The following is a 56,233-nucleotide window of genomic DNA, read 5'->3' as shown; positions in this document are numbered from 1 at the left end:
ACATGCTGGAGGAAGCGGCGAAGCGCGATCACCGCAAGATCGGGCAGGAAATGGACCTGTTCCACCTCCAGTCCGAAGCGCATGGCAGCGTCTTCTGGCATCCCAAGGGCTATATGATCTGGCGGCAGCTGGAGGCGTATATGCGCCGGCGGTTGGATGCTGGCGGCTATGAAGAAGTGAAGACGCCGCAGGTGATGGATGCGCGCCAGTGGGAACGTTCCGGCCACTGGGGCAAGTATCGCGAGAACATGTTCGTCATTCCTGACGAAGTGCCGAACGTCTCCGACGAAGGCGCGCTCGTCTCGCCCGAGGCGGACTGGATGGCGCTGAAGCCGATGAACTGCCCGGCGCACGTCCTGATTTTCCGCCAGGGAATCAAATCGTATCGCGATCTGCCGATCCGCATGGCCGAGTTCGGCTGCTGCCACCGCAACGAGCCGCACGGCGCGCTGCACGGCATCATGCGCGTCCGCCAGTTCACGCAGGACGACGCGCATATCTTCGTGCGCGAGGACCAGGTGGTCGACGAGGTCGCGAAGTTCATCGACCTGCTCGACAGCGTGTATCACGACCTGGGCTTCACGGATTACGCGGTGAAGCTGGCGCTGCGCCCCGAGAAGCGCTTCGGCGACGATGCGATGTGGGACAAGGCCGAGGACGAGCTGCGTCGCGCCGTGATGGCATCGAACCTGCCGCAGAAGATCAAGGACGGGTTCGAGGAGCTGGAGGGCGAAGGCGCCTTCTATGCGCCCAAGCTGGAATTCCACCTGACCGACGCAATCGGGCGGACGTGGCAGGTCGGCACGATCCAGTCCGATCGCGTGCTGCCGGAGCGCCTCGACGCGAGCTACATCGGCGAGGATGGCGAGCGGCATCGCCCGGTGATGCTGCACCGAGCGATCCTCGGCACGTTCGAGCGATTCCTGGGCATCCTGATCGAGCATCACGCCGGCCGCTTCCCGCTGTGGCTGTCGCCCGTGCAGGCGGTGGTGGCGACGATCGTGTCCGAAGCCGACGATTATGCGCATGTCGTACGCGACAGGCTGGCCGCGGCCGGGCTGCGCGTCGAGACGGATCTTCGCAATGAGAAGATCAACTACAAGGTGCGCGAGCACAGCCTGGCAAAGGTGCCGGCGCTGCTGGTGGTCGGCAAGCGCGAGGCGGAGGAAGGCACCGTCGCGGTTCGCCGGCTCGGAAGCCAGGGGCAGGAGATCGTCCCACTTGACGAGATCATCGCCCGGCTGGTGAAGGAAGCGACGCCGCCCGACTTGGCCTGACCCTCCCCGCCCATCCCTTTGGGGCTGAGCGCGTCGAAGCACGTGCCAAGCCCTCGGAGCTAGGGCAAACCGGAGGGGCGAATCTTGGCCGGGAGCGGAACGGCACGTCACCCCGGGCTTGTCCCGAGGTCCACCGCCCCGCAAACGCTATAACTGTGGGTGCGCGGAGCCGTGGATGCCGGGACAAGCCCTGCATGACGCAGGTGAGTTACCGCGGCCGCGTCCACAAAACCGGATCGCGCGGGCGATCCGCTACTGGCCGCCGCGCTGCGATCGCCGCCTTCACCACCCAGGCCAGCTTCGCGCGGTTGGACGTCGTCACCCGGTGATCCCAGGCATGGTTACCGCGCGCCGCGACCGCCCGCGCGATGTCGCCATAAATGCCCGCCGCTGCCAGCACTGCCCAGCGCGCCCGGCCCGGCAAACGTGCCGCACCAACGCGCGCACTCGCCTCGTGTAGCGCCGCCCGTGTCGCCAGCCGGCGCGACAGCACCGTCAGCCGATCGCGAAACGGCGGCTTCATGTGCTGGCCAGGTGGCATGTCCATCTCTACCAGCCACTCGACCGGCAGATAGCAGCGCCCGATCCGGTCATCCTCTTCGATATCGCGGGCGATGTTGGCGAGCTGGAACGCCATGCCGAGATCGCAAGCTCGGTCCAGCGTGTCCTCGTCCGCCGGATCGACCCCCATGACGACCGCCATGATGCACCCGACCGCGCCGGCGACATGATAGCAGTAACGATACAGGTCGGCCTCGCTGCGCGGCCGCCAATCCTCCGCATCGAGCCGAAAGCCGGTGACGAGATCATGCGCGAACCGCGCCGGCAGGCCGGTTTCGGCCGCGACGAGGCGCAGCGCGTCGAACGGCATGTCACCCACGACCTCGCCTGCGAGCGCCGCGCTGGTCTTTTCGGCGATGATCGCGACCCGCGCCTCGGCGTCGGACACGATGGTCGCGCCATGTCCGTGATCCTGCCCGTCGACGATATCGTCGCAGGCCCGGCACCAGGCATAGAGCAGCCACGCCCGTTCGCGCGTGGCGCGATCGAACAGGTTGCTCGCCATGGCGAAGCTCTTGGACCCGCGCGCGATGGAATCACGTGCCGCGCGGACCAGCGCGCCACGTTCCTCGCTCAGCCGATGATTGTCGTCGCGCGCCACCTGGGCCTCTTGGATAACGGGCAACCGCGCGGCGGCCGCCCCGTGCAGGTTTAAAGGTCGTCCGCGCTCATCCGCACGATCGGCTGGGCGGGTACGTGCGCCGCCATGCGCTCGAGCAGATCCTCCAGCGTGTCGGCGATGATCAGCAATCCGCGATGCTGCGGCCGCAGAAAGCCGACGTCACCCATCTTCTCCCAAAAGGAGACGAGATGGTCGTAATACCCACCAGCATTGAGCAACCCGACCGGATCGGTGTGATAGCCGATCTGCGCCCAGCTCAGCGCCTCCCACAATTCGTCCATCGTCCCCGTGCCGCCGGGAATGGTGACGAACCCGTCCGCCAGATCGGTGAACGCACGCTTGCGATCGTGCATGCCGCCGACGACGTGAAGCTCGGTCAGGCCGCGGTGCGCGACCTCGGCGTCGACGAGCGCCTGCGGGATGATCCCGATCACCTCGCCGCCGGCCTGAAGTGCGCCATCGGCCACCGCGCCCATCAGCCCCAGCCGCCCGCCGCCATAGACCACGCCGATGCCGCGCTCGGCCAGCGTGCGGCCAACGCTCCAGGCGAGTTCCATGTACATGGGATCACGCGGCGTTGCCGAGCCGCAATAGACTGCCAGCCGCTTCACCATCTGCTCTCCCGTACAAGGCGGAGAGCTACGCACAGTTTCAACGTCTTACTCCTTCAAGCATCAATGCCGCCGTCGCCTTGGCACTACCCACGACGCCGGGGATGCCGGCGCCCGGGTGGGTGCCCGCGCCGACGAAATACATGTTCCCGATCGCATCATCGCGGTTGTGCACCCGGAAATAGGCGCTTTGCGTCAGCACCGGTTCTAGGCTGAAGGCGCTTCCCAGATGCGCGTTCAGATCGCGGGAGAAATCGGCCGGGCTGTAGCTGAACTTGGTGATGATCCGCTCGTGAATGTCCGGGATCAGACGCCGCCCGACTTCATCCAGAATGCGCTTCTCCAAGATGGGGGCGATCCGCTCCCAATCCTCCGGGAATTTGCCCTGATGCGGCACCGGCGCGAGCGCATAGAAGGTCGAGCAGCCCTCGGGCGCCAGGCTCGGATCGGTGACGGTCGGATGGTGCAGATAGAGCGAGAAATCCTCGCTCAACACGCCGTGATCGTAGATGTCGGCGAGCAGCCCCTTATAGCGCGGACCGAACAGGATCATGTGGTGCGGGATGCCCGGCCACGTTCCCTTGATGCCGAAGTGAACGACGAACAGCGACGGCGAGAACTTCTTGCGCTCCAGCCGCGCCGCCGTGCGCGCCGCCGCCCGCGAGCCGTTCAAGAGATCGCGATAAGTGTGGACGATATCGCCGTTGGAGGCGACCATATCCGCTTCCTGGCGCCAGCCGCTCTGCGTGCGCACGGCTGTAACCCGGTCTCCCATGGTCTCGATCTCGGCCACCGGGTCGTTCAGCCGCAGCGTGCCGCCCAGCCGCTCGAACAGCGTCACCATGCCGGCCACCAGCCGATTGGTGCCGCCGCGCGCGAACCAGACGCCGCCGTCGCGCTCCAGTTTGTGGATCAGCGCGTAGATGGCGCTGGTGGTCATCGGGTTGCCGCCGACGAGCAGCGTGTGGAACGACAGCGCCTCGCGCAGCTTCTCGCTCTTCACGAACGAGGACACCATTGAATAGACCGATCGCCACGCCTGATATTTGGCCAGCGCCGGCGCGGCCTTGATCATCGAGGCGAAGTCGAGAAACGCGACATGGCCGAGCTTTTCATAGCCTTCGTGGAAAACACCGGCGGAATACGCGAGGAACTTGCTGTAGCCCTCGACATCGGCTGGATCGAGCTTGGCGATCTCGGTGCGCAGCACCTTGTCGTCGTTGGTGTAATCGAAATTGGTGCCATCGGGCCAGTTCAGCCGGTAAAATGGCTGCACTGGCTCCAGCGTCACGTCGCGGCTCATCTCGTCGCCGCTCAGCGCCCACAATTCCTGCAGGCATGCCGGATCGGTGATGACGGTGGGCCCGGCATCAAAGGTGAAGCCGTCCTGCTGCCAGACGTAAGCGCGCCCGCCCGGCTTGTCGCGCGCCTCGACGATGGTGGTCGCCACGCCCGCCGATTGCAGGCGAATGGCGAGCGCCAGGCCACCGAACCCGGCGCCGATGATGATGGCACGGCTGCTCATGATAGATTCCTGATCACGCGAAGGGCACGAAATAGGGGCACCGGGGGGCGCCCGGACAGCACGCGAAGCTTGTCCTTGGTGGTCGACCGCGCAGCATAGAAGCGCGCAATCAGATTCGGATGAAGCCGGTAGAACCGCTCCAGCACCTTGTAGCGCGCGTCGGGATCGGCAGCGCGGAACAGCATGGCATCGAGCATCCGGTAGAACCGCCGCTCTTCCCAGCGTTCGCGCGCGTAATCATAGGTCAGATCGTGCAGTCCTTCGCCGCTGAGATCACTGGCTTGCGCAATGCGCACCGCCAGGCGAACCGCGTCGGGCAGCGAATAGCCCGTGGTCGGGTGGAACAGCCCCGCCCGCGCGCCTGCCTTGGCGACCTTCGCCCCGCCCCATCGCCAATAACCTTCGAAATCGCCGCCGATCACCACCGGCAGCGCGCCGCGCTCCTCGCGCAGATCATTCGCCCCAGTCGCGACTTCCCAGCCGCGCGCGGTGGCATAAACGTCGATCCGGTGGTTCAAGGCGCGGACGTTAAGCGATGGTCCGTCACTGTAATAGGTGTCCTCGACGAACAAGCGCGTCGGCGAGAAAGGAAGCAGATAGACGAAGCGATAGCCGTCATGCTGCGCCACCGTCGCGTCCATCACCGTTGGGCGATCGATGCCGTGGCCGGCGGGAATATCGAGCGTGCGCCCGACGAATTTTTGCCAGCCCACGTCCAACATGGAAAGATCGCCGGCGCCGCGCGCATCGATCACGCCCTTGGCCTCGATACGATCGCCGTCCGCCAGCACCACGGCCGTCGGACTGCACGCCAGCACCTTGCGGCCCGGCATGATCGCCTCTGCCGGCAACGCCTTGCGCACCACCTCGTCGAACCGCTCCGATTCGATCGAATAATAGGGCTGGTTGATCGTGCGCGCATGCGCCGGGAAGGAAACGTCATAGGCCGGCCAAGCATGGCAAACGAGCGGGCTCAGCAACCAGCGGTCGTCCTTGGCCACATCGGCATCGAAGAACGACCAGATGTGATTGCCGCCTAGGCTGTCGCCCGAATCGACGATGCGCACGTCGAGATCGGGGCGCCGCGCGGCCAGCGCCAGTGCGATCAGCCCGCCCGCCAGCCCGCCGCCGACGATGGCGAGGTCGCATTCATGGGTCACCGGCATCCTTCGTGCCTAGCGGATCGATGGCCCCGACGGAAGCACGGATAGGCAGCGTGCTGCGCTATCCCGACGCGCCCATTCGTGCGGGTTGACGCCCGCGACACGGTAAGTGCGGCGCTTCCCCGAACGCGGCGCACGCCGTACAAGGCCGCCCATGTCGATCGCGCTTGCCATCATCCTTTCCGCTTCGGCGATGACGCTGATCGTGGGCGTTCGTTATCTGATCACCAGTGGCGCCTTCGCCGTGGCCACGCGGGTGCGCCACCCCGGACTTTATACCGGGCTCGATCCGCAGATTCGGCGCGAGATCTGGTGGAGCCTCGCCTCCGCCGCGATTTATGGCGTGCCGGCGGGCGTGGTCGCTTGGGGCTGGCAAAATCGCGGCTGGACCCAGGTCTACACCGACGTCTCGGCTTTTCCCCTCTGGTACCTGCCGGTGTCGGTGTTGTTGTTCCTGTTCGTCCACGACACCTGGTTCTACTGGACGCACCGCTGGATGCATCGGCCCAAGCCGTTTCGCGTCGCTCATGCGGTCCATCATGCCAGCCGCCCGCCAACGGCATGGGCCGCGATGGCATTTCACCCGATCGAGGCGCTCACCGGCGCTGTGGTAATTCCGCTACTGGTGTTCGTCATTCCGATCCACGTCGGCGCACTCGGATTGGTCCTGACGATCATGACGGTTATGGGTGTAACGAACCACATGGGCTGGGAGATTTTCCCGCGGTTCATGTGGCAGGGGCCAATGGGGACTTGGCTGATCACCGCCAGCCATCATCAGCGCCACCACGAGCGGTACGGGTGTAATTATGGGCTTTATTTCCGGTTCTGGGATCGGCTGTGCCGCACGGACGAAGGCCTCGGCGATTTCGCGCGGGACCGGGCGCGTGCTGCTGCTCGGCGTGAGCGCCGCGACGCTGATCGGCGCCACTCCGGTGGCGCAGCTTGACGTCGATTTCGATCAGGTTCGCTCGGCCAAGGGTGTGCTGCGCATCTGCCTGACGGCGGCGCCTGAAAATTTTCCCACCTGTGTTGACGATCACAATGCCACCCGGCGCTCCATTCCGGCAGGCGCCAGCTCGCTCCGCTTCGAAGGCCTGCCGCACGGAAATTACGCCGTTGCGGTGATCCATGACGAGAACGGCAATAAGAAGCTGGATACGATCGCTGGTATTCCCCGCGAAGGCTTTGGCTTCTCGCGCAATCCGCCGATTCGCTTCGGCCCCCCCAGCTTCTCGGCAGCGCGGTTTGCCATCAACAGTGATGCCGAAAAACAACAAGTGAGGCTGCGCTACATCCTGTAAGCGGAGTGCAGGAGCTAAATAGCTGCATGCGGGTTGTGAGCGGACCAGAAGGAACGCATCGCCCGTGACAGCCAAATTTCTCTTCGGCCTTGCCGCAGCCGCCGCCGCAACAATCCTGCCGACGCTGGCAGTAGCGCAGAATGCGCCAAATGCCTCGGCCAGCGCCGAAGCACTCGCCCAGGAACTCGACGGCGACTCGATCACAGTCGGGATCGGCGCAGGCTATCTTCCCGATTACGAAGGGTCGGACGATTACCGCTGGACTCCTGTTCCAGGCGTGATCGGCTCGGTGAGCGGCATCAACTTCCAGGTGCTCGGCAACCGTGCCAGCGCCGATCTCATTCCCAACACGTCGGGCTCCTCCTGGGATCTTCAGGCCGGCCCCCTTGGGGTGATCAATTTCACGCGTACCAATCGGGCCAGCATCAATGATCCGCGCGTGCGGGCGCTGGGCGAGCGGGACACGGCGATCGAACTCGGCGGCTTTGTCGGGATCGGCAAAACGGGCGTGATCACCAGCCCTTATGATCGCCTGTCGGTATCGGTGAGCTACCGCCATGACGTCAGCAAGGTGCATCGCAGCGGCATTTGGCAGCCGACGATCAACTATTTCACGCCCTTGTCGACCAAATCCGCGGTGGGATTGTTCGGGTCGGTCGAACGGGTCGAAACGCGCTATCTGCGCACCTATTATGACATTTCCCCCGCCCAGTCGGCGGTGTCGGGCCTGCCGGTCTATCGCAACAAGGGCGGTTGGAACAGCTGGACCGCTGGCGCGATCGGCACCTATTCGCTCACCGGCAATCTGTTGAAGGGCTTCAAGATCGTGGGCGGCGGAACGTACCGGCGCCTGATCAACGACGTCGCGGACAGCCCGTTGGTCAAGGTGGCGGGTTCACGCAACCAGTGGCTGGGCGTCGTGGGGCTTGCCTACACTTTCTGATCATCGGCGACAGTGGTGCCGCGCGAGGGGCCGCCAAGCCAGCCGTGGTCGATAGTCGTGTGAAGCCGCATCGACCGACAAACGGTTGATCGAGCATGTGAAACGAGGCATGACCCAGCGATGGTTCCTGTTTCGTTCGGCGGTCACGCGCTGATCCCTCTCGCGCAGGGGGCGATCCTCTGGCCTGCGCGAAAGGCGTTGCTGGTCGCCGATCTCCACCTCGAGAAGGCGAGCTGGTTCGCGCGCGCGGGACAGCTTCTGCCGCCGTACGATTCGTTCGCCACCCTGGCCGATCTCACTGCCGTTGTGGAGCGGACGGAGGTGCGCGAGGTCTGGTGCCTGGGGGACAGCTTCCACGATCCGGAAGGGTGCAGCCGCTTGCCGGCGGCGGCACAGGTCATGCTGCGCGCCCTGACCGCGGCCACTTGCTGGACCTGGATCACCGGCAATCACGATCCGCATGGTGTCGATCGTTGCGGCGGCGCGGTGTTGGACGAGGCGTGTGTCGACGGGCTGGTCCTGCGCCACGAGGCACAACCGGAAGAAACCCGGCCCGAATTGTCGGGCCACTTCCACCCGAAGCTGCGCATCCGCGTCCGCGGCAAGCTCATCTCACGGCGCTGTTTCGTTGCCACCGGCGCGAAGCTGATCCTGCCGGCGTTCGGATCCTTGACCGGCGGGCTCGATGCCACTCACCCAGAGATCATTCGCGCGGTGGGCCGCCAGGCGGACGCTTTGGTTCCGGTCGAGGACCGCCTGCTCCGCTTCCCCCTGGCGGCGTGAACGGCTCCTGCCGGGAAGGCTGAGGTTCAAACAAATCGGGCGAGGCTATCCCCGATCATACGCACTAAGTCGACTTGCCCACGCGCCCGCGTTTTGGCGAACAACCGCTTGGAGTAATTGCGCGCCGTTTCGATCGTAATTCCGAGCTGTGCCGCCGCCTCGTGCAGGCTTGCGCCCCCCGCAAGCGCAGCGGCCAACCGTGCTTCGCTCGGCGGAAGGCTGAACAGCGTGCCTAGCACTGCCGCGCGTGCTGCCGGATCGCTCGGCGCGGGCAAGAGAACCAGCCCGATAACGGCGGGCAGAGCCCAGGCAACTTGCGACGGCGCCTGCCAAGGCACTAGCAGCATCCAAAAAGGCGCTTCGTCGCGTATCCGCTCCAGCCTTACGGCTGTCCCCTCGGCCGCAGCCACGATTTCGTTGCTGATAGCACCCGCAGCCCAGCGCGCACCTAGCGCCCCCGCCGCCCCCTCCGACATGGCAAGCACGCGCGCGTCCGCACCGAAGCCGACCCAGCCGATCCCCGCCCGCTGCAGCGCCGCTTCTGATAGCGCAAGCGCCCCCTGCGCCTGATCCAACGCGCTTCGCGTCCGAAGAGCGATGGAAAGGTGCGGGGCGAGCCGCGCCAGCAATGCCGCATCGGCCGCGGAAAAGTCCCGTTCTTTGCGCCGGATGGAGAGCCATGCCGTGACCCCGCCTGGTTCATCCACCCGAACGATCTGCCCGAACCGATTCGGTCCTTCCATCCGGTAAGCGCGGCCGGGCCGAAGGCTGCGGCGCCAAGCACGGTCGTCTGCTTCGGTCGCGCTGGCAGGCACAAGGATGCATGTCTCCTCGCCCTGCGCGCCGGCGCTGATGACCAGTTGGGCCTCGTCGGCACGGACCCGCTGGCGTACACGTGTGAGGAACGTCGCCCACGGGCGTGGCTCATGCAGCCCCTCATAGAGCGGCAACAGCAGGTCCGTTTCGTCAGCGCGCGTGATCGCCATGCTTGAGCCTCCCATATGGGAGGTGTGCTGTCACCCCGCCGGTGCCATGTTCCGTTCGAACAATCCGGGGATCATATGTCAGCCCGCAGTCTCACCCATCTCGAGCGGCTCGAAGCAGAGTCGATCCACATCATGCGCGAAGTTGTCGCGCAGAGCGATCGGCCGGTGATGCTCTACTCCGTCGGCAAAGACTCCGCCGTTATGCTCCACCTTGCGCGCAAGGCGTTCTATCCCGCTCCACCGCCCTTCCCGCTGCTGCACGTCGATACGACGTGGAAGTTCAAGGCGATGTACGAGCTGCGCGATCGTATGGCGCGCGAGAGCGGCATGGAGTTGATCGTTCACAAGAACCCGGAAGCCGCAGCGCGCGGAATCAACCCCTTCGATCACGGCCCGCTGCACACCGATATGTGGAAGACCGAGGGGCTAAAGCAGGCGCTCGACCAATATGGCTTCGATGTGGCGTTCGGCGGCGCGCGCCGCGACGAGGAGAAGAGCCGCGCCAAGGAGCGTGTCTTCTCCTTCCGTTCGGCCAATCATCGCTGGGATCCCAAGAACCAGCGTCCCGAGCTTTGGAACCTCTACAACGCGCAGAAATCGAGAGGCGAAAGCATCCGCGTCTTTCCGATCTCGAACTGGACCGAGCTCGACATCTGGCAATATATCCAGCTCAACGACATTCCGATCGTCCCGCTTTATTTCTCCAAAAAGCGGCCCACGGTTGAGCGCGACGGCCAGCTCCTGATGGTCGATGACGAACGCTTCCCGCTGCGCGAGGGCGAGGTGCCTGTGGATCGCTCGATCCGCTTCCGCACGCTCGGCTGCTACCCGCTGACCGGCGCAGTCGAAAGCGAAGCCGCCACGCTGTCCGAGGTAATCCAAGAGATGCTGCTCACCACCACCAGCGAGCGGCAGGGGCGCGCGATCGACAAGGATGCCGGCTCCGCGAGTATGGAGAAGAAGAAGCAGGAGGGCTATTTCTGATGCTGCAAAGTGGTACTTCGCAGCAGGTAGGCGCTGTTTACGTACGCCCTTGCCCCGCCACCCGCCGTCACCCTGAACTCGTTTCAGGGTCTACGTCTCAACAAGCCATGCCGCCGCTGGTGGCACGATGGATGCTGACCCAACTTCAGCATGACGGGGTGAAATGATGGCCAGCGCTGCACAGGAATCCGCCTACCAAGTCGATGCCCTGATCGCTCAGGACATCAACGCCTATCTCGAACGCCATCAGCACAAGTCGCTGCTGCGCTTCATTACCTGCGGCTCGGTAGATGACGGCAAGTCGACCCTGATCGGCCGCCTGCTCTACGATTCGAAGATGATCTTCGAGGATCAGCTGGCTGCGCTGGAAAGCGATTCAAAGAAGGTCGGCACGCAAGGGCAGGAGATCGATTTCGCCCTCCTCGTCGACGGCCTCGCGGCCGAGCGCGAGCAAGGCATCACCATCGACGTCGCGTACCGCTTCTTCGCCACCGAGAAGCGCAAGTTCATCGTCGCCGATACGCCCGGTCACGAACAATATACCCGCAACATGGTGACCGGCGCCTCAACGGCTGACCTGGCGGTCATCCTCGTAGACGCGCGCAAGGGCGTGCTGACCCAGACGCGGCGTCACTCATACCTCGCGCACCTCATCGGCATCCGTAATCTGGTGTTGGCCGTGAACAAAATGGATCTGATTGGTTACGATCAGGCCGTCTTTGATGAGATCGTGGCCGATTACCGGACCTTCGCGGACTCGATCGGCCTCGGATCGTTCACCGCGCTTCCGATCTCCGGCTTCAGGGGCGACAACATCACCGCCCCCTCCCCCAACATGCCGTGGTACACCGGACCCTCATTGGTCACCCATCTCGAAACGGTGGAGATCAACGCCGAGGCTGACCAGGCGAAGCCTTTTCGCCTGCCGGTTCAATGGGTCAACCGCCCCAATCTAGACTTCCGCGGTTTCGCCGGCCTTGTCTCGAGCGGCACCATCAAGCCGGGCGATCCCGTTCGAATCTTGCCGTCGGGCAAGACGTCCACCGTAGCACGGATCGTCACGCTCGACGGCGATCTCGACGAAGCGGTCGCCGGGCGGTCGATCACGCTCACCCTCGCCGATGAGGTAGATTGCTCGCGCGGCGATGTGATCGCTGCTGCCGGGGCGCCGCCACAGGTCGCCGACCAGTTCGAGGCGACGCTTGTCTGGATGGCCGAGGACGAAATGCTGCCCGGCCGCTCCTACTGGCTGAAGCTCGGTACGCAGACCGCGACCGCCACAATCCAGGCGCCGAAATATCAGGTCAACGTCAACACCATGGAGCAGCTTGCTGCCAAGACGCTCGATCTGAACGCGATCGGCGTGGCGAACCTCTCCACCGACAAGCCGCTGGTGTTCGAGCCGTATGCCGAGAACCGCACGCTCGGCGGCTTCATCCTGATCGACAAGCTGACCAATGCCACGGTGGCGGCTGGCATGCTGCACTTCAGCCTGCGCCGCTCGCAGAACATCCACTGGCAGCCAACCGATGTCAGCCGCGACACGCTCGCCGCGCTCAAGAACCAGAAACCCGTCGTTCTTTGGTTCACCGGGCTCTCGGGCGCCGGCAAATCGACGATCGCCAACATCGTCGAGAAGAAGCTGGTGCGGATGAACCGTCACACCTTCCTGCTCGACGGCGACAATGTGCGCCACGGGCTGAACAAGGACTTAGGTTTCACCGATGCCGATCGGGTGGAGAATATCCGGCGCGTCGGTGAGGTCGCGAAGCTGATGACCGACGCCGGCCTTATCGTGATCACCGCGTTCATCTCGCCCTTCCGTGCCGAGCGCGAGATGGTGCGTCAGATGATGCAGCCGGGCGAGTTCATCGAGGTTCATATCGACACCACCCTGGCCGAAGCCGAGCGCCGCGACGTGAAGGGCCTGTATGCTAAAGCGCGCGCCGGCCAGCTCGCGAACTTCACCGGCATCGATAGCCCCTATGAGCCACCAGAGGATCCCGAGATCCGTATCGACACAAGCGGGATGACGCCCGATGAAGCCGCCGAGCTGATCATCAAGAGGATCATTCCATGACCATGTCCGACGCCGAGCTGGCCGCGCATCTCGCCGAAGCCGCGGGTCGCATTCTCCTGGAGGTGCGGCAGTCCGGCGTTTTCTCGCCCAAGGCGCTCGGCAAGGCAGGTGATCAGACCGCCAACCAGTTTCTTGTTCACGCGCTGCGTGAGGCGCGCCCCGACGACGGCCTACTGTCGGAGGAAATGAAGTGCGACGGCGGCCGCTTAACCAAGTCGCGCGTGTGGATCGTTGATCCCGTCGATGGCACGCGCGAGTACGGCGAAGCGCGGCAGGATTGGGCCGTGCATGTCGGTCTCGCGATTAACGGGGTAGCGAGTGTCGGTGCCGTTGCGCTGCCCGGCGCTGGGCTCGTGTTGCGCTCCGATCAGCCGCAAGACGTGCCGCCATCGGCAAACCCCCTGCGCATGCTGGTCAGCCGGACGCGACCTGCAACCGAGGCGGTCAAAGTTGCCGAGCGGCTTGGCGCGACGCTTGTCCCGATGGGCTCAGCCGGCGCGAAGGCGATGGCCGTCGTGCGCGGGGAGGCCGACATCTATCTCCACTCCGGCGGGCAATATGAATGGGATTCCGCCGCACCCGTTGCGGTCGCGCTGGCGCATGGGCTGCATTGCTCGCGGATCGACGGCAGCCCGTTGATCTACAACCAGGAGGACACGTACCTCGCGGACCTGCTCATCTGCCCCAAGTCGCTTGCGGAGCAGATCCTGTTGCTCATCCGCGAGATCACTGCGGCGGCATAGCGCAACCCACGACATTGCCGTGCGGGTCGGTCCCTCACAGGGGCCGACCCACACGGCTGATTCATCAGGCCAAATGCTCGCGGAAGAACGCTGCGGTCCGCTCGTCAGCCAGCTGGGCCGCTTCTTCCGAACGGCGATCACCCATTTCCGTGGCGAAGCCGTGATCCTCACCGGGATAGTCGTACAGCGTCACCTTGGGGTGATCGCCCAGGCCCTCGTGCATCTTCTGCTGCGTCGCCTTGTCGACGAAGCCATCCTCGCCCGCGATGTGCAGCAGCACCGGGTGCGCGATCGCGTGTTTCTCGCCGAGCAAGCCGTCGATCCCGACACCGTAATAGCCGACCGCGGCATTGATGTCGGTGCGGCAGGCCGTCATGAACGCGAGCCGCCCGCCGAGGCAGTAGCCGACTGCGCCGACCTTGCCGCTGCCGCCAAGCAGCTCGCGTGCCTGATGGATCGTTGCTTCGATGTCGCGAATGCCGGCGTCCTGATCGAACTGGCCGAAGAGGTCGAGCCCGCGCTGCAGCTCCTCGGGGACGTCGGGGTTGAGCTCAACGCCCGGTGCGATACGCCAGAACAGGTCCGGGGCGACCGCCAGATAGCCCTGTTCGGCCAGTCGATCGCACTTCTGGCGAATGCCTGGGTTCACACCGAAGACTTCCTGGATGACGATGATTGCCGCCTTGGGCGTGTCGCTCGGGTCCGCGCGATAGGCCTTGAAGTTGCCTTCACCGTTTAGCGCGGCGACCTCGATCATCTCACTCATGCAAAAATCCTCTCGATTGTTGTGGTGCCGGGATGCTGTTGCGAGCGATGCGGCATCACGGGCATAGAATGCGTGCGAGTGACGCTATCGTCCTCCAACGGACTGCTCAAGGGAGTGTAGTCATGAAGATCAGCATCGAAATCGATTGTTCACCCGAGGAAGCGCGTCGGTTCATGGGCCTGCCCGATCTCACCCCGCTGCAGGATCGCTATGTCGGCCTGCTCCAGAAATCGATGGAGCAGACCACCATCGGCCCGGATGCGGTCGACGCGATCATCAAGGGATGGGCGCCGATGGGTGAAGCCGGCACGGCAATGTGGCGCCGCATGTTCGAAACGGCGACGAAATCGGGCAGTTGATGGACACGATCTTTGCTGTGTCGAGCGGCCGCCCGCCGGCCGCGATTGCCGTGATGCGGATTAGTGGACGGGACGCGATTGCGGCTGCGACGCGGTTGGCCGGCACATTGCCCCGTGCACGCCATGCCGCGCTGCGCACGCTTCGCAATGAGGCTGGCGCGGCACTCGACCAGGCATTGGTGCTGCGCTTCCCCGGCCCCGCAACGGCCACGGGCGAGGACCTGGTAGAGCTTCACCTTCATGGCGGCCGCGCTGTGGTCGCCGCCGTGGAGCAGGCACTCGCGGCCCAGCCGGGGCTCCGCGCGGCCGAAGCTGGCGAGTTCACCCGCCGCTCGCTCGCCAACGGCCGGATCGATCTGATCCAGGCACAGGGTCTTGCCGATCTCTTGGAGGCGGAGACCGAACAACAGCGGCGCATGGCGATCGAGAGCGCGGACGGCGCGGTTAGCCGCATGGTCACGGCGTGGATGGACGCCTTGTCGCGCATCGGCGCGCTGATTGAAGCCAGCATCGACTTCGATGACGAAGACGACGTGGGTCCGGTTGATCCAACCTTACTCGACCGCGAAGTTCAGGCGGTCACAACGGAGCTTGGCGATGCCCTCTCCCGCCCCGCGGTCGAGCGCTACCAAGACGGAATCAAGGTCGTCCTGGTCGGGCCGCCTAACGTCGGCAAGTCTTCGCTCCTCAATGCATTGATCGGGCGTGAAGCCGCGATCGTTTCCCCAATCGCGGGCACCACCCGCGATCGCGTCGAGGCCAGCGTCATCCGTCGCGGCCGCATCTACACCCTTATCGATACCGCCGGCCTCCGCGACGATACAGCAGATCCGATCGAGCGGATCGGCATCGAGCGCGCGCGTGAGGCTGTGGGAGCGGCAGACATCATCCTTGACCTTAGCGATCAGCCCGCCGACGACTCCCGGGCGATCGATGTCCATCCGCGCGCCGACGTGCGATCGACCGGACGTACCGAAGCGATTGCTACCGCGACCAACGACATGGGCAGCATCGATCGCCTTTGGATAGAGATCGAGCTGCGGGGAGACCTTGTGCTCGGCGATCCGAGCGGGCCCTCTTTCCACGAGGCGCAGCGCCAGAGCATTGCGACAGCGCACGCGGCGTTGGAGCGGCTAATTGGTACGGAAGACTTGCTGTTGCGTGCCGAAGAGCTACGTACCGCCTCACGCGCGCTGGCCGGCCTGCTCGGCATCGACGCGACCGAAGCGATGCTCGATGCTCTGTTCGGGCGCTTCTGTGTCGGAAAGTAGTGTTTCACGTGGAACAATCCTTTGACGTTATCGTGATCGGAGGCGGGCACGCCGGCACGGAGGCGGCTGCCGCCGCTGCACGCCGTGGTGCTCGTGTTGCCTTGATCAGCCACGATCCCGCGCGGATCGGCGCCATGTCGTGCAACCCTTCGATCGGCGGTCTCGGTAAGGGCCACCTCGTGCGCGAAGTGGACGCCTACGATGGCTTGATGGCGCGGGCGGCCGATGCTGCTGCGATCCATCACCGCATGCTGAACCGGAGCAAAGGCCTTGCCGTCCAAGGGCCACGCATCCAAGCCGACCGCCGGCTTTATGCAGCGGCCATCCGGACGATGATCGCATCACAGCCCTCGATCACGGTCATCGCTGGCGAAGCAACTGCGCTCGTCACCGATGGTGCAAAGGTTGGGGGCGTTACCCTTGCTACCGGCGAGCAGATCACAGCGCGGACGGTCGTCCTTTCGACCGGCACCTTCCTTGGCGGCAAGCTGTTCCGTGGCGACGAGCAGCAGGTCGGCGGCCGGGTCGATGAAGCTGCGGCGCTGCCGCTTGCGGCGCAGCTGCGCGAGTTGAAGCTCCCGATGGGCCGGCTCAAAACCGGCACACCGCCGCGACTGGACGGCCGCACGATTGACTGGGCGCAGCTGGAACCACAGCCATCCGACATTGACCCGTGGACAATGTCACCAATGACGCGCACCCGCGTGCTCCCGCAACTCGCCTGCGCGATCACGCGAACCACGCACGCGACACATGCAATCATTGCCGACAATCTCCATCGATCGCCGTTGCAGACCGGCGCCATCGAGGGGCAAGGTCCGCGCTATTGCCCCTCCATCGAGGACAAGATCCGCCGCTTTGGCGATCGCGACGGGCATCAGATCTTTCTCGAACCCGAAGGACTGGATGACGCCACCGTCTACCCCAACGGGATATCCACCTCCCTCCCGGCAGATGTTCAGGCGGCTTTCCTACGAACAGTGCCGGGGCTGGAGCGCGTGCGCATCACGATGCACGGTTATGCCGTAGAGTATGACCACATCGATCCCCGTGCGCTCGATGCAACGCTCGCACTGCCACAGATCGCCGGCCTGTACTTGGCCGGGCAGATCAACGGCACGACCGGCTATGAGGAAGCCGCCGCTCAGGGCTTGGTCGCGGGCACCAACGCCGCTGCCTTTGCCTTGGGGCTGGAGCCACTGCTGCCCGATCGGAGCGCCAGCTACGTAGGCGTCATGATCGACGATCTTGTGCTCCAAGGCATCAGCGAGCCATATCGAATGCTGACGGCCCGGGCCGAGTATCGCCTGGCGCTCCGCGCCGATAATGCGGAGGCGCGGCTGTCGGCCCAGGCGGAGGAGCTCGGCCTGTTGTCGCAGCCACGCCGCGCCCATGTCAGGTCGCGAATGGAGCAGCGTGAGCGATTGCGCAGCGGCGAACAAGACCCGGCGTTCGATGCCGACTTGATCCGTGAGCATGAGGAAGACGTTCGCTACGCCCCCTACCTCGCGCGGCAAGCCGCCGAGATCACGCGGATGAGGCATGATGATCGGATCCACATCGCGTCCGGCCCGGCGCTAGACCGAATTGCCGGCTTGTCGAACGAGATGCGCGAACGCCTCCGCGCGGCACGTCCGCAGACCCTTGGCGAGGCGTCCCGCATTCGCGGCGTTACGCCGGCGGCGCTGACGGCATTATGGCTCGACGCAAAGGGACGGCGATGAACGAGGAAGAGGCGCGAAGCGCCGTTCACACGCTGGTCGGCGCTGCTGCTATGGATCGGCTCGATCGGTTTGCCGCGCATGTCGCTGCTGAAAGTGAGCGCCAGAATCTCGTCGCAAAGCCGACCGTCGCAGCACTGTGGGAACGGCACATGCTGGACTCGGCACAGCTCCTGCCGATGGCTGCGGAACACGACGGCCTTTGGGCGGATGTCGGTACCGGTGCAGGTTTCCCGGGGATGGTGATTGCCTTGGCGACCGATCGCCCCGTGGCGCTGATCGAGCCGCGGCGCATGCGGGCTGACTTCCTCCGCGCCATCGCCGAACAGGAGGGCGTCGCCAGCCGTGTGACGGTGTACCAAGCGAAAGTGGAGCGTGTTTCGGACCTGCAAGCGGCAGTTATTTCAGCGCGAGCCGTCGCTTCCTTAACCGAGCTGTTGCAATCCACCGCGCATATCGCGTCCATGAGCACGCTATACTTGCTCCCGAAGGGACAATCCGCCACGACAGAGCTGAACGAAGCGCAGCGCCGCTTTGCGGGATTGTTCCACGTGGAACAGAGCATCACCAATCCCGAATCCGGCATCATCAGCGCGCGTGAAGTGAGGCAACGCCGATGATCCGAATTGCAGTTGCCAACCAGAAGGGCGGCGTCGGAAAAACAACATCTGCGATCAATCTGTCGACAGCGCTGGCAGCTACGGGAAAGCGCGTGCTGTTGATCGATCTCGATCCGCAGGGAAATGCCTCCACTGGCCTTGGCATCACCCAGGCGCAGCGAGAAACGTCGAGCTATGATGTGCTGGTGAATCAAGCTGCGGTGGAGGACGCCGTCGTTCGCACCGGTGTACCTCGTCTGGATGTGCTGCCAGCCACCGTGGATCTTTCCGGCGCAGAGATCGAGCTGGTGGAGATGGAGCAACGCACGCACCGCTTGCACCGCGCTCTGGACGCCGCCCCGCCGCGCTGGGATGTTGCATTGATCGACTGCCCGCCCTCGCTTGGGCTTCTGACCATGAATGCGATGGTTGCAGCGGATTCACTCCTGGTGCCGCTTCAATGTGAGTTCTTCGCATTGGAGGGGTTGAGCCAGCTTCTCACCACGGTCGAGCGGATCCGCGCGCGATTCAATCCCTCGCTGTCGATTATCGGCGTCGCGCTCACCATGTATGATCGCCGCAACCGCCTGACCGAACAGGTCTCGGCAGACGTTCGCGCGGTGCTCGGCCAGGTAGTGTTCGACACGGTGATCCCGCGGAATGTCCGCTTGTCGGAGGCACCAAGTCACGGCCTGCCCGCGCTCATCTACGATCATCGGTGCAGCGGATCGCAGGCGTATATCGCGCTCGCTCGCGAACTGATCGCCCGCCTGCCCCATGTCGACGAGGTTGCAGCATGACGGATACGAAACGCCCGCGTGGGGGCTTGGGGCGGGGCCTTGGCGCACTGTTGGGCGACATCGCTCGAGACGATTCTCCGGCCGAGTCGAGTGGCGGCGTTGCGAGCGGCGTGCGCATGATCCCGGTCAGTGCCATTGCCCCCCACCCCGATCAGCCGCGCCGTCACTTCGATGAAGAAGCACTCGACGAGCTTGCCGCGTCGATCGCCGAGCGCGGTGTCATCCAGCCGATCGTCGTTCGCCCGCACGGCCACACATACCAGATCGTCGCCGGTGAGCGTCGCTGGCGCGCGTCGCAGCGTGCCCGCCTGCACGAAGTGCCCGTGGTCGTGCGCGACTACACCGACAGCGAGACGCTGCAGATCGCGCTGGTCGAGAACATACAACGGCAGGATCTGAACGCGATCGAAGAAGCTCAGGCCTATAGCCGGCTGGTCGATGAATTCGGGCATACGCAGGAAGTGCTCGCCAAGACGGTCCACAAATCCCGCAGCCACGTTGCCAATCTCCTTCGCCTGCTCGATCTGCCGAAATCGGTACAGGCGCGCGTGGTCGATGGATCGCTTAGTATGGGCCACGCCCGCGCCATCATCGGCGCGCCCGACGCCGAGGCCCTGGCGGATCAAGTAGTCACCAAGGGTCTTTCCGTACGTCAGGCAGAAAAACTAGCGCAGAACGCCAAGCCGTCCTCCGCCAAGAAGCCCCGCCGCCAGACGGAACCTGCTGCGAGCGGCGCCAGCGATGCCGATGTGGCCGCGCTCGAACGACAGCTTGGTGACTTGCTCGGCCTGCGTGTCAGGATCACCTATGCCGCGAACGGCGGCGCCATCACCATCGACTACAGCACGCTCGATCAGCTCGACATGTTGTGCCAGCGGCTAAGCGGCGAGCCAATATAACCATCGCTGCTGGCGGGGAGCGCGGGCTGACTAGGCCGCCACAGCGCCTCCCCCAACTAAATGCTGCAGCGTTCGATCAACCGGAGCCGACGCAGTGCCGCTGCACTGCTTCGGCGAAGCTAGCGGTGATCAGAAGCGCGGCCGACGTGCCATCAGTCGAGGACCAAATGTGAGGCGGCCCTAACGCCGCAGCTTGACCGCCATGTCCATCATCGCCTGTGCGGCGACTACATCGCCGGCACTTGCGCTTCCCCCCATTACGTCGCGCTCTGCTTCGCGAACCAACGACAGCGCGCGGGACAGCGCTTGCGGGGACCAGCGGCGCAGCGCGGCGGAGGTCGCCGCCTCTTCCTTGAAGAAGACACGGTGCCGCTTCATCACGCTGCCGACGTCATCGCCGTTCACGATCTCGCCCTTCATTTCGGCCAGCGCCGTCAGCCGCCGGGCCAAGGCGCGCAGCCACGGCACTGGCGACACCCCCGCCTCATCCAGCCGCCGCAAGGCCTCGCCCAACCGCGCCGGTTCGGCGCTCACCAGCGCGTCGATCACGTCGCCTGTCTCCGCGTCGCCCAGATCAGCACCAACGGCATCCACGGCGTCCAGACCACACTCCGCGGGCCGATCGATGGCTGCATCCAGATACAGCGCCAGCTTCTCGATCTCGCGCGTCAGCACCGCACGATCGCCGCTGCCGGCGTGCACCAGCCGCCGCGCAACCCCCGGTCCCAGCCGCAGCCCTTGCTCACGGGCGATCTCGGCAGCGATCGCCTCCAGCTGGTCGCCGCCGGGAACATAGCAGGCGAGCGCCCAGGCCGCCGGGGAATCCAGCGCCAGCTTCGCAACCTTTGACGTGGCCTTTAGCCCTGGCGCGATCATCACCACCGGATTGCCAGCGCGCTCCGCAGCCAGCAACGCCGTCACCGCGGCGAGGCTCTCTTCCCCCACCCCCGTGACGCGAACGTGACGTGACGTGCCGAACAGTGAGAGCGACGCCGCCTCGTCGGCAAGGCGCGCGGGGTCGCTGCGCAGCGTGGAACCATCGAGATCAACGCGTTCGGCATCCGCCCCTAGCGCGCGCGGCAAGCGATCGGCCAGCGCCAGCGCACCGGCCTCGTCCGGGCCGAACAGGAGATATAGCCGAATGTCGGCAGGCGGCCGGTCCAGCGCCGCCTTCAGGCGCGCCTCAGTCGCCTTCATGGCGCGCTGGGCGTTCGCCCCACGTGAACGGCCAACCGCATCAGGATCTGGTCAGCCACCCGCTCAGCGAGCCGCTCCAACGCCGTGCTTTCCGCCGCAATGGTCGCATAGTCTGACCCGACCACGTCGATGCCCGCGTCCGATCCTGCCGTCGCGTCTAGCACGACACCGCCATTGTCGAGCTCCACCAACTGGTAGCGCGCCCGCAGGGTCCGGCGTTCCCGCGCCACCGAGTCGTCGCGGCGAATGGCAAGCCCGGTAATCTCGTCGTCCAGCTTGATTTGCAGCCGGTAGCGCGCGCTCTGACCCGCGGGGACGGCGCCGAGCCGATCACGCAGCGCATTGGTGACGAGCCACCCAGCCTTGCCCTCGATCGGTGCCACCTCCACCTGGCTTAGTGCGCTGGCGACCGCCCCTGAGCTTCCGCCGGCATAAAGCGGCTTCAGCCCGCATCCGCCAAGCATGGTCAGCGCAGCGCCGGCAGCGGCCAGAGCAAGCCCACGGGCAGCCAGCCGTGTCATGCGACGATGTTCACCAGTCGGTCGGGCACGACGATCACCTTCTTCGGGGCCTTGCCTTCCAGCACGCGGATCACCTTCTCGGATGCGAGCGCCTGCGCCTCCGCCACGTCCTTTGCGACGCCCTTGGGCATCAGCAACGTATCGCGCAGCTTGCCATTCACCTGCACCGCGATCGTGACCTCGTCATCGACCAGCATCGCCTGATCGACCGCGGGCCACGCGACGTCGGCGATCAGCCCCTCGCCGCCCCGCGCCGCCCAGACTTCCTCGGCAAGATGCGGCACCATCGGCGCGACGATGCGCAGCAACGTGGCGAGCGCGGCGTCGCGATCCCCCGACGGCTGCGCCTTCTCGACCGCATTGGCCAGCGTGTAGATCAGCGCCACGGCCTTGTTGAACTGCAGGCCCTCGATCGCTTCGGCAACGCCCTTCACGGTGCGATGCGCCACCTTGCGCAGGGCGATATCCTCGCCGGCATCGCCGCCGCCCTGGTCGCCAACGAGACGCCACAGCCGCTGGATGAAGCGCCACGCACCCTCGATGCCGTTCTCGCTCCACTCCAGATCGCGCTCGGGCGGAGAGTCGGAGAGCATGAACCAGCGCACCGCATCGGCGCCATACTGGTCAACGATCGGCTCGGGATCGATCGTGTTCTTCTTCGACTTGGACATCTTCTCGATGCGGCCGACCGTCACCGGCTGGCCCGTCGAAACCTCGATGCCATTCTCGATCTCGCCGGGCGACAGCCAGCGGCCATCGCTCGACTTGTACGTCTCGTGAGTCACCATGCCCTGCGTGAACAGGCCGGCGAACGGCTCCGCCACGTCAAGCATGCCGATGTGCTGCAGCGCGCGGGTCCAGAAGCGCGCGTAGAGCAAGTGAAGGATCGCATGCTCCACCCCGCCGATATACTGCCCCACCGGCAGCCATTGCTCGGCCACTGCCTTGTCGAACGGTTTGTCGTCCGGCTGGCTGGCGAAACGTATGAAATACCAAGAAGAATCTGCGAACGTGTCGAGGGTATCGGTCTCGCGCACCGCCGGCTTGCCGCACGACGGGCAGTCGACATGCTTCCACGTCGGATGCCGGTCGAGCGGGTTGCCCGGTATGGCGAAGCTCACGTCCTCGGGCAGCTTCACCGGCAGCTGGGCGGTCGGGACCGGCACTGCGCCGCAGCCATCGCAATGCATGATCGGGATCGGCGTGCCCCAATAACGCTGGCGGCTGATGCCCCAATCGCGCAGGCGGAACACGGTTGTCCCCTCGCCCCAGCCACCCGCTTCGGCGCGGGTGATCACCTCGCGCTTCGCATCCTCAACGTCCATGCCGTCTAGGAAGTGCGAATTCACCAGGATGCCCGGCCCGGTATAGGCCTCCGCGTCGTCGAACTCCGGCGCGTCCTTCGCCCCGTCTGACACGACGCGGCGGATCGGCAACTGGTACTTGGTGGCGAATTCGAAGTCGCGCTGGTCATGCGCCGGTACGCCGAACACGGCGCCGACTCCGTAATCCATCAGCACGAAATTCGCGATATAGACCGGCAGCTGCTGGAACGGATCGAACGGATGCGTCGCCGTCAGCCCGGTATCGAAACCCTTCTTCTCCTGGGTTTCCAGCTCCGCCGCCGTGGTCCCGCCACGTTTGCAATCTTCGATAAACGCCTGCACCGCCGCATCATTGGCGGCAATCGCCTGCGCGATCGGGTGATCCGCCGCCACCGCAACGAAGCTCGCGCCAAAGATCGTGTCCGGCCGCGTCGTATAGACCTCGACCACACCCTCGTTCGTGCCCGCCGCGTCGTTCAGCGCGAAGCGGAAGGTCAGGCCCTGGCTCTTCCCGATCCAGTTCTCCTGCATCAGGCGAACCTTCTCGGGCCAGTCCTTGAGTTCGCCCAGGCCCGACAGCAGGTCTTCGGCGAAAGCAGTGATCTTCAGGAACCACTGGTTCAGCTTGCGCTTCTCGACCAACGCGCCGGAACGCCAGCCGCGCCCGTCGATCACCTGCTCATTGGCCAGCACGGTCATGTCGACCGGGTCCCAGTTCACCGCGCTCTCGCGGCGATAAACCAGCCCCGCCTCGTAGAATTTCAGGAACAGCGCCTGCTCATGCCCGTAATATTCCGGGTCGCAGGTGGCGAATTCGCGCGTCCAGTCCAGTGCGAAGCCAAGCCGCTTCAGCTGCGCCTTCATCGTAGCGATATTGTCGCGCGTCCAGCCGCCGGGGTGGACGCCCTTTTCCATCGCCGCATTCTCGGCCGGCATGCCGAATGCGTCCCACCCCATTGGATGAAGCACTTCCATGCCATTCATCCGGCGGAAGCGCGCAAGCACGTCACCCATGGTGTAATTGCGCACATGGCCCATGTGGATGCGCCCCGAGGGATAGGGGAACATCTCGAGCACGTAGCTCTTGGGCTTGTTAGAATGATCGTCTGCGGCGAAGGTCCGGCGCTCGTCCCACACCCGCTGCCAGCGGGCGTCGGCAGAGAGCGCGTTGAAACGCTGGCTCATCGTATGTGGATCAGTTCGCGGAGGAGGCACGCCGCAGGTCGCGGGCGCGGGTCAGGATGATGTCCTCCAGCTTCTGCGTGGTCGCCGCCGTCACCGGTGCGGATACCCACTGGCCGCCGCGGTTCACCTCACGCAACGCCGCCACGCGCACCGCATCGGCGCGCAGATCCTGATCCAGGATCGTCACGGTCACCTTCATGCGCTCGGCCGGGGTCTGCGGATTGACGTACCAATCGGTGACGATGACGCCGCCGTTTGAGTCCGTCTGCAGCAGCGGCATGAAGCTCAACGTGTCGAGCGAGGCACGCCAGAGATAGCTGTTCACCCCGATGGTGGTGATACGGCTGGCGGCAAGATCGGTCCCCGGCCGCTTCTGGCCGCCACCGCAACCGGCGATGGCAAGGGCAGCGCATACGACCAGCGCGGAACGCAACGGGCGGAACATGGGCATCGTCCTGATGGAAAAATCGTGACGCTGACCTCTACAGAGCATGGCTTATGCCCGCAAGTTCGCGGTGGCGTACCGTGGTTGGCGCGCGCGCGTGCGAACACGCTGCCCGCCCGATTGTGGAAAGCATGCAACACCTTCGCCAAAAGCAACGAACAGGCGTGGCGACGTGCGAACGAATCGTGCTAGATGCGTTCGAAGGGTCGGAGGCATTCTGTGATCGTCGTTCGTGCGCTTATTGGCGGGTCTGTCGTGGCGATTGCCGCGGCGCTTGCCGTTGCGCCCGCGTCCGGCGCCTCGGAAGTCGAGCGTGCCGAGGCGAAACGCCCGGTCACCTCGCGTGTCATGGGCGGGTTCACGCCTGCCGCCGCTGATCCGCGCCTCGCCGCCGCCTTTGCCCGCAGCGGCCTGGGGGCCAGCGAGTTCCGCTTCACGCCATCGGAAAACCGCCAGGGTAATCGCCCGGTGACGGTAGCCGTTCGCGCGCGGTCGAGCCAGATCGCCGATGCGGGCCGTGCCGCTGCCGTTGCGCCAACGGTTGGGCTGATGCCGGTGGCCTATAACCTGGGCGTGTCGGTCGGTTGGAAGCGCTTCGCCGTGTCTGGTGACGTGGCCAAGGTCGATCTCGGCGGCCAGCCTGGCAGCCGCGAAGCTGCGGACGTGGCGGTCAGCTATTCGCTCCCGCAATTCACCGGCCGCGTGAAGGCGGGTGCCGATCGTGCCCTGCCGGGTGCGCAGAACATGGTCGAGGACGGCCCGAGCTATTCGCTCGACGTGGGTGGCTCTTATTCGCTCACCCGCAACATCGATCTCACCGCCGGCCTGCGCTACAAGTCCGAACGTGAACGCCTCGCGCGCTTCAGCGACGATCGCCGCGATAGCCAGGCGGTGTATGTGGGAACGGCCTTCCGCTTCTGATCCGCAGAACCGCGCCGCGAATGACGAACGGCGCATCTGATCGATCCTTCACTTCCGCTCCGCATCAGCGCAGCCACGCGTCGATCGCTGCCCACCCATCAAAGCCGTGAAGCGCGCGCAAGCGCCGCGCATCCATGCCACCCAGCGCAATGCGCGCCATCGGAAGCGTTCGCGCAAGCCGCGCCGCCCCCCGAGCGCCAAGGCTAGACGCCCCCGGGTGCGATCGCGTGGCGAACACGGGTGATACGAACGCGGCGCCGGCGCCCGCCCGACGCGCGCTTTGCGCCTCTCGCCGATCATGCACCGGCCATGTCACCAATCCCGCGCTTAGGCCTCGGTGAACGCCCATCTCGCCCGCCATGCGCGCGTCCCCCGCTCGCACCAGCACCAACCCGCGCGCCCGCGCCACCCGCAGCAATCGCGCAAACAGCCGCCGTCGCTCAGCCTGTGGCGTCGCATGGTGGCGAAACACGATCCCGGCTCCCCGCGGCAAGCGGCGAACCGCGCGCCACAGGTCGTCGCCCATCCGCTCGTCGGTCATCAGCCAGAGCGTCGGGACAGGGTGGCGGCGGCGCATTGCGCAACCTATAGCGCAGCCGATGCAAGCCGACGACCGCCTCGCCGCCATCCAGGCGCGCATCGCCCGCGCTGCCAAGCTGGCGCGCCGCGATGCCGCCGACGTCACGCTGATCGCCGTATCGAAGACGCACGCCGCCGACGCGATTGAGCCGCTGCTCGCCGCCGGCCATCGCGACTTCGGCGAGAACCGCGTGCAGGAAGCGCAAACGAAGTGGCCGGCGCTCCAGGAGCGCTATCCCGAAGCCCGCCTGCACCTAATCGGCCAATTGCAATCAAACAAGGCTGCGGATGCCGTCGCGATGGCCGATGCGATCCATGCGGTGGACCGATTGTCGCTGGTTACCGCCCTTGCCAAGGCCATGGATGCGCAGGATCGTCGCCCGGCCTGCTTCCTTCAGGTGAACATCGGGGAGGAGCCCCAAAAGGGCGGCTGCGCCATCACCGAGCTTCCCGCGCTGCTCGCCGCCGCCCGCGACGCCGATCTTCCGCTCGCCGGGCTGATGTGCCTTCCGCCGGCGGGTGTGGAGCCCGCCCCTTATTTCGGTTTGCTCGGCAAGCTGGCTCGCGATCACGGCATCGCCGGTCTCAGCATGGGCATGTCGGATGATTTCGAAACGGCGGTGATGATCGGCGCCACCCATGTACGAATCGGCTCCGCGCTGTTCGGCGATCGCCCGCCCGTACGCACGCCAACCGGCTTCAGGAAACGCGCATGACGATCGACGCTTTGCTCTTCGACTTCGACGGGGTGCTGATCGAAAGCGAGTATCTCGGCAACAAGCACATCGCCGATTTCCTCACGGCGCGCGGCCACGCGATCACGCCAGAGGAGTCGATGGCGAATTTCATGGGCCTGTCCGGCCGCGATTTTCGCGACCGGGTAGAGGCGTTCATCGGCGAACCGCTGCCCGCCGACTGGACCGAGGCCCGCACGGCCGAGAACGACCGTGTCATCGCCGAAGGGATCGGCGAAGTTGCCGGCGCCATCGCTTTTGTCCGTTCCCTCCCCGCCGATCTGCCCAAGGCGGTGGTATCCTCCAGCTCGACGCGCTGGATCAGCACGCACCTGGATCATCTAGGCTTGCGGGACGCCTTCGGCGATCACCTTTACTCCGGTGCCGAGCATGTCGCGCGCGGCAAGCCCGCGCCCGATCTCTACCTCTTCGGTGCGCAGCAACTTGGCGTCTCGATCGAACGTTGCGCCATTCTCGAGGATTCGCCCGTTGGCGCAACCGGAGCGGTGGCGAGCGGCGGCCACGTCATTGGCCTCTGTGCCGGAACGCACTGCCTCGCCGGGCATGATGCGACACTGCGCGCGCTGGGCGTTCACGCGATCGCCCATGATTTCGACGAAGTTCGGCGCCTTCTGAAGCTCTAGGGCACCGCCCCGGGGGCCTACAGCTGGTGCCCCGTCCGATCGCGCTTGGTCGCGAGATAATGCTCATTATGCGGGTTGGTCGGCAGGAAATGCGGCACCCGTTCCGCGACAGCGATCCCGCGCGCCTCGAGCCCCGCCACCTTGTTCGGATTGTTCGTCAGCAAGCGGATCTCGCGCTGCCCCAGCAGGTCGAGCATCCGCGCCGCCACGCCGAAATCGCGCGCGTCGATCGCAAAGCCAAGCCGGGTATTCGCATCCACCGTGTCAAAGCCCTGATCCTGAAGCGCATAAGCGCGCAGCTTGTTGACGAGGCCGATGCCCCGCCCCTCCTGCCGCAGATACAGCAGGATGCCCCAGCCCGACGCCGCAATCGCCTTCAGCGCCGCATCGAGCTGCGGCCCGCAATCGCACTTCAGGCTGCCCAGCGCATCACCGGTGAGGCATTCGCTATGCAGCCGAACCAGCGGCGGTTGCCCCTGCGGTGCGCCGATCAGCAGCGCGACATGCTCGCCCGGCCCCTCTGGCGTACGAAAGGCGACGATCTCCGCATCCTCGGCATGCGCCACCGGCAGCCGCGCGCGGGCAGCAATCGTCAGGCGAATGGCATCCTCATGCGCGTCGATGTCTGCCGTTGACAGCGTCAGCTCCGCCGCGCCGTCCTCCTGAACGAAGAAGGCCGGCAGCATCCCCGCGATCCGCGCCAGCCGCAGCGCTGCCGCGGCATCCGCCGGCGACGTCACCGGAACGGCACGGAACGGCCCCTTTAGCGGGGTCGCCAGATCGAGCTGCGGGTCGGCCAGCGCCGTTGCCACGGCAAAATCCACCCAGGGCGCACGATCGACCAGCACCGGCGCATCGGGCACCGCCGCCTCGCGCTGATTCGCGAGCTTCAGCGTTTCCGCCCGCCCGGCCGAGAGCAGCACTGGCGCGGCGCCTTCCGGATCGAACGTCTCCAGCCGCACCGGGTCGGCGGTTTCGATCGGGAGCAGCGCAAGGCTGCCGATGCGGATAGGCCACCCCCGCCGCAGCGCATCAATGGCGCGGGCTGCCTGGCGCGCGTCGGTCAAAAGGCGAACTCCGTCATGATCGGCACATGGTCCGATGGCTTCAGCCAACTGCGGCAACCCTCGAACACGTGATGCGATTGCGCCGTCGCCGCCACGCTTCCCGTCGCCCACATATGATCGAGCCGACGACCACGATCGTTCTTGGTCCAATCGGGCGAACGATAGCTCCACCAGGTGTGAAGCCGCGCGGGCGCCGGGTGAAAATGCCGCCCCAGGTCGACCCAGTCGTTGGACGCCTTCAGCCGGTCCAGCGCCTCGACCTCGATCGGTGTATGGCTCACCACCTTCAGCAGCGCTTTGTGGCTCCACACGTCGCTCGGCAGCGGCGCGATGTTGAAATCGCCGGTTAGGATCGTCGGGCAATCCAGCGACGCCGACCAGTCCGTCATGCGCGCGACGAAATCCAGCTTTTGCCCGAACTTCGCATTCACCTCGCGATCGGGCACGTCGCCACCCGCCGGCACGTACACATTCTCCAGCCGCACGCCGTTGGGCAGCCGCACGCCAATGTGCCGCGCTTCACGATTGGCCTGCCAATCCAGCCGGTCATCCTCGCAGATCGGCACCCGGCTGATGATCGCCACGCCATGGTGCATCCGCTGGCCGTGGATCAGAATGTGCTCATAACCAAGCGCGCGAAAGGCCTCGAACGGGAAGTCCGTGTCGATCACCTTGGTTTCCTGCAGGCACAATATGTCCGGCTGCGCCTCGCGCAGGAACTGCACGACGATATCGATGCGAAAACGAACCGAGTTGATGTTCCAGCTGCCGATCTTCACGCGGTGCGGCTTAGCGAGCATAGCCGGAGGCGACAACATGCCCCAATCGCCCATCGTCCTGGACGATGGATCATCGCGGACCTGTGCGGGGATCGGGGCTGGGGAACACGCTTTGGCTTCGTGAAGCAGGTTGGCGCATGTCCAGCCGTCCTGATGGCCTGGGCGAGAGTGCCATATGTCTGGCGAGGGTTGTTTTCCGAAACACGCGCCGCGGCAAAGCCGCGTCGTCGAACGGCGCCTTCGGGCCGTCGGCCGTGCTCGGGCGCTTGGCCTTCGCCAAATGCCCTACGCAGAAAGGCCCTCGCTCCGGGGGCATGGAGCGAGGGCCGACCTGGCGTTCGTCACGCAGGGGGCTGTGGAGCATCGTCCAGGTAACAGGGGGAAAATCCTGAACGCCCCACATCCGCAATCAATCCACTACCGCCGCGTACCTGTCGCGCGCATGAACAAAATGGCCAGAATCAAATAAGGTGCGGGCCGATCGCGGGCGAACAGCGCAGGATTGTGCCGCGCTACCGTTCGTCGGTGAGGCTTTGTTAAGCCCGCCCTCGTACGCTCGATGAAACGGCTTGGGCGGTGTGGCGATGGACCGAGTGACAGACCTCGCACTTCGATTTTCGCTCCTGCTGGCGAGCATCGGGTCGTTACTTTCGCTCACCAAAATGCTGATCGAGCACGTCACGCCCGTTCGTTATTATTGGTGGGCCGGCGTCGCGTTTTTCGGCGCTACGATTGCCTTGGCGGCGACGATCCGCCTTCGCGAACGCACGGCGGTCAGTGCTGACCGTTCGCCAGTCCCTGATCCGGCGATCGACAACTAAGGAGGGGTGGCGCCGCGCCACAGCGCGTATTCCAGACCCCCATTTCTCGACTAATCGCCCTAGTTGCGGACGTTGGTTCTGCGCGGATCGTTCCAACGGAACGTCGCATCGCCGATGGCGCCGTTGAAGCGCTGGTTCGCCAGTCTGATGGTGGTGCGGTTCCCCTGGCTGTCCAGCGTCACCCAGCCTTGCAGCATCAGCCCGCCCGGTGCCCCCGCATCCCGCGCAAACACCATGGTGATGCGGCCATATTCCGGATGCTTGGGATCATAGCCTTCGACCGAAAGAACACGCGAATCGCCGCTCGGGATCACTTTGGCAAACTTGCCGATGTCGCGATCCGGGTTGATCAGCACGCCGAGCGGTGAATTGGTGATCGGCCAGCGCTGCACCTGCCGAACCGAATAATCGATAAAGGTCAGCGCCTTGCCGTCGCCGACCACCAGGATCGGCACGCCCTTTTCATATTGAAAGCGGATCTTGCCGGGCTTCTTGAGCGACAAGGTGCCGGTCAGCGTCTTTCCGGCGCGATCGGTCTGGGTGAAATCCGCGGTCATCGTGTTGACGGCACGCAAGTGACTCTGGACCTGCGCCAGGTCACCCGATTGCGCCGCTGCCGGTGCAGCGATCACGACTGCTGCGACGATGGGCACGAAACTTCTCAACATGGCTCTCCCGAAGGGCATGGGCGGCATATGGCCGAGGCGGGTTGAACGCGTGGTGAACCCTTCGCGGTTCCCGCCACGCGCTCGATCGAGCGCGTGGACACGGGGTCTTGCCGGCCCTCTCTTGTCCCGAACGCCGGTCAGAACCCGGATCAGAACAGGGTGCTCAGGCCAATCGTCTCACCGGTTCCGATCCAGCCTTCGTAGATCATTTTGCCGGCAACAAAGACGATCACAGCAAGGCCGACATACGCGATCCAGCGATACCGGCCGATCACGCGTGCGATCAGGTTTGCCGCGAGGCCCATCAGCGCCACCGACAGGATCAGGCCGACGACCATGATGCCGGGATGCTCGCGTGCCGCGCCGGCCACCGCCAGCACGTTGTCGAGGCTCATCGATACGTCGGCGACGGCGACGGCCCAGGCCGCGCCAGCAAAGGAGCGCGCGGGCGCAAGACCGGACCGCTCGTCGCCCTCGATCTCCTGCGACCCGCTATTCCCATGCGAATCCGCGCGCAATTCGCGCCAGAACTTCCAGCTGACCCACAACAGCAGCAAGCCGCCGGCAAAGATCAGGCCCACGACGCCCATCAACCAGGTGACGATCAGCGCAAAGAAGATGCGCAGCACCAAGGCGGCGATGATGCCGATCAGGATCACCTTCTTGCGCTGTTCGGCCGGCAGGCCAGCGGCAAGCGCGCCGACCACCACCGCATTGTCGCCAGCCAGCACCAGGTCGATCATCAGCACCTGGCCGAACGCAGCAAGCGCGGCGGGATCGGACAGGTTGGAGAAATCGGCGACGATATGCTGCCAGATATCAGCCAGCGATCCCGGCCCCTGAATGGCAGCAGCAGCTTGGGCAAGCAGGGTCAGGATCAAGATAAAGCTCCGCGAAAATTGTGGAGAAACGATGTAGCCGCAACCCGGTTTCCCGCCAAACGCAAAGAGCGCGGCTCAGCGTCGGGGTAGGAGAGCGCGGCGCTCGCCCGGTGTTAGCTTTTCGGGAGCTAAATATGAGAACGGCGCGGCAAAGCCGCGCCGTCGACCGGGTTGCTGGCGCACCCGTCGGCCGAGCCGGTGCGAGTCCTGCGCCAGCATGGCGCAGGCCGCACACGGCTATTGATTCATGCTGGCGAAGAAATCCTCGTTGGTCTTGGAATCCTTCATCTTGCCGAGCAGGAATTCCATCGCATCGACCGTGCCCATCTGCATGAGGATGCGGCGCAGCACCCACATCTTGGACAGCTTGTCCTTCTCAACCAGCAGCTCTTCCTTGCGCGTCCCGCTCTTCGACACGTCGATCGCCGGGAAGATGCGCTTGTCCGATACCTTGCGGTCGAGCACGATTTCGGCGTTGCCGGTGCCCTTGAACTCTTCGAAGATCACTTCGTCCATGCGGCTGCCGGTATCGATCAGCGAGGTCGAGATGATCGTCAGGGATCCGCCTTCCTCGATGTTGCGCGCCGCACCGAAGAAGCGCTTCGGCCGCTGCAGCGCGTTGGCGTCGACACCGCCGGTCAGCACCTTGCCCGAGCTCGGCACCACCGTGTTGTAGGCGCGGCCGAGGCGCGTGATGTTGTCGAGCAGGATCACGACGTCCTTCTTGTGCTCGACAAGGCGCTTGGCCTTCTCGATCACCATTTCGGCCACCGCAACGTGGCGCGTCGCCGGCTCGTCGAAGGTCGAGGAGACGACCTCGCCGTTCACCGTGCGCTGCATGTCGGTGACTTCCTCGGGCCGCTCGTCGATCAGCAGCACGATCAGGAACACTTCGGGGTGGTTGAGCGAAATCGCGCGCGCGATGTTCTGCATCATCACCGTCTTGCCGACGCGCGGCGGCGCGACGATCAGGCAGCGCTGGCCCTTGCCGATCGGCGAGACGAGATCGAGCACGCGGCCCGTCTTGTCCTTGATCGTCGGATCCTCGATTTCCATCTTCAGCCGCTCTTCCGGGTAGAGCGGCGTGAGGTTGTCGAAGTTCACGCGGTGGCGCACCGCGTCGGGATCGTCGAAATTGACGCGCACCAGCTTGGTAAGTGCGAAATAGCGTTCGCCGTCCTTCGGCCCGCGGATCTCGCCTTCGACCGTGTCACCGGTGCGCAGCCCGTGCTTGCGGACCTGGTTGGGTGAGACGTAGATGTCGTCGGGGCCGGCAAGGTAATTCGCTTCGGGCGAGCGCAGGAAGCCGAATCCGTCGGGCAGCACCTCAATGGTGCCCTCGCCCATGATCTGCTCGCCTTCCTCGGCCTGAACCTTGAGGATCGCGAACATCAGGTCCTGCTTGCGGAGCGTCGAGGCGCCCTCGACGCCGAGCTCCTCGGCCAGCTGGACCAGTTCGGCCGGCGCTTTCTTCTTGAGGTCCTTGAGATGCATATCGTGTGTCCGATTGAAATCGGTTGGGGGAGAAAGCCCGGTCGGCGGATGATATCGCGCAGCAACGAGACTGAAGGAGGCAGCGGGCCGGAGAGGCCTCACCGAATAGGGGACGTAGGAGTGGGCCGGGGGTTAGTCAAGCGGACTCGGCCCCAAGTGGGGGATAGCCTGAGCCCCACCACGTCAGTCACCCCGGCCTCGTGCAGGGGTTCAGGATTTCGCGAGCGCGCACGTTTGTAATGCGCGGCACTCCGGATGCCGAAGCAAGCCCGGCAGGACCAAGTGCCTCACCGCAACGGAAAGACGCGCCTCAGAACGGCTTCACCACCGCCAGGATCACGATGATCGTCACCGCCAGCGCGGGCACCTCGTTCATCATCCTGAGCCCGCGGTTGCTCAGCCCCGCCTGCCCCTTCGCCAGCTTCTTGGAATAGCCCACGGCCCAGCCGTGATAACCCGAGAGGAGGAACACGACCAGCAGCTTGGCATGCAGCCATGCCAGCCCCTGGATGCCTTCGAGCAGCCCGATATTCACTGCCAGCGCCAGCCCGATCACCCACACGGCGATCATCGCAGGGGTCAGGATGATCCGCCGCAGCTTGGCCTCGCGCGTCGTCCAGCGCGCTTCCTCGGCGGGGTCGCCCAGCCCTTCCTGATGGTGCACGAGATAGCGCGGGAAGATGAACATGCCCGCCATCCAAAAGATAACGAAGATGACGTGCGCGGCCTTTACCCACAGATAGGCCGCGCCGAGGAATCCCGCGCCCATCAGCCCTGCCCTCCTGCTGCGTTCGCCGCGCCCGATCGCACCCGCGCGATCGCCTGTTCGACATGCGCGATGGGCGTGTGCTGGTCGATGCCGTGACCAAGATTGAAGACATGCGGCCGCTCGCCGAACGCCGCCAGGATCCGGTCGATCGCGCCGTCCAGCGCCGCGCCGCCGGCGATCAGCGCCAGCGGATCGAGATTGCCCTGCACCGGCAGCCCCTCCGGCAGCACCGAATCCGCCCAGACCGGATCAACCGTCTCGTCCAGCCCCAGCGCATCCACGCCGGTCTCACGGGCATAGGCCGGCAGCTTGCCGCCTGCCCCCTTGGGAAAGCCGATCACCGGAACCTCGGGGTGCCGCGCCTTCAGCGCCGCCACGATCGCCGCATTGGGCGCGATGACCCAGCGTTCGAACTGCGCCGGGGATAGCGTCCCGGCCCAGCTGTCGAACAATTGCACCGCCTCGACCCCGGCCTCGATCTGGCCGGACAGATACTCCACGGTCAGCGCCACGATGGCATCGATGATCGCGCCAAACGCAGCCGGATCGCGATAGGCAAGCCCGCGCGTCTCGGCCTGATCCTTCGATCCCTGCCCCGCCACCATATAGGTCGCAACCGTCCAGGGCGATCCGGCGAACCCGAGGAACGTCGTTTCGCTCGGCAGTGCAGCGGCGACGCGCCGAACGGTGGCATAGACCGGATCGAGCCGGGTCATGGCCGGCTGCAACGAGCCCAGCGCCGCATCAAGCAGGCGCGGGGTCAGCCGCGGCCCCTCGCCCGCGCCAAATGTCAGGTCCTGCCCCAGCGCCCAGGGAACCATCAGGATGTCGGAAAACAGGATCGCGCCGTCGAAGCCGAAGCGGCGGATCGGCTGGATCGTCACTTCCGTTGCGGCTTCCGGATCGGTCGCAAGCGCGAGGAAGCCGCCCTTCTCTGCCCGGAGCGCGCGATATTCGGGCAGGTATCGCCCGGCCTGCCGCATGAACCACATCGGTGGCCGCGCGTGCTTCCGCCCTTTCAACACGCCCAGCAGAGGTTTTGAATCGGTTCGGGCGTCCATGCTTCTTCTCAAAAGAAAGAGTCTGAATGGTTGTGTGTAGATGTAGGCGCGTTGGTTGCGGGGCTTATGCGTTCGTCCCCCGATTGCCAACAGCTTGACGCCCGCAGCGCCGCAGACTCCCGCGGATTCGATTCAACCGTTCACGATTCACACAGGCTGTGGATAAAATCGCCTCCCGTGGATTTAATTGTGGATGACTCATCGGTTTTCCACGGCGCGCACTGCCGCTTGGCCCTCGGGGCAGGTTACGCTAGCGCCTGTCCCCATGTTATCCACAGGTTCATGCCCATGACGGTGAAGCTGCACCTGCACCTCCTGTCGGATTCCACCGGCGAGACGCTGGAGAACATCGCCAAGGCCGCGCTCGCGCAATATGACAATGTCGAAACGGTGCGGCATTTCTGGCCCATGGTGCGCACGGAAGCGCACCTCGATCGCATCCTGCAGGAAATCGCCCAAAATCCGGGTCTGGTGATTTACACCTTGGTGAATGCGGCCACCCGCGACGCCTTGGAGCAGCGCTGCCACTCGCTCGGCCTGCCGATGGTCGCGCCGCTCGATCCGGTGAACGATGCGCTTTCCGCGCTGCTCGGCCAAACCGCGAAGAACAAGCCGGGGCGCCAGCACGTGCTCGACGCCGCCTATTTCGCGCGCGTCGATGCGATCCAGTTCACCATCGCGCATGACGATGGCGTGCTGTGGGAGGAATGGGAGGAGGCGGATATCGTCCTCGCCGGCGTGTCCCGTTCTTCCAAGACGCCGACGTCGATCTATCTCGCCAATCGCGGCTTCAAGGTGGCGAACATCCCGATCGTGGTGGAAAGCCCGCCGCCCGAAACGCTCTACACGCTCAGCAAGCCCTTGATCGTCGGGCTCACCACCAGCCCCGATCGCTTGATCCAGGTGCGGCGCAATCGCTTGCTGTCGCTCAACCAGGCGCCCGAGACGTCCTATGTCGATCAGGAAGCCGTCACCCGCGAGCTCGCCTATGCCCGACGCATGTTCTCCGACAATGGCTGGCCGGTGATCGACGTGACGCGGCGGTCGATCGAGGAAACCGCCGCGGCGATCATCTCCCTCTTCAATCAGCGTGGTGACAGGCCGGGAATGATCGAACCGTGAGCGAACCGTTGAAACTTGTCCTCGCCTCGCAATCCGCCTCGCGCCGCGCGATGCTCGACGCCGCCGGCGTCCCCTTCGAGGCGCAGCCCGCGATGGTGGACGAGGATGCCGCCAAGGCAGCGCTCGGCGCGATCCCGCCGCGCGATCTCGCCGATGCGCTGGCCGAGCTGAAGGCGCTCAAGGTGTCGCAGCGCAATCCGCAGGCGCTGGTGCTCGGATCGGACAGTCTCGCCGTGCTCGACGATGGCACGATCCTCTCCAAGCCGCGCGATCGTGCTCAGGCGGCCGAACATCTCGCGATGATGTCGGGCAAGCGGCACGATCTCGTCAGCGCGGCGGTCATCGCCGAGGGCGGCCGCCCCGTCTGGCGCCACGTCGACAAGGCACGCATGTTCGTGCGCCCGCTGTCCTACGGCTTCATCGAGGCCTATCTTGATGCCGAATGGCCGGCGATATCAGGATGCGTCGGCTGCTACAGGATCGAGGGGCCGGGCGTGCAATTGTTCAGCCGCGTGGAGGGTAGCCAGTTCACCGTGCTCGGCATGCCGCTGCTGCCGCTGCTCGGCTATTTGCGCGAGCGGCAGGTGCTGGGCGCATGATGGAAAAAGAAGCGCCAGTGTCTCAACTTTCTCAACATTCGCGTGCGGTTTCTGCAACCGACCGCCCCTATGCTGAGGTGATCGGCGATCCGATCAGCCATTCCAAATCGCCGCTGATCCATCGTTTCTGGCTGGAAAAGCTCGGGATCGATGCGGATTATCGCGCCACGCACGTCACACCGGACGACTTGCCGGCGTTCATCGAACAGCGCCGTGCCGATCCGAATTGGCGCGGGTGCAACGTCACCATCCCGCACAAGGTCGCGATGCTCGATCTCGTCGCTGATCCCGGCGGCGTGCGCGACAGTATCGGCGCGATGAACACCGTTGTTCGTCAGGAAGACGGCAGCCTGCTGGGCACCAACACCGATGCGGCCGGCTTCTATGGCCCGATCGCCGATCTCGATCTCACCGGTGCGCCCGTGGCGATCGTCGGCGCCGGCGGCGCGGCGCGGGCGGTGCTCTTTGCGCTGGCGCGCATGAACGTCGGCAAGGTGACGATCCTTAACCGCTCGCCGCTGAAAGGTGCGGCGCTGCTCAGCCGCTTCGGGCTGAAGGGCGACGCGCTGCCGCTCGACGCCCGCCTCCCCGAGGCAAGGCTACTGGTGAACACCAGCGCGCTCGGCATGGAAGGCCAGCCGCCGCTCGACCTCGATCTCTTGCCCCTGCCGCCGGAAGCAGTGGTGTACGACATCGTCTATGCACCGCTCCACACGCCCCTGCTCGATGCGGCCGAGGCGCGCGGGCTTGAAACGATTGATGGGCTGGAAATGCTCGTCGGCCAGGCAGCGGCGGCATTCGAGCTGTTCTTCGGCCAACCCGCCCCGCGCGACTACGATGGTGAGCTGCGCGAGCGCCTGCTTGCCTGAAGAAAGGGAGGGGACAGAACGATGATCAAGCTCGGGCTCACCGGATCGATCGGCATGGGCAAATCGACCGTCGCCAAGATGTTCGCCGATGAAGGCATCCCTGTCTTCGATGCCGATGCCGAGGTGCACAAGCTGCAAGGCCCGGCGGGCCGCGTGGTGGCGGCGATCGAAGCGCGCTTTCCCGGCACGACCGGGGAGGGGGGAGTGAACCGCACCGCGCTGGCCGAAGCGGTGCTCGGCGATGATGCCGCGATGAAGGCGCTGGAGGCGATCGTCCACCCCGCCGTTGGCGAAGAACGCGCCGCCTTTCTGACCAAACATGCCGTCGCGCCTGTTGTCGTCTTCGATGTGCCCTTGTTGTTCGAAACCGGCGGTCAGCGTGCGATGGACAAGGTGGCGGTGGTCTCCGCCGCCCCCGATGTGCAGCGCGCCCGCACGCTTCAGCGCCCGGGCATGAGCGAGGGCAAGTTCGATGCGATCCTCGCCCGCCAAGTGCCCGATGAAGAGAAGCGCGCGCACGCCGATTTCGTCATCCCGACGGACGTGCCGCTGGAGGAAACCCGCGCCCATGTCCGCCGGGTGATCGCTTGCCTCCAGGGCGCGGAAGGCCGATAAACTTCCCGATGCGCGAGATCGTTTTCGACACCGAGACCACCGGCTTCACCTTTGGCGAGGATCGCATGGTCGAGATCGGCTGCGTCGAGCTGGTCAACCGGGTCGAGACCGGCCGCACCTTTCACGCTTATTTCCACCCGGAGCGCGCAATGCCGCCGGGCGCACTCGCGGTTCATGGCCTCTCCGATGCCTTCCTCGCCGACAAGCCCCTGTTCCACGCCGTTGCGGAGGAACTGATCGCCTTTATCGGTGACGCACCGCTGATTGCGCACAACGCCTCCTTCGACTTCGGCTTCCTGAACGGCGAGCTTGGCCGCTGCGGCCGCGACGTGATCTGCATGAGCCGCATGATCGATACGCTGGCGATCGCCAAGCAGCGGCATCCCGGCGCGAAGCTCACGCTGGACGCCTTGTGCTCACGCTACGGGATCGATCGCTCGCATCGCGTGCTGCACGGCGCCTTGCTCGACGCGCAATTGCTGGCGCAGGTCTATGTCGAGCTGCGCGGCGGCCGCCAGATCGGCCTGTCGCTGGTCAGCGATCTCGTCGTGGAAGAGGTGAACCTGGAGGCGGCGGCACCGCGCGTTGCCCGCCCGCCGCGTCATTTCGCCCCGACTGCTGAGGAACTTAGTGCGCATGCCGCGTTCATGACGAGGGTAAAGAATCCGCTTTGGGGGGCCGAGGCGTCCGGTTGACGCCCAATGCTCCGGCACATCACGCCGGACCAGCCAATGGAGAATAGGTCGATGGATATCCGCATCTCTGGTCACCAGGTCGAAACGGGCGACGCGCTGAAGGATCATGTCGACACCCGACTGCAGGGCATCGCAGACAAGTATTTCAGTCGCGCGATCTCGGCGCAGGTAACGTTCGGCAAGGGGCCGCACGACGCGGGTTTCGGCTGCGACATCGTCGTTCACGTGATGCAGGGATTGGTTCTGAAGGGGCGCCATGATGCCCATGACGCGCATCTCGCCTTTGATGGTGCGGCGGAGAAGATCGAAAAGCAGCTGCGCCGCTACATGCGCCGCCTGAAGGATCGCAACGCGGGCGAAGTGCAGGCGCTGGCGGAAAGCGTCGCCTACGACAATTTCGACAACGCCGGTTACACCCTGTTCGCCGAGCGCATCAACGAGGAGGAAGAGCCCGACGCGCCGCTGATCATCGCCGAAACTCGCGTCGATGTGCCCGATGCAACGGTGTCGGATGCGGTGATGATGCTCGATCTGCGCAACACGTCGGCGCTGTTGTTCAAGAATAGCGGGACGGGCGCGTACAACATGGTCTATCGCCGCGGCGACGGGACGATCGGTTGGGTCGAACCGCAGCGCGCGGGGTAAACGCCGGTACGTCATGCCTAGTGATTTGAGCGATCTGCTGCACCCCGATCTGATTGCGGTCGGGGTGTCGGCAAGCAACAAGAAGATGTTGTTCCAGCAGCTGGGCGCGCTGGCCGTCGCCACGCTGGCGCTCGACGCGGGGAAGGTCGCGGGGGCGCTCGCCGACCGCGAGAAGCTGGGCTCGACCGGCTTTGGCGGCGGCGTCGCCTTGCCGCATGCACGCATCGAGGGGCTGCCGCGCATCGTGATCATGATCGCGCGCCTCGCGCAGCCGGTCGAGTTTCAGGCGGTCGACGACATGCCCGTCGATCTGGTGGTGGCGATCCTGTCGCCTGTGGGCGCCGGCGCCGATCATTTAAAGGCGCTGGCGCGCGTGTCGAACCGGCTGCGCGATCGCGGGTTTGTCGCCAAGCTGCGCGGCGCTGGCTCGCGCGATGCGATCTATGCGCTGCTCACATCGGACGACACGGGGAATGCGCGTGACGCGGCCTGAAGGCGCCGACGCCCACCATCGCGCGCTGGAATCGCTGTATGCCGCCGCGCCGATCAACCAGCTGTTCGCATCCACGCTGGAGATCCCGGAGCCGGGCGTGGCACGGATCAGCTTCGAGATCGTGCCCGCGCATTTCCACGCAGCGGGCGCCGCGCACGGCACCTCCTATTTCAAGATGCTGGACGATGCGGCGTTCTATGCCTGCAACAGCCTCATCACCGATCGCTTCCTGCTGACCACACAGTTCAATCTGCTCCTCACCCGCCCGCTCTCTGCTGGGCCGGTGATTGCGGAGGGACGCTGGATCAGCGGCCAGCGGCGCGTGTTCGTCGGCGATGCCCGTCTGATCACCCGGCGCGGCGAAGAGGTGGCGCGCGGCACCGGCACGTTCATGCGCAGCCGCATCGCGCTCGCGTCACTGCCGGGTTATCGGTTCGCGTGAACGGGCGACTGCCCACGCACCTCATCGTCTCGGCATTGCTGCGGCGGGTCAACGACGGCGGCGGGATTGCGGTGATCCGCGCGCGTGGTGACGCGGACGCCGGCGCGATCCTGGTGATTCTGGAGCGCGAAGACCGCCTCGTGGAACGCGGCATCGGCGCGGACGGCCAGGATACCTTGGTGCCAAGCGGGCCGAAGGCCGGCAGTGGCGAATCGCTCGATGATTACTGGCAACGCCGTCGTCGGAATGACCCCGATTTATGGGTCGTGGCTCTGGATATCGCGGACTCCCAACGGTTCGCCGCTGAAACGATCCTGCCATAATTGACGAAATGAGTGGGGTATGGCGATGCCCTGTTCATCGAAGTTTCGCGTTGTGCCGCGGCGGGTGCGATCCGCAATGGTGACGCAGTCGGGGGGGATCCCGGCCGATCGCTGTTCATTTTTTGAACGCCGGATCGTGTCCGCGTACCCACCGCCCTTGATAGTGGACGATGACCTTTTTCTCGCGGGCTGCGGCCGCCGTAGCCATGACGATCTCTTTCCTCGGCCTTAGTGCGCAGAGCACGGCCGGCCTGGCTGCCGGGGTTGAGCAAATGCTCCCTCAGTCCAGCCCAGCGGTGTCTTCGGTGACACCGACAACAGTTTCACAGCCGACTGGCTTCGATAGCGATGAACTCGCGATTGGCGATTCGGTTGCATATCCGACACTTGCGGCCGCTGTCGCCGCGCAGTCGACGCATGATGGCGATGACGAGGCGATCCAGTGCCTCGCCGGCGCGATCTTCTACGAATCCAAGGGCGAGCCGCTGTCCGGCCAGCTTGCGGTGGCCGATGTGATCATCAATCGCTCCAAGTCGGGCCGTTTCCCGGCCGACATCTGTGAAGTGGTGACGCAGCGCGGCCAGTTCGGCTTCGTCCGCGGCGGTCGCATTCCTCAGATCAACGAGGACAGCCGCTACTATCGCACGGCCGTCGCCGTGGCGAAGGTCGCGCTGGCAGACGCGTGGGACAGCGAAGCTGACCGTGCCCTGTATTTCAATCGTGGTCGCGCGCCCGGCTCGGGGCTGACCAAGGTGGCCACGATCGGTAACCACATCTTCTGGCGTTGACGGCAGGCGGCGCGCGCGTGCTTGGCAGCGCGGCGCCACCTTTTCATCGTTCCCCAATTGTTCTATGAAGCGGGCGTGCTGACCACGCCCGCTTCTTGCGTTGATGATCCATCCTCGCCGCTGTGCGCTGCGGATGTCGCCCGCGGCGTCACCCGCCTATTGCTGCGTCATGAGCTGATCGCGATGCAGGAAGTGCCGCTGGACGGTGGCCGGCGGGTCGATCTGATGGCGCTTGATGCGCGCGGGCAGATCACCATCGTCGAGATCAAGGTCTCCCGTGCCGATCTGGTGGGCGACAACAAGTGGCAGGATTACCTGCCGCATTGCGATCGCTTCTTCTGGGCCGTTCCTGCGGGGTTCGACCATACGCCGATCGCCAGCGAAGCGTTCTTGCCGGAGCGGACCGGCCTGATTGTGGCGGACCGTTACGATGCGGCGGTGGTGCGCGAAGCGCGTACCGAGCCGATGAACACGCACGCTAGGAAGAAATGCACCCTCGCGTTTGCGCGCCGCGCTGCGCGCCGACTAGTCGCGCTGTCCGATCCGGAGGCTGTGCAGGGGTGGTGAGCGGCCAAGCGCTTCTGCTCGTCGTTTCACCGCCGCACCTGACTGTTTTGCCATTTGCGTCCCGCCGCGCACAGGCGCAGGAAGCCGGCGCGGCAGGAGGATGCCATGGCGGCCATTGTCGAGGAACGGGAAGGTAGCGCGGCGCAGCATGCATGCGGTCGCCTCACCGCGCGCGAGCGGCTCGACATTCTGTTCGATGAAGCAAGCTTCGTTGAACCCGGTCCGGCGGGTCATGGCGTCGTCACCGGCCTCGGTCTTGTTCAGGGTCGCCCGGTCGCGGCCTTCAGCCAGGATGTGACGGACGCCGGCGGCACCATCACGCGTCAGCATGCCGAGAAGATCGGCCACCTGATCGACCGGGCCACAAGCCTCGGTGCCCCGATCGTGGGTCTCTATGATTCGCCCGGCAGCGCGCTTGACGAGGGGCTGTCTTGCCTCGCTGCGCAAGCAGCGATGCTGCAACAATCGGCGCGCGCCCAAGGCCGGGTGCCGCAAATGGCGCTGGTCTTCGGGCATAACGTCGGCACCGCCGCGCTTGCTCCGGCGCTGGCAGATGTCACCTTCATGCTCGATCGCGCCAGCGCGCTTTATCTGGCCGGCCCCGCAACATTGCGGCGCGCGACCGGTGAGATCGCAAGCGTCGAAGCGCTCGGCGGCCCGTCGCTCCATGCCACGCGGACCGGGATGGCTGACGGCGTGTTCGCCAACGAGATCGACCTGCTGTTGGCCGCGCGGGACCTGCTCGATCTGCTGCCGTCCGCGTCAGACAAACCGCCGCCCCAGATCGCAACGGGAGATCCCTACGATCGGGAGGAACCGGCGCTCGACAAGCTGGTCCCGCTAGATCCCACCGAGCCATACGACATGCGCGACCTCGCCCGCGCGATCGTGGACGAGGGGGAGCTGTTCGAGATCCAGCCCGGCCATGCCGCCAATGTAATATGCGGCTTTGGTCGCACCGAAGGGCGCACGATCGGGATCATCGGCAACCAGCCGATGGTCATGGGCGGCGCGATCGACAGCGCAGCCGCGCGCAAGGCGGCACAGTTTGCGCTCCGTTGCGATCGCTTCGGCGTGCCGATCGTCACCTTGCTGGATTCGCCGGGTTTCCTGCCGGGCGCCGCCGAAGAATCGCGCGGGATCGTGGCGGATGCGGCGAACCTGCTGGCGGCGTTAGCGCGTGCGTCCGTTCCGCGGATCACGATCGTGACGCGGCGAGCGCTTGGTACTGCGTGGACGGTTCTGGGGCCACAGCCAACCACGTCCTCACCCTGCTACGCGTGGCCGGGCGCGGAGATTGCCGCGATGACCGGCAACGCCGCGGCCGAGCTGTTGTTCGACGAGGGCGAGGATCAGAAAAAGCGTGACTATGCCGCCCGTATCGCTGATCCCTCGTCCGCCGTGGACGCAGGGTTCGTCGATGCGGTGATCCCGCCAGCCGCTACGCGGCGCACGATCGCCGAGGCGCTGCGCCGCATAGCGCCGCATGCGCAAGGATCCGGCAGCTTGCTGCCAATCCCGTCTCCGAACGGAGCGGGACATATGAGGGAGAGAGACCGAAATGGCTGATTACGAAACAATCCTGACCGAAATGAAGGGCGACGTCCTGGTCATCACGCTGAACCGCCCCGAGCGGCTGAATGCAGCGTCGATCCAGCTGGCCGAAGACCTGACGGTGGCGCTCTACGATCTTCAGGGTGCGCGCGCCGTGCTGCTCACCGGCGCCGGACGCGCCTTCTGCTCGGGCGCCGATCTCCAGGCACGCGGCGGCGGGGATTCGCCCGTCAAGGGCGGGGATACCAGCCACCGCGCGCTGATGAACTTCTACAACCCGCTCATGAGCCAGATCATGCACCTCTCGGTGCCGGTGGTAACGGCGGTCAACGGCCCCGCGGCTGGCGTCGGCTGCTCCATGGGCCTGTCGGGCGATTTCGTGTTCGCCGGCAAGAGCGCCTATTTCCTCCAGGCGTTCGTAAATATCGGCCTCGTCCCGGACGGCGGCTCCACCTGGCTGCTCGCCAAGGCGATCGGCAAGGCGCGCGCCACGCAGATGATGATGCTGGGCGAGCGGATCGGTGCCGAGCAGGCGCAGGAATGGGGCCTCATCTACAAGGCCGTCGATGACGACAAGCTGATGGAAGAAGCGCTCGCGCTCGCCACTCGCCTCGCCGCTGGCCCGACCATCGCGCTATCGGCCATGCGCCGCAACATCATGACGGCGCTCGACGGCAGCTTCGACGCGGTGCTGCGTGCAGAGGCAGAAGGGCAGCGCCTCGCCGGCGGCTCCGATGATTCTCGCGAAGGCGGCCTCAGCTTCCTTCAGAAGCGCAAGCCTGTGTTCAAGGGCCGTTGACCATCCATCCCGTCCCGGTGCGTTGGTGCCGGGACGGATCATGGAGGCACGATGAGCAAGCTTTATATCCCCGCCCTTTGCCTGGCGGTTCTGGCGCCAAGCCAGTCGGCGGGCGCCCAGACTCAGGCGCAGATGAGGGCGCAGGCGGCTGATGATCTGCGCCGCGCGGACGCTGCGCTGAACGCGCAATGGAAACAGACCTATGCCCGCATGAAGGACCGCGATGCGCGTGACGGATCGCGTGGCGGAGGGTTCGGCTATGCGGCGGCAACGCTTGCCAGCCAGCGCGCTTGGCTGCAGTTCCGTGACAAGCAGTGCGAGATCGAGGGCGGGCAATACGCTGGCGGCTCACTGCAGGGGGTCGTGCGTGGGCAATGCTTCACGCGGCTGACCCGGGAGCGGACCCAACAACTGAAGGATCTGATGTGGACGCGGTGACCCGCAATGATTGGACCCGTGATGAAATCGCGGCGCTCTTTGATCTGCCGTTCGATGAGCTGATGTGGCACGCGCAGGGCGTACACCGCGCGCATCACGCTGTGGGCGAGGTGCAATTGTGCACCTTGCTGTCGATCAAGACCGGCGGCTGCCCGGAGGATTGCGGCTATTGCTCGCAGTCGGCGCATGCCGACAGCGGCGTCAAGGCGACCAAGCTGATGGACGTGCGCGCCGTGTTGCAACGCGCCGCGGAGGCGCGCGACGCCGGCAGTCAGCGTTTCTGCATGGGCGCCGCGTGGCGCAATCCTAAGGACCGCGACATGGATGCGATCGTCTCCATGATCGAGGGCGTGCGCGAGATGGGCATGGAAACGTGCATGACGCTCGGCATGCTGACACCGGCCCAGGCGCAGCGGCTCGCCGATGCGGGGCTCGATTACTACAATCACAACATCGATACTTCGCCCGAGCGTTATGGCGAGGTCATCACCACGCGCTCCTTTGGCGAACGGCTCGAAACGCTGGAGCATGTGCGCTCGGCAGGGATCAACGTCTGCTGCGGCGGCATCGTCGGCATGGGCGAGACGCGCGAGGATCGCGTCGGCTTCGTCCATGCGCTCGCCACCATGCCGCGCCATCCCGAGAGTGTTCCGGTCAATGCGCTGGTGCCGGTGAAGGGCACCGTGCTGGGCGACATGCTCGCCGACGCACCGCTCGCCAAGATCGACGATATCGAGTTCGTCCGCACCGTGGCCGTCGCGCGGATTGCCATGCCGCTCAGCATGGTTCGCCTGTCCGCAGGACGCGAATCGATGAGCGAGGCGACGCAGGCTTTGTGCTTCATGGCCGGCGCCAATTCGATTTTCACCGGGGACAAGCTGCTGACCGCCGGCAATCGCGGCGACAGCGCCGACGCCAATCTGTTCGCGAAGCTTGGCCTGAAGCCGATGCTCGCTGAGGAGCCGATGCGCGTGTGCGAGGCGGCGGAATAAGGTTGCGCTGCGGGCGAGGGTAGCAGGCATGTTCGGCAAGATCCTGATCGCCAATCGCGGTGAGATCGCGTGCCGGATCATCCGTACTGCCCGCCGCATGGGCATCGGCACGGTGGCGGTCTATTCCGATGCCGATGCGCGTGCCCTGCACGCCCAGATGGCGGACGAGGCGGTGCGGATCGGCCCCGCGCCCGCGAGCGACAGCTATCTGGATTCGGACCGCATCCTCGCCGCTGCACTTGCCACCGGGGCGGATGCGATCCATCCCGGCTACGGCTTTCTCTCCGAACGCGCGTCCTTCGCCACTGCCTGCGCCGAGGCGGGCATCACCTTCATCGGCCCGCCGCCCTCCGCCATTGCCGCGATGGGCGACAAGATCGAATCGAAGAAGCTCGCCCGCATGGCGGGGGTGAACGTCGTGCCCGGCCGTCCCGGTGCGATCGAGGATGTCGCGGAAGCGCTGGGGGCCGCCGCGGCGATCGGCTATCCCGTGATGATGAAGGCTTCCGCCGGCGGCGGCGGGAAGGGCATGCGCGTCGCCTGGCACGAAGCCGACGTCCGTGACGGCTTTGACGCCGTTCGCCGCGAGGCGCTGGCGAGCTTCGGCGATGATCGCGTGCTCCTGGAAAAGTTCATCGAACGGCCGCGCCATATCGAGATCCAGCTGCTCGGCGATCAGCACGGCACTATTCTTCATCTCGGCGAACGCGAATGCTCGATTCAGCGTCGCCACCAGAAGGTGGTGGAGGAAGCGCCGTCCCCCTTTGTCACGCCCGCGATGCGCCAGGCGATGGGCGAGCAGGCGATTTCGCTCGCCCGGGCGGTCGGCTATCACAGCGCGGGCACGGTGGAACTGATCGTCTCGGGCGCGGATCCGAGCGGCCAAAGCTTCTACTTTCTCGAAATGAACACCCGCCTTCAGGTGGAGCACCCGGTGACGGAGGCGGTAACCGGACTGGATCTCGTCGAGCAGATGATCCGCGTGGCGGCCGGCGAACGGCTTGGCTTTACCCAGGCGGACGTTCGCCTGAACGGTTGGGCGGTGGAAACGCGGGTTTATGCGGAGGATCCCTATCGCGGGTTCCTCCCCAGCACGGGCCGGTTGGCGCGCTATCGCCCGCCCGAGCGCGCCGTCGACCCCGCCAACAGCGGTATGCCGCGCCGCGTCCGTGTCGATGACGGGGTGGAGGAGGGCGATACGATCAGCCGCTTCTACGATCCGATGATCGCCAAGCTGATCACCTGGGCGCCAGAGCGGAATGAGGCCATCGACGCGCAGCGCGACGCGCTCGACGCCTTTGTCATGGATGGTCCGGCGACCAATACCGACTTCCTCTCCGCGCTGATGCAGCATCCCCGCTTCCGCAGCGGCGATCTGGCCACCGGCTTCATTGACGAGGAATATCCCACCGGCTTCACCGGCGCACCCGCATCACCGGCGCTCCTGCGCGGGCTCGCCGCGCTGGCCGTTCTGATGGCCACGGCGCGGGCACGCGGGCCGATCGAAAAGCAATGGTCGGTGCGGATCGATGGGAGGGATTTCGCCGTCACGCATGGCGGCGGCGCACTGACGGTCGACGGCGAAGCGATGGCGCTTTCCCACGATTATGCACCCGGCCGCACCAGCGTCCGCCTGCTGGTGGAGGACGAATGGGTGACGGTGCAGGCGGCGCGCACGCGGACCGGGTTCATCCTCCGCACGCGCGGCGCCCGTCATGAGGTCCGCGCCTTGCCGCAGCGCATCGCCGCTTATGCTCGCCACCTCCGTGAGGAGAACGCCCAAGAAGATCGCAAGCAGATCATCGCGCCCATGTCAGGGCTGCTCGTGCGACTGGACGTACGGGCGGGCGACGCGATCGTCGCCGGGCAAGCGCTCGGCGTGATCGAGGCGATGAAGATGGAGAACGTGCTTCGCGCGCCCGGCGACGGGACGGTGGCAGCGGTGCGGGCGGCGGCGGGCCAGAGCGTCGCCACCGATCAGGTGCTGGTCGACCTGGTCTGATCGCGATGCCCCGTACGTGACGGTCAGTATCGGCGACCCCCAATCACGCTGCGACAAATCGCGACACAAAAGCGCTGGACCCTTGCGGGCCTTCCAACCATTTCCGCAACCATGACGCGCTTGCGGGCTCCGCTTCTCTCCGCTGTCCTTGGGGCTGTTACCCTTGGTGGTTGTACCGTCGGGCCAGACTATCGCCCACGCACGTCCGCCGAACTGGGCGTGCCGGACGCCTTCTCCGTCACCGCGGCGCCGACGCGTGAGGATCTGACGCGCTGGTGGCGCAGCTTCGACGATCCGGTGCTCGGCGATCTGGTCGAGCGGGCCGCCGCGAGCAACCTCGACATCGCGCAAGCCTCCGCAAGGCTGCGTCAGGCCCGCGAGGCACTGGTGCAAAGCCGCGCCAGCCTGCTGCCGACGGTGAACGGGTCGGGCGGCTTCAGCCGATCGGAAACGCTGCGCGGCGGACAAACGCTGATCACCCTGCCCGATGGTACTACGCAGAGCATCGGCGGCGGCGGCGGATCGAATTTCTCGCTCGGCCTCGACGCGCAATACCAGCTTGGCCTGTTCGGCGAGGTCCGCCGCACGGTGGAGGCCAGCCAGGCCCAATATGAAGCTTCGGGCTTTGATCAGGCAACGGTGCTCCTGTCCGTCCAGGCCGAAGTCGCGCGCAATTACGTGCTGGCGCGGCTCTACCAGTTGCAGCTCGCCAATGCCCGCGACAGCCTGGCGCTCCAGGACGACAATCTGGAGATCGCCGGCTTCCGCGTGCAGGCCGGGCTCGTCTCCAGCCTCGATCAGGAGCAGGCGCGCGTGCAGCGTGCGCAGACCGCCGCCTCCGTTCCCTTGATCGAGCAGCAATATAACGCTGCCGTGTCACGCCTCGGCGTCCTCACCGGCGCAGCGCCGGGCGCGCTGAAGCCGATGCTCGTCGCCCCCCGGCCGATCCCGCGCGGGCCGCAGAGCGCCGGCGTCGGCATCCCCGCCGATGTCTTGCGCCAGCGCCCCGATGTGCGCGCAGCCGAGCGCGCGCTGGCCGCCGCGACGGCGCAGATCGGCGTTGCCACCGCGCAGCTTTACCCCGCGCTCGCGATCAGCGGCAACATCAGCACGCGCGCCGGCAACCTCGGCGGTTTGCTCGACACGGTGACCGGCGGCCTGTTCGCCGGCCTGACGCAGGCGATCTTCAACGGCGGCCGGCTGAGGAGCCAGGTCCGGGGCGCAGAGGCTGCCGCGGACTCCGCCTTGGCCGGCTACAAGCGCGCAGTGCTGGTCGCGCTGGAGGACATCGAGAATGCCGTGGTGGCGCTCAGCACCGCCGAGGCGCGTGAGCGCGAGTTCGCGGTGGCACTGGAAGCGGCCAGCAATTCCGCGCTCCTCAGCCGCAGCCAATATCGCACGGGCCTCACCGATTTCACCACGCTAAGCCAGCAGGAAGCGGCGCTCCTGTCGGCCCGCAACAGCGCCGCACAGGCCCGCGCCGATCACGCCAACGCGCTGATCCAGCTCTACAGCGCGCTTGGCGGCGGTTGGGACGCCAGCGCCGCGCCCGAGGCTACCACATCGAACAACAGCCAGGACGGAACCCGCTGATGGCGACCGAGCAACTCGACGATTTCCTCGGGGTGAAGCCGCAGCCGGCGTGGCGCCGCTGGGTGAAATGGGGTGCCGTCGCGCTCGGTGTCCTCCTCCTGGTGTTGTTGGGGATGCGGCTCTTCGGCGCGCGTGCGGAGGCGGGATACGCCACCGCACCCGTCCGCCGCGGGAATCTCACCGTCACCGTCTCCGCCACCGGCAAGCTCGCGCCGACTAACCAGGTCACCGTCGGCTCGCAATTGTCCGGCCTCGTCACCCGCGTCGTCGTGGACGTCAACGATCGCGTGACGGCGGGGCAGGCACTGGCGCTGATCGATCCCGAGCAGATCGACGATCAGATCCGCGCCGGTCAGGCGCAGCTCGCCGCCAACGTCGCGGGCGTGAACCAAGCGCGCGCCACCGTTTCGGAGGCGCAGGCCCAGTTGGCGCGGCTGGAGGAGGTTTACCGCCTTTCCAACGGCCGCGTTCCCTCGCAAACCGAATTGCAGGCCGGCCGTGCGAATGCGCAGCGCGCAGTGGCGGCGCTTCGCGTGGCGGAAGCGAATGTCGCCGCGGCGCGCGCCAATTTGGCGCAGAACCAGACGCAGCGGAACCGCGCCATTATCCGCTCGCCCGTCAACGGCGTGGTGCTCGCGCGGCAGGTCGATCCCGGCCAGACGGTGGCGGCGTCGTTCAACACGCCCACCCTGTTCGTGATCGCCGAGGACCTGAGTAAGATGAAGCTGCAGGTCGCGATCGACGAAGCCGACGTCGGCTCGGTAAAGGAGGGGCAGCCAGCCAGCTTCACCGTTGATGCATTCCCCGGCCGCACCTTCCCCGCCACCATCACCCGCGTTGATCTCGGCTCTAACCTGACGGCCAGCAGCGCCAGCGCCTCCTCCACCGGCACCGCCGCCACGGCAACGGCCGGGCAAGTGGTCTCCTACGCTGCGGATCTGACAGTGGCGAACGCCACCATGGAGCTGCGCCCCGGCATGACGGCGACGGCCGATATCGTCACCAGCGACAAGAAGAACGTCCTGCTCGTGCCCAACGCCGCCTTCCGCTTCAAGCCCACCGCCGCGGGCGCCGGAGGAAGCGGCGGGATCGCCGGCTCGCTCACCTTCCGCCCACGCCGCGACCGGCCGGAGCGCCAGGCGACGCTTGGCCGCGGCGCGCAGCAGACGGTGCATATCAAGGGCGCCGATGGGCAGCCGCAGCCGGTGCAGGTAACGACGGGCGACACCAACGGCGCCGTCACCGAAGTGCTTTCGGGCGGCTTGCGGCCGGGCATGGAGGTGATCACCGGCCAGCTATCCGCCGGCGAAGAGGGCGCGCGCGGCGGCGGTGGCGGACAACGGCGCCAGCGCGCGGGAGGCCCGGGTGGCGCAGGTGGAGCGTAAAGCCGCGATCCGGATGCCGCCTTGCGCGACAAAGGCGCCGCCGCACGCACGCGAAATGCCGACCATCGTTCGGCCGGCACGCAGCGGAGCGCCCGCGCGATGACCGATCCGATCATCTCGCTCCGCGCCGTCACCAAGGTTTATGGCAGCGGCCCCACCGCGTTTCAGGCGCTGAAAGGCGTCGATCTCGATATCGCCGCCGGTGATTTCGTCGCGGTCATGGGCCCGTCGGGGTCGGGCAAGTCGACTACCATGAACATCCTCGGCTGCCTGGACGTGCCCAGCGCCGGCACTTTTCTGTTTCGCAGGCACCACGTCGAAACGCTGGACCGCGATCAGCGCGCGTTGCTCCGCCGTAAGTATCTCGGCTTCGTTTTCCAAGGCTTCAACCTGCTCAGCCGCACCAGCGCGCTCGAGAATGTCGAGCTGCCGCTCCTGTATCGCGGCGACGATCGCAAGCGCCGCCGCGAGGCGGGGATGGCGGCGCTGGACAAGGTCGGGCTCGCGGATTGGTGGGATCACACCCCGGCGGAGCTGTCCGGCGGTCAGCAACAGCGCGTTGCCATCGCCCGCGCGATCGTCACCCGCCCGGACGTGCTGCTCGCCGACGAGCCGACCGGCAATCTCGATTCGGAGCGTTCGATCGAGATCATGGAGCTGCTCACCGATCTGAACCGGGAGAGCGGGATCACCGTGCTGATGGTGACGCACGAGCCCGAGATGGCCGCCTTTGCGCACACCGTGGTTCACTTCAAAGACGGTTTGGTGGAGCGGGTCGATACCAATCATCGCATGGGGCAGGAGGTGTCGTGATCGGCGCTGGTCGGACCTCCCGCTGCTGTGCGCCGTCGCATGGCAGCCGCTCGTGCGGCCTTGCGCTGCGGCAAGGATCGTAAGCCCATGTTCGGCACCACCTTCATTCTCGCGCTTCGCTCGATCCGCCGCCACCTGCTGCGCTCGTTCCTGACCACGCTCGGCATCGTCATCGGTGTGGCGGCCGTCGTGGCGATGGTTACGCTCGGCAAGGCGACGACCAGCGCGGTGCAGCAGCAGATCGCGGCGCTTGGCACCAACGTGCTTCAGATCCGTCCCGGCCAGGGCTTCGGGCGCGGCGGCGGCGGCCCGCGGCCGCCCGATTTCAAGCCCGAAGACGTGACCGCGATCGAGCAGCAGGTCGCCGGGGTCACCGCCGTGGCGCCGCAGGCCTCGACGGCCGCGACCGCCATTTATGAAGGCGCGAACTGGTCCACCACGATCCAGGGCACCACCAACGCCGTCTTCACCGTGCAGCCATGGCCGCTGGCGCAGGGGCGCACCTGGACGGTGCCCGAGGAGCAGGCTGGCAAGGCGGTGTGCATCATCGGCAATACGGTGCGGCAGAACCTGTTCCGGGGCGGCGATGCCGTCGGCCGGCGCATGCGGATCGGCGACATCAGCTGCGACGTGATCGGCGTGCTGACCGCGCGCGGGCAGGCGGGGTTCGGCGGGGATCAGGACGATACGGTGGTGATGCCGATCAAGGCGGTGCAGCGCCGCTTCACCGGCAGCCGCGACATTCGTCTGATGCTGGTCGGCGTCGATCAGGCTTATTCCACAACGGCGGTGCAGGCCTCGATCAGCGATCTCCTGCGCGAGCGGCGCAACATCACCGGCACCAAGCAGGATGATTTCAACATCTTCGATACCAAGCAGATCAGCGACACGCTGACGGGCACCACCACGTTGCTGACGCGCATCGTCGCGGCGGTGGCGGCGATCAGCTTGGTCGTCGGCGGGATCGGCATCATGAACATCATGCTGGTGTCGGTGACGGAGCGGACGCGCGAGATCGGCATTCGCCTGGCGATCGGCGCGGTTGCCAATGAAGTGCTGATGCAATTCCTTGTGGAGGCGGTGGTGCTCTCGATGCTCGGCGGGCTGATCGGCCTGGTGCTGGCGCAGCTGGTCATCGCCGGGGCAACGCCGTTGATGCAGGTGCCGTGGACGTTTGATCCCACCATCAACATGGTGGCCTTCGCGATTGCGGCGGCGATCGGCGTGGTCTTCGGTTACTTCCCGGCACGCCGCGCCGCCGGACTGAACCCGATCGACGCGCTGCGCCACGAATAAGCGGCCCGGCAATCGGGCGGGTGGCCGCGGGCGCAGCGCTGGCTTACATCGGTGCGCATGAACCCGCGCTTCGAAAATGTGCCCAATCGCCGCGCCATCGTGGATCGCCGCGCGCTTGCCGAGGAACTCGCGGCGATCGCCACCAATGATCCTTCGCTGCTCCGGCGCGAGGCAATCGGGCGCCTGAAGGAAGCGCTGGACGATGGGCGCGCGGAAATCGCGCGGCGGCTGGCGGAGCGGCCGTCACGCGGGCTGGAAGCGGCGAATGCGCAGGCGTTCCTGATCGATCAGCTGCTGAAGCTGCTGTACGATCTGGCGACGCAGCGGCTGTATCCGCTGAGCAACCCCACCGCCTCCGAACGGCTGACGCTGATGGCCGTGGGTGGCTATGGCCGCGGCGAGATGGCGCCTTTCTCCGACGTGGACATCGCCTTCATCACCCCCTGGAAGCAGCCGCCCTGGGCCGAGCAGGTGATCGAGACGCTGCTATATTCCTTGTGGGACATGGGGCTAAAGGTCGGCCATTCGTCGCGCTCGCTCGACGAAATGGTGCGTCAGGCGAAGGGCGACGTGACGATCCGCACCGCGCTGCTGGAGGGGCGGTACGTCTGGGGTGACGAGGCTCTCTACCGCGAAACGCTGGCGCGCTTCCGCAACGAGGTGACGCGCGGCAGCGAGCGTCAGTTCATTGCCGACAAGCTGGCCGAGCGCAACGCCCGCCACCTGAAGATGGGCGACAGCCGCTACGTGGTCGAGCCCAATGTGAAGGAAGGGAAGGGGGGGCTGCGCGATCTCCACGCGCTCTTCTGGATCGGCAAATACGTCTATGACGTCGATCGCGCCGCGCAGCTGGTGAACCAGGGGCTCTTCACGCCGGCGGAATACCGCCTGTTTCACCGCGCCGACAATTTCCTCTGGGCGGTGCGCTGCCACCTGCACCTCGCCGCCGGCCGCGCCGAGGACCGGCTGACCTTCGACATGCAGCGCGAGATCGCCGAGCGGATGCGTTACGCCGATCGCCCGGGCAAGGCCGCGGTTGAGCGGTTCATGCAATTTTACTTCCTGCAGGCGAAGACCGTCGGCGCGCTGACGGGGGTGTTCCTCGCGCATATCGATGATCTGTTTGCCGGCCGCGGTCGCCGCTTCGGCCTTCCGCAGCTACGCCGCCGCCCCCGCAAGTTGCAGGGCTTCGTGCTCGATCGCGGGCGACTGGCACTGCCGCACGACGCATTCTTTGCCGAGGATCCGACCCGGCTGGTCGAGATCTTCCAGCTCGCGGATCTGCACGGCGTGGAGATTCACCCGCTGGCGATGCGCGCCGCCACCCGCGACGCGAAGCTCGTCGATGACGTGCGCGCCGATCCGCGCGCCAATGCGCTGTTCCTTGATCTGCTCACCTCGCCGCGTGATCCCGAAATGGTGCTGCGGTGGATGAACGAGGCCGGCGTCTTTGGCCGGTTCGTGCCCGATTTCGGCCGCGTCGTCGCGCAGATGCAGTTCGATATGTACCACCATTATACGGTGGACGAACATACCATCCGTGCAATCGGGCTGCTGGCGCGGATCGAGCGGGGGGAGCTCGCCGCGGACCACCCGCTGGCATCGGAAATCCTGCCGCAGATCGTGTCACGCCGTGTGCTGTACGTGGCGGTGCTGCTGCACGACATCGCCAAGGGCCGCGGTGGCGATCACTCGATCCTGGGCGCTGCCGTGGCGGAGCGGCTGTGTCCCCGCTTCGGCCTGACCCGCGCCGAAACCGAAACGGTGGCGTGGCTGGTGCGCTATCACCTGCTGATGTCCGCCACCGCGTTCAAGCGCGACTTGTCGGATTTCAAGACGATCCTCGATTTCACCCATGTCGTGCAATCGGCCGAGCGGCTCCGCTTGCTACTCGTCCTCACCATCGTGGATATCCGCGCGGTCGGGCCGGGCACGTGGAACGGATGGAAGCGCCAGCTGCTCGGTGATCTGTACGAGGCCGCCGAGGAGGTGCTGCGCCTCGGCCATAAGCAGCGCGGGCGTGACGAGCGGATTGCCGCGAAGCAGGCCGGGCTGGCCGAGGCGCTGGGCTGGGGCCCGGACGCGATGGCGGCCTATCTGCGTCGTTTCCCCGAGGCCTATTGGATCGCGGAGCCCGACGATGTGCTGGCGCATAACGCGCGCTTTGTCGCCGGCGTGGGCGAGGCGCGGCTCGCCATCGATGCGCAGGTCTATGCGCAGCGCGGCGCCACGCTCGTCACCGTCTATGCCGCCGACCATCCGGGCATCTTCTACCGCATCGCCGGCGCGATCCATGTCGCCGGCGGCAACATCATCGACGCGCGCATCCACACCACGCGCGACGGCATGGCGCTCGACAATTTCCTCGTCCAGGATCCGTTCGGCCGACCATTCGACGAGGCGGGGCAGCTCGCCCGCTTGCAGACCGCGATCGAGGACGCGCTGGCGAACCGCGGCAAGCTCGTCGATCGGCTAAAGGCCAAGCCGCTGCCGCGCGTGCGCGCCGACGCGTTCCGGATCGAGCCCAATGTGTTGGTGGATAACAAGGCGTCCAATCGCTTCACCGTGGTGGAGGTAACCGCGCGCGATCGCCCGGCGCTGCTGAATCAGCTTGCCCATGCGCTGTTCCAATCAAAGGTGACGATCCACTCCGCCCATGTCGCCACGTACGGCGAGCGCGCGGTGGACACGTTCTACATCACCGATCTGACCGGGGATAAGATCGCCACCACCTCGCGGCTGAAGGCGCTGGAGAAACGGCTGCTCGATGCCGCAGCCGGGCGCGCGGTCGAACTGGCCGCCTGAAATCCTCCCCTTCGCCGCGGTGCTCCGTTGCGATAGGATGCCAGGGGACCAGAGGGAGACTCGGCCATGCCGGTGCTGGGAATGGGCGGCCTGTTTTTTCGCGCAAAGGATCCGGAGGCGCTGAGCGCCTGGTATCGCGATCACCTGAAGATCGGCCCGGGTTGCAGCGGCGATCCCGCGGTCACGCCCAGTGAATGGTTCTGGCACGCGCAGGGCGGCCCGTTCGTTTTCGCGCCGTTCAAGAAAGCGACCGACTATTTCGCGGCCGACAAGGCCTTCATGATCAATCTGCGGGTGAGCGATCTCGCCG

Annotated in this window: 58 protein-coding genes (2 of these 58 only partly in view); 40 read left to right on the top strand and 18 right to left on the bottom strand. The window is 65.8% G+C overall.

All coding sequences use genetic code 11. From position 1 onward, the window contains the following. Positions 1–1,277, top strand: partial view of a threonine--tRNA ligase gene (gene thrS / locus SPMU_RS13265; protein ID WP_088334427.1) — the 3' portion only. 727 nt of this gene lie to the left of the window's left edge; the window shows 1,277 of its 2,004 coding nt (coding positions 728–2,004); the start codon falls outside the window, past its left edge; it ends in the stop codon at positions 1,275–1,277. A 208-nt stretch (positions 1,278–1,485) separates the two neighbouring features. On the opposite strand, the gene SPMU_RS13260 is transcribed toward thrS, so the two are convergent. From SPMU_RS13260 to crtY, 4 genes are all read right to left on the bottom strand, one after another. Further along, complete coding sequence (locus tag SPMU_RS13260; protein WP_088334426.1) at positions 1,486–2,343, bottom strand: phytoene/squalene synthase family protein; 858 nt, start codon at positions 2,341–2,343, stop codon at positions 1,486–1,488. Positions 2,344–2,489: 146 nt separating this feature from the next. Further along, positions 2,490–3,071: an LOG family protein gene (locus tag SPMU_RS13255; protein ID WP_088334425.1), complete on the bottom strand. Its 582-nt coding sequence runs from the start codon at positions 3,069–3,071 to the stop codon at positions 2,490–2,492. 40 nt (positions 3,072–3,111) lie between these two features. Further along, complete coding sequence (locus tag SPMU_RS13250; protein ID WP_088334374.1) at positions 3,112–4,596, bottom strand: phytoene desaturase; 1,485 nt, start codon at positions 4,594–4,596, stop codon at positions 3,112–3,114. After that, positions 4,593–5,762, bottom strand: coding sequence for a lycopene beta-cyclase CrtY (gene crtY / locus SPMU_RS13245; protein ID WP_088334373.1), 1,170 nt, complete (start codon positions 5,760–5,762; stop codon positions 4,593–4,595). The genes SPMU_RS13250 and crtY overlap by 4 nt, the downstream gene beginning before the upstream one ends. A gap of 151 nt (positions 5,763–5,913) precedes the next feature. On the opposite strand from crtY, the gene SPMU_RS13240 reads away from it, so the two are divergent. The 4 genes from SPMU_RS13240 (at position 5,914) to pdeM (ending at position 8,789) form a co-directional block, all read left to right on the top strand. After that, a complete protein-coding gene (locus tag SPMU_RS13240; protein ID WP_088334372.1) occupies positions 5,914–6,708 on the top strand; it encodes a sterol desaturase family protein in 795 nt (264 codons plus the stop codon). Further along, entirely contained in the window at positions 6,647–7,063 is a 417-nt protein-coding gene (locus SPMU_RS13235) for a DUF2141 domain-containing protein (protein WP_169715716.1), read from the top strand. Before SPMU_RS13240 ends, SPMU_RS13235 begins: the two co-directional genes overlap by 62 nt. Before the next feature lie 64 nt (positions 7,064–7,127). After that, entirely contained in the window at positions 7,128–8,006 is an 879-nt protein-coding gene (locus SPMU_RS13230; protein WP_088334370.1) for a MipA/OmpV family protein, read from the top strand. A 120-nt stretch (positions 8,007–8,126) separates the two neighbouring features. Then, complete coding sequence (pdeM, locus tag SPMU_RS13225) at positions 8,127–8,789, top strand: ligase-associated DNA damage response endonuclease PdeM (protein WP_088334369.1); 663 nt, start codon at positions 8,127–8,129, stop codon at positions 8,787–8,789. A 26-nt stretch (positions 8,790–8,815) separates the two neighbouring features. Here the strand turns inward: pdeM and SPMU_RS13220 are convergent, their stop codons facing one another. Continuing rightward, the gene (locus SPMU_RS13220; RefSeq protein ID WP_088334368.1) at positions 8,816–9,775 is read right to left on the bottom strand and encodes a helix-turn-helix transcriptional regulator; all 960 of its coding nucleotides are present in this window, start codon (positions 9,773–9,775) and stop codon (positions 8,816–8,818) included. A 75-nt stretch (positions 9,776–9,850) separates the two neighbouring features. Here SPMU_RS13220 and cysD point away from each other — a divergent pair, with 75 nt between their 5' ends. The 3 genes from cysD (at position 9,851) to SPMU_RS13205 (ending at position 13,582) form a co-directional block, all read left to right on the top strand. Beyond that, a complete protein-coding gene (gene cysD / locus SPMU_RS13215; protein WP_088334367.1) occupies positions 9,851–10,759 on the top strand; it encodes a sulfate adenylyltransferase subunit CysD in 909 nt (302 codons plus the stop codon). 163 nt (positions 10,760–10,922) lie between these two features. Next, entirely contained in the window at positions 10,923–12,839 is a 1,917-nt protein-coding gene (gene cysN / locus SPMU_RS13210; protein WP_425442187.1) for a sulfate adenylyltransferase subunit CysN, read from the top strand. A 2-nt stretch (positions 12,840–12,841) separates the two neighbouring features. After that, positions 12,842–13,582 carry a 3'(2'),5'-bisphosphate nucleotidase CysQ gene (locus tag SPMU_RS13205; RefSeq protein ID WP_088334424.1) on the top strand — a complete coding sequence of 247 codons (741 nt, stop codon included), beginning with the start codon at positions 12,842–12,844 and terminating at the stop codon, positions 13,580–13,582. Between the two features lie 64 nt (positions 13,583–13,646). Here SPMU_RS13205 and SPMU_RS13200 read toward each other — a convergent pair whose 3' ends face one another. Further along, complete coding sequence (locus tag SPMU_RS13200) at positions 13,647–14,348, bottom strand: dienelactone hydrolase family protein (RefSeq protein WP_088334366.1); 702 nt, start codon at positions 14,346–14,348, stop codon at positions 13,647–13,649. Between the two features lie 122 nt (positions 14,349–14,470). Between SPMU_RS13200 and SPMU_RS13195 the strand changes: the two genes are divergently transcribed. From SPMU_RS13195 to SPMU_RS13170, 6 genes are read left to right on the top strand one after another with little or no spacing between them, the layout of a single operon-like run. After that, positions 14,471–14,707, top strand: a complete 237-nt coding sequence (locus tag SPMU_RS13195) for a DUF6489 family protein (protein WP_088334365.1) — start codon at positions 14,471–14,473, stop codon at positions 14,705–14,707. Further along, complete coding sequence (mnmE, locus tag SPMU_RS13190) at positions 14,707–15,978, top strand: tRNA uridine-5-carboxymethylaminomethyl(34) synthesis GTPase MnmE (RefSeq protein WP_088334364.1); 1,272 nt, start codon at positions 14,707–14,709, stop codon at positions 15,976–15,978. Before SPMU_RS13195 ends, mnmE begins: the two co-directional genes overlap by 1 nt. A gap of 8 nt (positions 15,979–15,986) precedes the next feature. Beyond that, the gene (gene mnmG, locus SPMU_RS13185; RefSeq protein ID WP_088334422.1) at positions 15,987–17,702 is read left to right on the top strand and encodes a tRNA uridine-5-carboxymethylaminomethyl(34) synthesis enzyme MnmG; all 1,716 of its coding nucleotides are present in this window, start codon (positions 15,987–15,989) and stop codon (positions 17,700–17,702) included. Further along, complete coding sequence (locus tag SPMU_RS13180) at positions 17,699–18,319, top strand: 16S rRNA (guanine(527)-N(7))-methyltransferase RsmG (protein WP_088334363.1); 621 nt, start codon at positions 17,699–17,701, stop codon at positions 18,317–18,319. The genes mnmG and SPMU_RS13180 overlap by 4 nt, the downstream gene beginning before the upstream one ends. After that, on the top strand, positions 18,316–19,098 hold the full coding sequence (locus tag SPMU_RS13175; protein ID WP_088334362.1) for a ParA family protein: 783 nt from the start codon (positions 18,316–18,318) through the stop codon (positions 19,096–19,098). The genes SPMU_RS13180 and SPMU_RS13175 overlap by 4 nt, the downstream gene beginning before the upstream one ends. Further along, the gene (locus SPMU_RS13170; protein WP_088334361.1) at positions 19,095–19,997 is read left to right on the top strand and encodes a ParB/RepB/Spo0J family partition protein; all 903 of its coding nucleotides are present in this window, start codon (positions 19,095–19,097) and stop codon (positions 19,995–19,997) included. Before SPMU_RS13175 ends, SPMU_RS13170 begins: the two co-directional genes overlap by 4 nt. A 180-nt stretch (positions 19,998–20,177) precedes the next feature. On the opposite strand, the gene holA is transcribed toward SPMU_RS13170, so the two are convergent. From holA to SPMU_RS13150, 4 genes are read right to left on the bottom strand one after another with little or no spacing between them, the layout of a single operon-like run. After that, positions 20,178–21,194, bottom strand: a complete 1,017-nt coding sequence (gene holA, locus SPMU_RS13165; RefSeq protein WP_088334360.1) for a DNA polymerase III subunit delta — start codon at positions 21,192–21,194, stop codon at positions 20,178–20,180. Then, the gene (lptE, locus tag SPMU_RS13160; RefSeq protein WP_088334359.1) at positions 21,191–21,715 is read right to left on the bottom strand and encodes an LPS assembly lipoprotein LptE; all 525 of its coding nucleotides are present in this window, start codon (positions 21,713–21,715) and stop codon (positions 21,191–21,193) included. The genes holA and lptE overlap by 4 nt, the downstream gene beginning before the upstream one ends. Then, the gene (gene leuS / locus SPMU_RS13155) at positions 21,712–24,225 is read right to left on the bottom strand and encodes a leucine--tRNA ligase (RefSeq protein ID WP_088334358.1); all 2,514 of its coding nucleotides are present in this window, start codon (positions 24,223–24,225) and stop codon (positions 21,712–21,714) included. The genes lptE and leuS overlap by 4 nt, the downstream gene beginning before the upstream one ends. 10 nt (positions 24,226–24,235) lie before the next feature. After that, complete coding sequence (locus SPMU_RS13150) at positions 24,236–24,670, bottom strand: DUF3576 domain-containing protein (RefSeq protein ID WP_088334357.1); 435 nt, start codon at positions 24,668–24,670, stop codon at positions 24,236–24,238. Positions 24,671–24,889: 219 nt separating this feature from the next. Here SPMU_RS13150 and SPMU_RS13145 point away from each other — a divergent pair, with 219 nt between their 5' ends. Beyond that, on the top strand, positions 24,890–25,591 hold the full coding sequence (locus SPMU_RS13145) for a hypothetical protein (RefSeq protein ID WP_245833295.1): 702 nt from the start codon (positions 24,890–24,892) through the stop codon (positions 25,589–25,591). Between the two features lie 64 nt (positions 25,592–25,655). On the opposite strand, the gene SPMU_RS13140 is transcribed toward SPMU_RS13145, so the two are convergent. Further along, positions 25,656–26,168, bottom strand: coding sequence for a thiamine phosphate synthase (locus tag SPMU_RS13140; protein ID WP_088334355.1), 513 nt, complete (start codon positions 26,166–26,168; stop codon positions 25,656–25,658). Positions 26,169–26,190: 22 nt separating this feature from the next. On the opposite strand from SPMU_RS13140, the gene SPMU_RS13135 reads away from it, so the two are divergent. Together SPMU_RS13135 and SPMU_RS13130 are read left to right on the top strand one after the other, a co-directional pair. After that, positions 26,191–26,886: a YggS family pyridoxal phosphate-dependent enzyme gene (locus tag SPMU_RS13135; protein ID WP_088334354.1), complete on the top strand. Its 696-nt coding sequence runs from the start codon at positions 26,191–26,193 to the stop codon at positions 26,884–26,886. After that, positions 26,883–27,548, top strand: coding sequence for an HAD family hydrolase (locus SPMU_RS13130; protein WP_088334353.1), 666 nt, complete (start codon positions 26,883–26,885; stop codon positions 27,546–27,548). Before SPMU_RS13135 ends, SPMU_RS13130 begins: the two co-directional genes overlap by 4 nt. Before the next feature lie 17 nt (positions 27,549–27,565). Here the strand turns inward: SPMU_RS13130 and ribA are convergent, their stop codons facing one another. Then, positions 27,566–28,615, bottom strand: coding sequence for a GTP cyclohydrolase II (ribA, locus tag SPMU_RS13125; protein WP_088334352.1), 1,050 nt, complete (start codon positions 28,613–28,615; stop codon positions 27,566–27,568). Then, positions 28,612–29,394: an exodeoxyribonuclease III gene (locus tag SPMU_RS13120; protein WP_088334421.1), complete on the bottom strand. Its 783-nt coding sequence runs from the start codon at positions 29,392–29,394 to the stop codon at positions 28,612–28,614. Before SPMU_RS13120 ends, ribA begins: the two co-directional genes overlap by 4 nt. Before the next feature lie 584 nt (positions 29,395–29,978). On the opposite strand from SPMU_RS13120, the gene SPMU_RS13115 reads away from it, so the two are divergent. Further along, positions 29,979–30,215, top strand: a complete 237-nt coding sequence (locus tag SPMU_RS13115; protein WP_140418476.1) for a hypothetical protein — start codon at positions 29,979–29,981, stop codon at positions 30,213–30,215. Positions 30,216–30,274: 59 nt separating this feature from the next. Here the strand turns inward: SPMU_RS13115 and SPMU_RS13110 are convergent, their stop codons facing one another. From SPMU_RS13110 to hemE, 5 genes are all read right to left on the bottom strand, one after another. Next, on the bottom strand, positions 30,275–30,883 hold the full coding sequence (locus SPMU_RS13110; protein ID WP_245833292.1) for a LolA family protein: 609 nt from the start codon (positions 30,881–30,883) through the stop codon (positions 30,275–30,277). Between the two features lie 149 nt (positions 30,884–31,032). After that, complete coding sequence (locus SPMU_RS13105) at positions 31,033–31,767, bottom strand: TerC family protein (RefSeq protein WP_425442189.1); 735 nt, start codon at positions 31,765–31,767, stop codon at positions 31,033–31,035. 234 nt (positions 31,768–32,001) lie between these two features. Continuing rightward, on the bottom strand, positions 32,002–33,258 hold the full coding sequence (rho, locus tag SPMU_RS13100) for a transcription termination factor Rho (protein ID WP_088334350.1): 1,257 nt from the start codon (positions 33,256–33,258) through the stop codon (positions 32,002–32,004). Positions 33,259–33,568: 310 nt separating this feature from the next. Then, complete coding sequence (locus SPMU_RS13095) at positions 33,569–34,027, bottom strand: CopD family protein (protein ID WP_088334349.1); 459 nt, start codon at positions 34,025–34,027, stop codon at positions 33,569–33,571. After that, a complete protein-coding gene (hemE, locus tag SPMU_RS13090; RefSeq protein WP_088334348.1) occupies positions 34,027–35,088 on the bottom strand; it encodes a uroporphyrinogen decarboxylase in 1,062 nt (353 codons plus the stop codon). Before hemE ends, SPMU_RS13095 begins: the two co-directional genes overlap by 1 nt. A 288-nt stretch (positions 35,089–35,376) precedes the next feature. Between hemE and SPMU_RS13085 the strand changes: the two genes are divergently transcribed. The 22 genes from SPMU_RS13085 to SPMU_RS12980 form a co-directional block, all read left to right on the top strand. Beyond that, a complete protein-coding gene (locus SPMU_RS13085) occupies positions 35,377–36,210 on the top strand; it encodes a pyruvate, water dikinase regulatory protein (protein WP_088334347.1) in 834 nt (277 codons plus the stop codon). A gap of 8 nt (positions 36,211–36,218) precedes the next feature. Then, positions 36,219–36,809: a Maf family protein gene (locus SPMU_RS13080; RefSeq protein ID WP_088334418.1), complete on the top strand. Its 591-nt coding sequence runs from the start codon at positions 36,219–36,221 to the stop codon at positions 36,807–36,809. A gap of 17 nt (positions 36,810–36,826) precedes the next feature. Then, positions 36,827–37,678 (top strand): shikimate dehydrogenase, encoded by an 852-nt coding sequence (aroE, locus tag SPMU_RS13075; protein WP_245833289.1) that lies wholly within the window; start codon positions 36,827–36,829, stop codon positions 37,676–37,678. Between the two features lie 21 nt (positions 37,679–37,699). After that, on the top strand, positions 37,700–38,293 hold the full coding sequence (coaE, locus tag SPMU_RS13070) for a dephospho-CoA kinase (RefSeq protein WP_088334345.1): 594 nt from the start codon (positions 37,700–37,702) through the stop codon (positions 38,291–38,293). Positions 38,294–38,301: 8 nt separating this feature from the next. Continuing rightward, the gene (dnaQ, locus tag SPMU_RS13065; protein WP_088334344.1) at positions 38,302–38,988 is read left to right on the top strand and encodes a DNA polymerase III subunit epsilon; all 687 of its coding nucleotides are present in this window, start codon (positions 38,302–38,304) and stop codon (positions 38,986–38,988) included. Positions 38,989–39,039: 51 nt separating this feature from the next. Then, positions 39,040–39,633, top strand: coding sequence for a ribosome hibernation-promoting factor, HPF/YfiA family (hpf, locus tag SPMU_RS13060; RefSeq protein ID WP_088334343.1), 594 nt, complete (start codon positions 39,040–39,042; stop codon positions 39,631–39,633). A 13-nt stretch (positions 39,634–39,646) separates the two neighbouring features. Then, positions 39,647–40,126: a PTS sugar transporter subunit IIA gene (locus SPMU_RS13055; protein ID WP_088334342.1), complete on the top strand. Its 480-nt coding sequence runs from the start codon at positions 39,647–39,649 to the stop codon at positions 40,124–40,126. After that, the gene (locus tag SPMU_RS13050; RefSeq protein WP_245833286.1) at positions 40,113–40,568 is read left to right on the top strand and encodes a PaaI family thioesterase; all 456 of its coding nucleotides are present in this window, start codon (positions 40,113–40,115) and stop codon (positions 40,566–40,568) included. Before SPMU_RS13055 ends, SPMU_RS13050 begins: the two co-directional genes overlap by 14 nt. Beyond that, positions 40,565–40,891, top strand: a complete 327-nt coding sequence (locus SPMU_RS13045) for a DUF1491 family protein (protein ID WP_088334340.1) — start codon at positions 40,565–40,567, stop codon at positions 40,889–40,891. Before SPMU_RS13050 ends, SPMU_RS13045 begins: the two co-directional genes overlap by 4 nt. A gap of 305 nt (positions 40,892–41,196) precedes the next feature. Beyond that, entirely contained in the window at positions 41,197–41,679 is a 483-nt protein-coding gene (locus SPMU_RS13040) for a cell wall hydrolase (protein ID WP_245833283.1), read from the top strand. Positions 41,680–41,754: 75 nt separating this feature from the next. After that, positions 41,755–42,246 (top strand): MmcB family DNA repair protein, encoded by a 492-nt coding sequence (locus tag SPMU_RS13035; protein ID WP_088334417.1) that lies wholly within the window; start codon positions 41,755–41,757, stop codon positions 42,244–42,246. A gap of 105 nt (positions 42,247–42,351) precedes the next feature. Next, a complete protein-coding gene (locus SPMU_RS13030) occupies positions 42,352–43,815 on the top strand; it encodes a carboxyl transferase domain-containing protein (protein ID WP_088334338.1) in 1,464 nt (487 codons plus the stop codon). Then, positions 43,808–44,599, top strand: a complete 792-nt coding sequence (locus SPMU_RS13025; RefSeq protein ID WP_088334337.1) for an enoyl-CoA hydratase-related protein — start codon at positions 43,808–43,810, stop codon at positions 44,597–44,599. The genes SPMU_RS13030 and SPMU_RS13025 overlap by 8 nt, the downstream gene beginning before the upstream one ends. Before the next feature lie 51 nt (positions 44,600–44,650). After that, positions 44,651–45,037: a lysozyme inhibitor LprI family protein gene (locus SPMU_RS13020; RefSeq protein ID WP_088334336.1), complete on the top strand. Its 387-nt coding sequence runs from the start codon at positions 44,651–44,653 to the stop codon at positions 45,035–45,037. Then, positions 44,974–46,029, top strand: a complete 1,056-nt coding sequence (gene bioB, locus SPMU_RS13015; protein ID WP_088334335.1) for a biotin synthase BioB — start codon at positions 44,974–44,976, stop codon at positions 46,027–46,029. The genes SPMU_RS13020 and bioB overlap by 64 nt, the downstream gene beginning before the upstream one ends. A 28-nt stretch (positions 46,030–46,057) precedes the next feature. Further along, on the top strand, positions 46,058–48,031 hold the full coding sequence (locus SPMU_RS13010) for an acetyl-CoA carboxylase biotin carboxylase subunit (protein ID WP_088334334.1): 1,974 nt from the start codon (positions 46,058–46,060) through the stop codon (positions 48,029–48,031). 111 nt (positions 48,032–48,142) lie between these two features. Continuing rightward, positions 48,143–49,624: an efflux transporter outer membrane subunit gene (locus SPMU_RS13005; RefSeq protein WP_088334333.1), complete on the top strand. Its 1,482-nt coding sequence runs from the start codon at positions 48,143–48,145 to the stop codon at positions 49,622–49,624. Next, a complete protein-coding gene (locus SPMU_RS13000) occupies positions 49,624–51,009 on the top strand; it encodes an efflux RND transporter periplasmic adaptor subunit (protein WP_088334332.1) in 1,386 nt (461 codons plus the stop codon). Before SPMU_RS13005 ends, SPMU_RS13000 begins: the two co-directional genes overlap by 1 nt. 99 nt (positions 51,010–51,108) lie before the next feature. Continuing rightward, positions 51,109–51,822 carry an ABC transporter ATP-binding protein gene (locus SPMU_RS12995; RefSeq protein ID WP_088334416.1) on the top strand — a complete coding sequence of 238 codons (714 nt, stop codon included), beginning with the start codon at positions 51,109–51,111 and terminating at the stop codon, positions 51,820–51,822. Between the two features lie 87 nt (positions 51,823–51,909). Beyond that, entirely contained in the window at positions 51,910–53,118 is a 1,209-nt protein-coding gene (locus SPMU_RS12990) for an ABC transporter permease (RefSeq protein ID WP_088334331.1), read from the top strand. A 57-nt stretch (positions 53,119–53,175) separates the two neighbouring features. Next, entirely contained in the window at positions 53,176–55,923 is a 2,748-nt protein-coding gene (locus SPMU_RS12985) for a [protein-PII] uridylyltransferase (RefSeq protein WP_088334330.1), read from the top strand. 66 nt (positions 55,924–55,989) lie between these two features. Next, positions 55,990–56,233 carry the 5' portion of a VOC family protein gene (locus SPMU_RS12980; protein WP_088334329.1) on the top strand. It continues 149 nt past the right edge of the window, so the window shows 244 of its 393 coding nt (coding positions 1–244); the start codon lies at positions 55,990–55,992; its stop codon lies beyond the right edge, outside the window.

Origin of the sequence: Sphingomonas mucosissima (assembly GCF_002197665.1) — a bacterium.
Classification (GTDB): domain Bacteria; phylum Pseudomonadota; class Alphaproteobacteria; order Sphingomonadales; family Sphingomonadaceae; genus Sphingomonas; species Sphingomonas mucosissima.
The sequence above is the reverse complement of the archived record's forward strand: the minus strand, read 5'-3'. Positions and strand labels throughout refer to the sequence as shown.

What these genes read in the sequence shown, in the direction of transcription:
- SPMU_RS13000 (WP_088334332.1), top strand. Translation starts at nt 49,624, where the DNA reads ATGGCGACCGAGCAACTCGACGATTTCCTCGGGGTGAAGCCGCAGCCG.
- SPMU_RS13200 (WP_088334366.1), bottom strand. Translation starts at nt 14,348, where the DNA reads ATGAGTGAGATGATCGAGGTCGCCGCGCTAAACGGTGAAGGCAACTTC.
- leuS (WP_088334358.1), bottom strand. Translation starts at nt 24,225, where the DNA reads ATGAGCCAGCGTTTCAACGCGCTCTCTGCCGACGCCCGCTGGCAGCGG.
- SPMU_RS13150 (WP_088334357.1), bottom strand. Translation starts at nt 24,670, where the DNA reads ATGTTCCGCCCGTTGCGTTCCGCGCTGGTCGTATGCGCTGCCCTTGCC.
- SPMU_RS13130 (WP_088334353.1), top strand. Translation starts at nt 26,883, where the DNA reads ATGACGATCGACGCTTTGCTCTTCGACTTCGACGGGGTGCTGATCGAA.
- crtY (WP_088334373.1), bottom strand. Translation starts at nt 5,762, where the DNA reads ATGCCGGTGACCCATGAATGCGACCTCGCCATCGTCGGCGGCGGGCTG.
- coaE (WP_088334345.1), top strand. Translation starts at nt 37,700, where the DNA reads ATGATCAAGCTCGGGCTCACCGGATCGATCGGCATGGGCAAATCGACC.
- SPMU_RS13025 (WP_088334337.1), top strand. Translation starts at nt 43,808, where the DNA reads ATGGCTGATTACGAAACAATCCTGACCGAAATGAAGGGCGACGTCCTG.
- pdeM (WP_088334369.1), top strand. Translation starts at nt 8,127, where the DNA reads ATGGTTCCTGTTTCGTTCGGCGGTCACGCGCTGATCCCTCTCGCGCAG.
- cysN (WP_425442187.1), top strand. Translation starts at nt 10,923, where the DNA reads ATGATGGCCAGCGCTGCACAGGAATCCGCCTACCAAGTCGATGCCCTG.
- cysD (WP_088334367.1), top strand. Translation starts at nt 9,851, where the DNA reads ATGTCAGCCCGCAGTCTCACCCATCTCGAGCGGCTCGAAGCAGAGTCG.
- rho (WP_088334350.1), bottom strand. Translation starts at nt 33,258, where the DNA reads ATGCATCTCAAGGACCTCAAGAAGAAAGCGCCGGCCGAACTGGTCCAG.
- dnaQ (WP_088334344.1), top strand. Translation starts at nt 38,302, where the DNA reads ATGCGCGAGATCGTTTTCGACACCGAGACCACCGGCTTCACCTTTGGC.
- bioB (WP_088334335.1), top strand. Translation starts at nt 44,974, where the DNA reads ATGCTTCACGCGGCTGACCCGGGAGCGGACCCAACAACTGAAGGATCT.
- SPMU_RS13095 (WP_088334349.1), bottom strand. Translation starts at nt 34,027, where the DNA reads ATGGGCGCGGGATTCCTCGGCGCGGCCTATCTGTGGGTAAAGGCCGCG.
- SPMU_RS13240 (WP_088334372.1), top strand. Translation starts at nt 5,914, where the DNA reads ATGTCGATCGCGCTTGCCATCATCCTTTCCGCTTCGGCGATGACGCTG.
- SPMU_RS13260 (WP_088334426.1), bottom strand. Translation starts at nt 2,343, where the DNA reads ATGGCGAGCAACCTGTTCGATCGCGCCACGCGCGAACGGGCGTGGCTG.
- SPMU_RS12985 (WP_088334330.1), top strand. Translation starts at nt 53,176, where the DNA reads ATGAACCCGCGCTTCGAAAATGTGCCCAATCGCCGCGCCATCGTGGAT.
- SPMU_RS13020 (WP_088334336.1), top strand. Translation starts at nt 44,651, where the DNA reads ATGAGCAAGCTTTATATCCCCGCCCTTTGCCTGGCGGTTCTGGCGCCA.
- SPMU_RS13055 (WP_088334342.1), top strand. Translation starts at nt 39,647, where the DNA reads ATGCCTAGTGATTTGAGCGATCTGCTGCACCCCGATCTGATTGCGGTC.
- SPMU_RS13110 (WP_245833292.1), bottom strand. Translation starts at nt 30,883, where the DNA reads ATGTTGAGAAGTTTCGTGCCCATCGTCGCAGCAGTCGTGATCGCTGCA.
- SPMU_RS13140 (WP_088334355.1), bottom strand. Translation starts at nt 26,168, where the DNA reads ATGCGCCGCCGCCACCCTGTCCCGACGCTCTGGCTGATGACCGACGAG.
- holA (WP_088334360.1), bottom strand. Translation starts at nt 21,194, where the DNA reads ATGAAGGCGACTGAGGCGCGCCTGAAGGCGGCGCTGGACCGGCCGCCT.
- SPMU_RS13195 (WP_088334365.1), top strand. Translation starts at nt 14,471, where the DNA reads ATGAAGATCAGCATCGAAATCGATTGTTCACCCGAGGAAGCGCGTCGG.
- SPMU_RS13250 (WP_088334374.1), bottom strand. Translation starts at nt 4,596, where the DNA reads ATGAGCAGCCGTGCCATCATCATCGGCGCCGGGTTCGGTGGCCTGGCG.
- SPMU_RS13115 (WP_140418476.1), top strand. Translation starts at nt 29,979, where the DNA reads ATGGACCGAGTGACAGACCTCGCACTTCGATTTTCGCTCCTGCTGGCG.
- SPMU_RS13175 (WP_088334362.1), top strand. Translation starts at nt 18,316, where the DNA reads ATGATCCGAATTGCAGTTGCCAACCAGAAGGGCGGCGTCGGAAAAACA.
- SPMU_RS13030 (WP_088334338.1), top strand. Translation starts at nt 42,352, where the DNA reads ATGGCGGCCATTGTCGAGGAACGGGAAGGTAGCGCGGCGCAGCATGCA.
- SPMU_RS13180 (WP_088334363.1), top strand. Translation starts at nt 17,699, where the DNA reads ATGAACGAGGAAGAGGCGCGAAGCGCCGTTCACACGCTGGTCGGCGCT.
- hemE (WP_088334348.1), bottom strand. Translation starts at nt 35,088, where the DNA reads ATGGACGCCCGAACCGATTCAAAACCTCTGCTGGGCGTGTTGAAAGGG.
- SPMU_RS13085 (WP_088334347.1), top strand. Translation starts at nt 35,377, where the DNA reads ATGACGGTGAAGCTGCACCTGCACCTCCTGTCGGATTCCACCGGCGAG.
- SPMU_RS13220 (WP_088334368.1), bottom strand. Translation starts at nt 9,775, where the DNA reads ATGGCGATCACGCGCGCTGACGAAACGGACCTGCTGTTGCCGCTCTAT.
- SPMU_RS12990 (WP_088334331.1), top strand. Translation starts at nt 51,910, where the DNA reads ATGTTCGGCACCACCTTCATTCTCGCGCTTCGCTCGATCCGCCGCCAC.
- mnmE (WP_088334364.1), top strand. Translation starts at nt 14,707, where the DNA reads ATGGACACGATCTTTGCTGTGTCGAGCGGCCGCCCGCCGGCCGCGATT.
- SPMU_RS13010 (WP_088334334.1), top strand. Translation starts at nt 46,058, where the DNA reads ATGTTCGGCAAGATCCTGATCGCCAATCGCGGTGAGATCGCGTGCCGG.
- SPMU_RS13205 (WP_088334424.1), top strand. Translation starts at nt 12,842, where the DNA reads ATGTCCGACGCCGAGCTGGCCGCGCATCTCGCCGAAGCCGCGGGTCGC.
- SPMU_RS13135 (WP_088334354.1), top strand. Translation starts at nt 26,191, where the DNA reads ATGCAAGCCGACGACCGCCTCGCCGCCATCCAGGCGCGCATCGCCCGC.
- SPMU_RS13005 (WP_088334333.1), top strand. Translation starts at nt 48,143, where the DNA reads ATGACGCGCTTGCGGGCTCCGCTTCTCTCCGCTGTCCTTGGGGCTGTT.
- hpf (WP_088334343.1), top strand. Translation starts at nt 39,040, where the DNA reads ATGGATATCCGCATCTCTGGTCACCAGGTCGAAACGGGCGACGCGCTG.
- SPMU_RS12995 (WP_088334416.1), top strand. Translation starts at nt 51,109, where the DNA reads ATGACCGATCCGATCATCTCGCTCCGCGCCGTCACCAAGGTTTATGGC.
- lptE (WP_088334359.1), bottom strand. Translation starts at nt 21,715, where the DNA reads ATGACACGGCTGGCTGCCCGTGGGCTTGCTCTGGCCGCTGCCGGCGCT.
- SPMU_RS13170 (WP_088334361.1), top strand. Translation starts at nt 19,095, where the DNA reads ATGACGGATACGAAACGCCCGCGTGGGGGCTTGGGGCGGGGCCTTGGC.